This window comes from Marinobacter changyiensis, assembly GCF_009193265.1.
Lineage (GTDB): Bacteria > Pseudomonadota > Gammaproteobacteria > Pseudomonadales > Oleiphilaceae > Marinobacter > Marinobacter changyiensis.
Genome location: NZ_VZZZ01000005.1, coordinates 400,373 through 455,902, shown reverse-complemented (window position 1 = coordinate 455,902; position 55,530 = coordinate 400,373). Strand labels below are relative to the sequence as shown.

55 protein-coding genes (2 of these 55 only partly in view) are annotated in these 55,530 nt (G+C 56.7%); 25 read left to right on the top strand and 30 right to left on the bottom strand.

Annotated features, from left to right (window positions below; all coding sequences use genetic code 11):
• The 11 genes from F6Y09_RS15580 to F6Y09_RS15530 form a co-directional block, all read right to left on the bottom strand.
• Positions 1–698, bottom strand: partial view of a 5-oxoprolinase subunit C family protein gene (locus F6Y09_RS15580; protein WP_152207841.1) — the 5' portion only. The gene continues 241 nt to the left of window position 1, outside the view; only the first 698 of its 939 coding nucleotides appear in the window; its start codon is at positions 696–698; the stop codon falls past the left edge of the window.
• Positions 695–1,411 (bottom strand): 5-oxoprolinase subunit PxpB, encoded by a 717-nt coding sequence (gene pxpB / locus F6Y09_RS15575; protein ID WP_152207909.1) that lies wholly within the window; start codon positions 1,409–1,411, stop codon positions 695–697. Before pxpB ends, F6Y09_RS15580 begins: the two co-directional genes overlap by 4 nt.
• A 5-nt stretch (positions 1,412–1,416) precedes the next feature.
• Positions 1,417–2,172 carry a 5-oxoprolinase subunit PxpA gene (locus F6Y09_RS15570; protein WP_152207840.1) on the bottom strand — a complete coding sequence of 252 codons (756 nt, stop codon included), beginning with the start codon at positions 2,170–2,172 and terminating at the stop codon, positions 1,417–1,419.
• 42 nt (positions 2,173–2,214) lie between these two features.
• Entirely contained in the window at positions 2,215–3,372 is a 1,158-nt protein-coding gene (locus F6Y09_RS15565; protein ID WP_152207839.1) for an NADH:flavin oxidoreductase/NADH oxidase, read from the bottom strand.
• A 56-nt stretch (positions 3,373–3,428) separates the two neighbouring features.
• On the bottom strand, positions 3,429–4,799 hold the full coding sequence (locus F6Y09_RS15560; RefSeq protein ID WP_246180555.1) for an amidase: 1,371 nt from the start codon (positions 4,797–4,799) through the stop codon (positions 3,429–3,431).
• Positions 4,796–5,473 carry a DUF2848 domain-containing protein gene (locus F6Y09_RS15555; protein WP_152207838.1) on the bottom strand — a complete coding sequence of 226 codons (678 nt, stop codon included), beginning with the start codon at positions 5,471–5,473 and terminating at the stop codon, positions 4,796–4,798. Before F6Y09_RS15555 ends, F6Y09_RS15560 begins: the two co-directional genes overlap by 4 nt.
• 34 nt (positions 5,474–5,507) lie before the next feature.
• Positions 5,508–6,791: a TRAP transporter large permease gene (locus F6Y09_RS15550; protein WP_152207837.1), complete on the bottom strand. Its 1,284-nt coding sequence runs from the start codon at positions 6,789–6,791 to the stop codon at positions 5,508–5,510.
• On the bottom strand, positions 6,788–7,384 hold the full coding sequence (locus F6Y09_RS15545) for a TRAP transporter small permease subunit (RefSeq protein WP_152207836.1): 597 nt from the start codon (positions 7,382–7,384) through the stop codon (positions 6,788–6,790). The genes F6Y09_RS15550 and F6Y09_RS15545 overlap by 4 nt, the downstream gene beginning before the upstream one ends.
• Positions 7,385–7,447: 63 nt before the next feature.
• On the bottom strand, positions 7,448–8,512 hold the full coding sequence (locus F6Y09_RS15540) for a TRAP transporter substrate-binding protein (protein ID WP_152207835.1): 1,065 nt from the start codon (positions 8,510–8,512) through the stop codon (positions 7,448–7,450).
• Between the two features lie 39 nt (positions 8,513–8,551).
• Positions 8,552–9,355 (bottom strand): putative hydro-lyase, encoded by an 804-nt coding sequence (locus F6Y09_RS15535; protein WP_152207834.1) that lies wholly within the window; start codon positions 9,353–9,355, stop codon positions 8,552–8,554.
• A gap of 99 nt (positions 9,356–9,454) precedes the next feature.
• A complete protein-coding gene (locus tag F6Y09_RS15530; RefSeq protein ID WP_152207833.1) occupies positions 9,455–10,375 on the bottom strand; it encodes a LysR family transcriptional regulator in 921 nt (306 codons plus the stop codon).
• A 167-nt stretch (positions 10,376–10,542) separates the two neighbouring features.
• Here F6Y09_RS15530 and F6Y09_RS15525 point away from each other — a divergent pair, with 167 nt between their 5' ends.
• The gene (locus tag F6Y09_RS15525) at positions 10,543–10,812 is read left to right on the top strand and encodes a CDGSH iron-sulfur domain-containing protein (protein ID WP_152207832.1); all 270 of its coding nucleotides are present in this window, start codon (positions 10,543–10,545) and stop codon (positions 10,810–10,812) included.
• 22 nt (positions 10,813–10,834) lie between these two features.
• Here the strand turns inward: F6Y09_RS15525 and F6Y09_RS15520 are convergent, their stop codons facing one another.
• On the bottom strand, positions 10,835–11,287 hold the full coding sequence (locus F6Y09_RS15520; protein ID WP_152207831.1) for an Lrp/AsnC ligand binding domain-containing protein: 453 nt from the start codon (positions 11,285–11,287) through the stop codon (positions 10,835–10,837).
• Positions 11,288–11,694: 407 nt separating this feature from the next.
• Here F6Y09_RS15520 and putA point away from each other — a divergent pair, with 407 nt between their 5' ends.
• The gene (putA, locus tag F6Y09_RS15515) at positions 11,695–15,324 is read left to right on the top strand and encodes a bifunctional proline dehydrogenase/L-glutamate gamma-semialdehyde dehydrogenase PutA (RefSeq protein WP_152207830.1); all 3,630 of its coding nucleotides are present in this window, start codon (positions 11,695–11,697) and stop codon (positions 15,322–15,324) included.
• A gap of 60 nt (positions 15,325–15,384) precedes the next feature.
• Here the strand turns inward: putA and F6Y09_RS15510 are convergent, their stop codons facing one another.
• Positions 15,385–16,110 carry a tellurite resistance TerB family protein gene (locus F6Y09_RS15510; protein ID WP_152207829.1) on the bottom strand — a complete coding sequence of 242 codons (726 nt, stop codon included), beginning with the start codon at positions 16,108–16,110 and terminating at the stop codon, positions 15,385–15,387.
• Positions 16,111–16,389: 279 nt separating this feature from the next.
• Here F6Y09_RS15510 and rarD point away from each other — a divergent pair, with 279 nt between their 5' ends.
• A complete protein-coding gene (gene rarD, locus F6Y09_RS15505; protein WP_152207828.1) occupies positions 16,390–17,304 on the top strand; it encodes an EamA family transporter RarD in 915 nt (304 codons plus the stop codon).
• Positions 17,305–17,322: 18 nt separating this feature from the next.
• Here rarD and F6Y09_RS15500 read toward each other — a convergent pair whose 3' ends face one another.
• Positions 17,323–17,973, bottom strand: coding sequence for a DsbA family oxidoreductase (locus F6Y09_RS15500; RefSeq protein WP_152207827.1), 651 nt, complete (start codon positions 17,971–17,973; stop codon positions 17,323–17,325).
• Between the two features lie 129 nt (positions 17,974–18,102).
• Between F6Y09_RS15500 and F6Y09_RS15495 the strand changes: the two genes are divergently transcribed.
• From F6Y09_RS15495 to mtgA, 8 genes are all read left to right on the top strand, one after another.
• Positions 18,103–18,972, top strand: a complete 870-nt coding sequence (locus tag F6Y09_RS15495) for a putative RNA methyltransferase (protein ID WP_152207826.1) — start codon at positions 18,103–18,105, stop codon at positions 18,970–18,972.
• 110 nt (positions 18,973–19,082) lie between these two features.
• Positions 19,083–19,220 (top strand): DUF3096 domain-containing protein, encoded by a 138-nt coding sequence (locus tag F6Y09_RS15490; protein WP_152207825.1) that lies wholly within the window; start codon positions 19,083–19,085, stop codon positions 19,218–19,220.
• 81 nt (positions 19,221–19,301) lie between these two features.
• Entirely contained in the window at positions 19,302–19,790 is a 489-nt protein-coding gene (locus F6Y09_RS15485; RefSeq protein ID WP_152207824.1) for a sll1863 family stress response protein, read from the top strand.
• A 95-nt stretch (positions 19,791–19,885) separates the two neighbouring features.
• Positions 19,886–21,100, top strand: a complete 1,215-nt coding sequence (locus F6Y09_RS15480) for a serine hydrolase domain-containing protein (protein WP_152207823.1) — start codon at positions 19,886–19,888, stop codon at positions 21,098–21,100.
• A 135-nt stretch (positions 21,101–21,235) separates the two neighbouring features.
• Positions 21,236–22,321, top strand: a complete 1,086-nt coding sequence (locus tag F6Y09_RS15475; RefSeq protein WP_152207822.1) for a fatty acid desaturase — start codon at positions 21,236–21,238, stop codon at positions 22,319–22,321.
• A 54-nt stretch (positions 22,322–22,375) separates the two neighbouring features.
• Positions 22,376–22,747, top strand: a complete 372-nt coding sequence (locus tag F6Y09_RS15470) for a YajD family HNH nuclease (protein ID WP_152207821.1) — start codon at positions 22,376–22,378, stop codon at positions 22,745–22,747.
• A gap of 381 nt (positions 22,748–23,128) precedes the next feature.
• Positions 23,129–24,064 (top strand): DMT family transporter, encoded by a 936-nt coding sequence (locus tag F6Y09_RS15465; RefSeq protein WP_152207907.1) that lies wholly within the window; start codon positions 23,129–23,131, stop codon positions 24,062–24,064.
• Between the two features lie 14 nt (positions 24,065–24,078).
• Positions 24,079–24,783 (top strand): monofunctional biosynthetic peptidoglycan transglycosylase, encoded by a 705-nt coding sequence (gene mtgA / locus F6Y09_RS15460; RefSeq protein ID WP_246180554.1) that lies wholly within the window; start codon positions 24,079–24,081, stop codon positions 24,781–24,783.
• A 1-nt stretch (position 24,784) separates the two neighbouring features.
• Here the strand turns inward: mtgA and F6Y09_RS15455 are convergent, their stop codons facing one another.
• Complete coding sequence (locus F6Y09_RS15455; protein ID WP_152207820.1) at positions 24,785–27,463, bottom strand: mechanosensitive ion channel domain-containing protein; 2,679 nt, start codon at positions 27,461–27,463, stop codon at positions 24,785–24,787.
• A 115-nt stretch (positions 27,464–27,578) separates the two neighbouring features.
• On the opposite strand from F6Y09_RS15455, the gene F6Y09_RS15450 reads away from it, so the two are divergent.
• The 3 genes from F6Y09_RS15450 to F6Y09_RS15440 all read left to right on the top strand — a co-directional run bounded on the left by F6Y09_RS15450 (position 27,579) and on the right by F6Y09_RS15440 (position 29,422).
• The gene (locus F6Y09_RS15450; protein WP_152207819.1) at positions 27,579–28,274 is read left to right on the top strand and encodes a pseudouridine synthase; all 696 of its coding nucleotides are present in this window, start codon (positions 27,579–27,581) and stop codon (positions 28,272–28,274) included.
• A 49-nt stretch (positions 28,275–28,323) separates the two neighbouring features.
• On the top strand, positions 28,324–28,722 hold the full coding sequence (locus F6Y09_RS15445) for a DUF2784 domain-containing protein (RefSeq protein WP_152207818.1): 399 nt from the start codon (positions 28,324–28,326) through the stop codon (positions 28,720–28,722).
• 136 nt (positions 28,723–28,858) lie between these two features.
• Positions 28,859–29,422, top strand: coding sequence for a C40 family peptidase (locus tag F6Y09_RS15440; RefSeq protein ID WP_246180553.1), 564 nt, complete (start codon positions 28,859–28,861; stop codon positions 29,420–29,422).
• A 64-nt stretch (positions 29,423–29,486) separates the two neighbouring features.
• Here F6Y09_RS15440 and F6Y09_RS15435 read toward each other — a convergent pair whose 3' ends face one another.
• The 4 genes from F6Y09_RS15435 to F6Y09_RS15420 form a co-directional block, all read right to left on the bottom strand.
• A complete protein-coding gene (locus tag F6Y09_RS15435) occupies positions 29,487–31,124 on the bottom strand; it encodes a methyl-accepting chemotaxis protein (protein ID WP_152207817.1) in 1,638 nt (545 codons plus the stop codon).
• A gap of 217 nt (positions 31,125–31,341) precedes the next feature.
• A complete protein-coding gene (locus tag F6Y09_RS15430) occupies positions 31,342–31,722 on the bottom strand; it encodes a ribbon-helix-helix domain-containing protein (protein WP_152207816.1) in 381 nt (126 codons plus the stop codon).
• 62 nt (positions 31,723–31,784) lie between these two features.
• Positions 31,785–32,354: a DJ-1/PfpI family protein gene (locus F6Y09_RS15425; protein WP_152207815.1), complete on the bottom strand. Its 570-nt coding sequence runs from the start codon at positions 32,352–32,354 to the stop codon at positions 31,785–31,787.
• A gap of 105 nt (positions 32,355–32,459) precedes the next feature.
• Positions 32,460–32,906 (bottom strand): gamma-glutamylcyclotransferase family protein, encoded by a 447-nt coding sequence (locus F6Y09_RS15420; RefSeq protein ID WP_152207814.1) that lies wholly within the window; start codon positions 32,904–32,906, stop codon positions 32,460–32,462.
• A 293-nt stretch (positions 32,907–33,199) separates the two neighbouring features.
• Here F6Y09_RS15420 and F6Y09_RS15415 point away from each other — a divergent pair, with 293 nt between their 5' ends.
• A complete protein-coding gene (locus tag F6Y09_RS15415; RefSeq protein ID WP_152207813.1) occupies positions 33,200–33,607 on the top strand; it encodes a hypothetical protein in 408 nt (135 codons plus the stop codon).
• Positions 33,608–33,621: 14 nt separating this feature from the next.
• Here the strand turns inward: F6Y09_RS15415 and F6Y09_RS15410 are convergent, their stop codons facing one another.
• The gene (locus F6Y09_RS15410; RefSeq protein WP_152207812.1) at positions 33,622–34,287 is read right to left on the bottom strand and encodes an AbiTii domain-containing protein; all 666 of its coding nucleotides are present in this window, start codon (positions 34,285–34,287) and stop codon (positions 33,622–33,624) included.
• Positions 34,288–34,708: 421 nt separating this feature from the next.
• Here F6Y09_RS15410 and F6Y09_RS15405 point away from each other — a divergent pair, with 421 nt between their 5' ends.
• Complete coding sequence (locus F6Y09_RS15405) at positions 34,709–36,523, top strand: PilZ domain-containing protein (protein WP_152207811.1); 1,815 nt, start codon at positions 34,709–34,711, stop codon at positions 36,521–36,523.
• 30 nt (positions 36,524–36,553) lie between these two features.
• On the opposite strand, the gene F6Y09_RS15400 is transcribed toward F6Y09_RS15405, so the two are convergent.
• Positions 36,554–37,360, bottom strand: coding sequence for a DUF1338 domain-containing protein (locus F6Y09_RS15400; RefSeq protein ID WP_152207810.1), 807 nt, complete (start codon positions 37,358–37,360; stop codon positions 36,554–36,556).
• 23 nt (positions 37,361–37,383) lie between these two features.
• Positions 37,384–38,511, bottom strand: coding sequence for an arginine N-succinyltransferase (gene astA / locus F6Y09_RS15395; protein WP_152207809.1), 1,128 nt, complete (start codon positions 38,509–38,511; stop codon positions 37,384–37,386).
• 110 nt (positions 38,512–38,621) lie between these two features.
• Here astA and F6Y09_RS15390 point away from each other — a divergent pair, with 110 nt between their 5' ends.
• The 3 genes from F6Y09_RS15390 to gabT all read left to right on the top strand — a co-directional run bounded on the left by F6Y09_RS15390 (position 38,622) and on the right by gabT (position 41,890).
• A complete protein-coding gene (locus F6Y09_RS15390; RefSeq protein WP_152207808.1) occupies positions 38,622–39,050 on the top strand; it encodes an Lrp/AsnC family transcriptional regulator in 429 nt (142 codons plus the stop codon).
• Between the two features lie 142 nt (positions 39,051–39,192).
• On the top strand, positions 39,193–40,479 hold the full coding sequence (locus F6Y09_RS15385) for an MHYT domain-containing protein (RefSeq protein WP_152207807.1): 1,287 nt from the start codon (positions 39,193–39,195) through the stop codon (positions 40,477–40,479).
• A 133-nt stretch (positions 40,480–40,612) separates the two neighbouring features.
• Positions 40,613–41,890, top strand: coding sequence for a 4-aminobutyrate--2-oxoglutarate transaminase (gene gabT, locus F6Y09_RS15380; protein ID WP_152207806.1), 1,278 nt, complete (start codon positions 40,613–40,615; stop codon positions 41,888–41,890).
• A 59-nt stretch (positions 41,891–41,949) separates the two neighbouring features.
• On the opposite strand, the gene F6Y09_RS15375 is transcribed toward gabT, so the two are convergent.
• Complete coding sequence (locus F6Y09_RS15375; RefSeq protein WP_152207805.1) at positions 41,950–42,705, bottom strand: Crp/Fnr family transcriptional regulator; 756 nt, start codon at positions 42,703–42,705, stop codon at positions 41,950–41,952.
• 415 nt (positions 42,706–43,120) lie between these two features.
• Between F6Y09_RS15375 and F6Y09_RS15370 the strand changes: the two genes are divergently transcribed.
• On the top strand, positions 43,121–43,777 hold the full coding sequence (locus F6Y09_RS15370) for a response regulator (RefSeq protein ID WP_179959436.1): 657 nt from the start codon (positions 43,121–43,123) through the stop codon (positions 43,775–43,777).
• A gap of 125 nt (positions 43,778–43,902) precedes the next feature.
• Here the strand turns inward: F6Y09_RS15370 and F6Y09_RS15365 are convergent, their stop codons facing one another.
• The gene (locus F6Y09_RS15365; protein WP_152207803.1) at positions 43,903–44,097 is read right to left on the bottom strand and encodes a hypothetical protein; all 195 of its coding nucleotides are present in this window, start codon (positions 44,095–44,097) and stop codon (positions 43,903–43,905) included.
• 125 nt (positions 44,098–44,222) lie between these two features.
• On the opposite strand from F6Y09_RS15365, the gene F6Y09_RS15360 reads away from it, so the two are divergent.
• Positions 44,223–45,131 (top strand): LysR family transcriptional regulator, encoded by a 909-nt coding sequence (locus F6Y09_RS15360; protein ID WP_152207802.1) that lies wholly within the window; start codon positions 44,223–44,225, stop codon positions 45,129–45,131.
• On the opposite strand, the gene F6Y09_RS15355 is transcribed toward F6Y09_RS15360, so the two are convergent.
• The gene (locus tag F6Y09_RS15355; protein WP_152207801.1) at positions 45,128–45,862 is read right to left on the bottom strand and encodes a substrate-binding periplasmic protein; all 735 of its coding nucleotides are present in this window, start codon (positions 45,860–45,862) and stop codon (positions 45,128–45,130) included. The genes F6Y09_RS15360 and F6Y09_RS15355 overlap by 4 nt on opposite strands.
• Before the next feature lie 168 nt (positions 45,863–46,030).
• On the opposite strand from F6Y09_RS15355, the gene F6Y09_RS15350 reads away from it, so the two are divergent.
• The 3 genes from F6Y09_RS15350 to F6Y09_RS15340 all read left to right on the top strand — a co-directional run bounded on the left by F6Y09_RS15350 (position 46,031) and on the right by F6Y09_RS15340 (position 48,359).
• A complete protein-coding gene (locus tag F6Y09_RS15350; protein ID WP_152207800.1) occupies positions 46,031–46,705 on the top strand; it encodes a spermidine synthase in 675 nt (224 codons plus the stop codon).
• A gap of 96 nt (positions 46,706–46,801) precedes the next feature.
• Positions 46,802–47,197, top strand: coding sequence for a glutaredoxin family protein (locus F6Y09_RS15345; RefSeq protein ID WP_152207799.1), 396 nt, complete (start codon positions 46,802–46,804; stop codon positions 47,195–47,197).
• Between the two features lie 139 nt (positions 47,198–47,336).
• Positions 47,337–48,359: a class I fructose-bisphosphate aldolase gene (locus tag F6Y09_RS15340; RefSeq protein WP_152207798.1), complete on the top strand. Its 1,023-nt coding sequence runs from the start codon at positions 47,337–47,339 to the stop codon at positions 48,357–48,359.
• A gap of 6 nt (positions 48,360–48,365) precedes the next feature.
• On the opposite strand, the gene F6Y09_RS15335 is transcribed toward F6Y09_RS15340, so the two are convergent.
• Positions 48,366–49,592 carry an MFS transporter gene (locus F6Y09_RS15335; protein WP_152207797.1) on the bottom strand — a complete coding sequence of 409 codons (1,227 nt, stop codon included), beginning with the start codon at positions 49,590–49,592 and terminating at the stop codon, positions 48,366–48,368.
• A gap of 91 nt (positions 49,593–49,683) precedes the next feature.
• On the opposite strand from F6Y09_RS15335, the gene F6Y09_RS15330 reads away from it, so the two are divergent.
• Complete coding sequence (locus F6Y09_RS15330) at positions 49,684–50,547, top strand: methylated-DNA--[protein]-cysteine S-methyltransferase (protein ID WP_179959435.1); 864 nt, start codon at positions 49,684–49,686, stop codon at positions 50,545–50,547.
• Between the two features lie 16 nt (positions 50,548–50,563).
• Here F6Y09_RS15330 and F6Y09_RS15325 read toward each other — a convergent pair whose 3' ends face one another.
• The 4 genes from F6Y09_RS15325 to F6Y09_RS15310 all read right to left on the bottom strand — a co-directional run.
• A complete protein-coding gene (locus F6Y09_RS15325; protein ID WP_152207795.1) occupies positions 50,564–51,709 on the bottom strand; it encodes an iron-containing alcohol dehydrogenase in 1,146 nt (381 codons plus the stop codon).
• Position 51,710: 1 nt separating this feature from the next.
• On the bottom strand, positions 51,711–53,090 hold the full coding sequence (locus tag F6Y09_RS15320; RefSeq protein WP_152207794.1) for an aldehyde dehydrogenase family protein: 1,380 nt from the start codon (positions 53,088–53,090) through the stop codon (positions 51,711–51,713).
• Positions 53,091–53,097: 7 nt separating this feature from the next.
• The gene (locus F6Y09_RS15315) at positions 53,098–54,465 is read right to left on the bottom strand and encodes a glutamine synthetase family protein (RefSeq protein ID WP_152207793.1); all 1,368 of its coding nucleotides are present in this window, start codon (positions 54,463–54,465) and stop codon (positions 53,098–53,100) included.
• Positions 54,466–54,555: 90 nt separating this feature from the next.
• Positions 54,556–55,530, bottom strand: the 3' portion of a protein-coding gene (locus F6Y09_RS15310) for a TRAP transporter substrate-binding protein (protein WP_152207792.1). 66 nt of this gene lie beyond the right edge of the window; only the last 975 of its 1,041 coding nucleotides appear in the window; its start codon lies beyond the right edge, outside the window — the gene reads right to left on this strand; its stop codon occupies positions 54,556–54,558.

The window sequence follows — 55,530 nt, the reverse complement described above, 5'->3', positions numbered from 1 at the left end:
ATAGTGCAGCGCAACTTGGGTCCAGTAAGGCGGACACCCATGCGATCCGCCCGGTTATCCACCCGCCACTCAGCGTTAAAGGCATCGAAGATGCTTTTTCCGGTGAAGGCGGCAATCTGGGCGCCGGTCAGCAGGTTCAGGGTCACCGGAGCTGAATAGTCGGGTCGCTCACTGGCGGGAGCTTCCCGTTCAGGATTATCTGACCCGGGGCCTGTAATGGTCAATTCATCCCCGTCAGCCAGGCGGTTGCCCTGTCCATCGAAACCGCCCAGCTGCTCACGCATAACGCAGGATACGCTTCCCAGTACCGCCTCTGCAGCAAAGCCCCCGGCCACGGCGAGGTAGGCGCGCAGCCCATTGGCGGGAGTGCCGAACGTCAGCTGGTCACCTTTTTTGAGATTGATCGTGCGCCACAGGGACAGGGGCTTGCCATTATGTTTTGCCGCCAGGTCCGCGCCGGCAATGGCAACCGTCAACCCTTGCCCGGCCACCAGTTCAAGCCCGCCAAAAGTGATTTCCAGGGCCGGTGTGCCCCAGGCATTGCCCGCCAGATAATTGGCCCACGCCCAACCATGAAGGTCGGCCGGGCCACCCTGTGTCACGCCCAGATGGCGAACACCGAAGCGCCCTGCATCTTGCAGCAATGCCAGCGGCCCGGCCCGTTCGACGCGAAATCCGATAGCGCTGCGGGCGTTCATGGGGCTACCTTATCTTTCACCGGGGTCACATCCCCGCCTTGTTTCTCGAAGGTGGTGCGACTCACGCCGACAAACCTTACCCGGTCACCTACCTTGAGCAAACTGAAGCCTTCCCGGTTGCGGTCGAACAACCGGGCGGTGGTTCGGCCGATCAGATTCCAGCCGCCGGGTGTTACCGCCGGGTACGCGGCGGTCTGGCGGCCAGCAATGGCGACACTGCCCGTGGGCACTTTGGCGCGAGGGGTAGCCAGGCGCGGGCATTTGAGGGATTCGTCAAGTAGCCCCATAAAAGCGAAGCCAGGAGAAAAGCCGAGGGCGAAAACCCGGTACTGCTGCCGGGAATGGGTTTCAATGACCGATTCGGTCGTCATGCCGGAGAGCTCCGCGACCCGTTGCAGATCGGGTCCGACGCTTGCGTCATACCAGGTCGGCAGTTCGTGAAGCTCACCCTCTGCACCGGCTTCGTCCGGTTCGAGTCTTGCCAGAATGTTGACCAGTTGTATCCGCACGTCGCAGGGTGTCAGTTGCAGCGGATCGAAGATCACCAGCAAGGTGGTATAGGAGGGCACTACATCCACCAGAGCGGCTCCGAAAGCCACCTCGCACTCGTGGCTCAGAGCCGTCAGCCACAACAGATTCTGCTCCTCAATGGTATCGAACAGCCTGACCATCCAGCCATCGAGTCCAGCACGCTCCAGGGTCGGGTTAGCCATACCGTTCATGAGCTCTCTTTGAGTGCGTTCAGCATCTCGCGGATGGCACGCACGGCAGCGATTGATTCCTCATTGTCGCCATGAACGCAGAGGGTGTCAGCGTCCAGCACCAGGTCGCTGCCGTCACTCGCTGTCAGGGGCTGCCCTGTGGCAATCCGTTTTGCCTGCTCGAGGATGGTTTCCGGCGCGTGATGAACGGCCCCCGCTTTGGACCGGGACACCAGGTGGCCTTCAGCATCGTAGGCGCGGTCAGCGAAGGCTTCGAACCAGAGTGCAATACCCTGCTCATCGGCCAGCTGGCGGATCGGCGTGGTATCCCGGGTTGCCAGGGTCATCAGTGGTAAAGCCGGATCGAATGCCAGGACGGCCCGGGCGACGGCGTTGAATATCTCGGGATTTTTGGCCATGTCGTTATAGAGTGCGCCATGGGGCTTTACGTAGCACACCTCGATGCCCTCGGCCCGGCAGATGCCCGCCAATGCGCCCAGTTGATAGAGCACCAGGGTTTCGATTTCCCCGGGCGAGCAGGCCATTGAGCGTCGCCCAAACCCGACCAGGTCGGGGTAGGCGGGGTGGGCGCCAATGCTGACCGAATGCTGCTTCGCCATCTGAACGGTCCGGCGCATCACATCGGGATCGGAAGCGTGGAATCCGCAGGCGATATTGGCGAGGTCCACAAAAGGCATCACCTCGTGGTCAAGCCCCATTACCCAGGGACCGAAGCTTTCGCCCATGTCTGCATTCAGTTTTATAGGTTTCATGGTTGTCCCCTCTTCTTCGCGGCATGAATGACGCGGGATTACTTAAAAAATGTTCGAACGCTCGTACTGTTTGGGCCACTCTGCGTTTTCGGCTTTGAGGCTGGCAGCTGCCCTGAGCGGCCAGGCCGGATCAGAGAGTAAAGCCCGCCCGAGAATCACCAGATCGGCCTGACCGTTGGCGATAACCGCTTCTGCCAGGTCCGGACTGTGAATCAGGCCGACCGCTCCGGTGGCGATTTCAGCTTTAGCGCGTACTTCCTGTGCCAGGGGGATCTGATAGCCCGGGTGAATCGGGATCTGCTGCCTGGGGTCGTTGCCCCCGGATGAGCAGTCAATCAGGTCCACATCGCCCTGTGATTTCAATAGAATCGCGAGCTGCACGGTGTCTTCCAGGCTCCAGCCACCGTCGACCCAATCGGTACAGGACAATCGCAGGAACAGCGGCAAGTCATCCGGCCACTCTTCACGGACCACCGCAATGGATTCCAGCAAGAAGCGGATCCGATTCTCAAATATACCACCGTAAGCGTCTTCACGCAGGTTGCTCAACGGTGACAGAAACTGGTGGATCAGGTAGCCGTGGGCCCCGTGCAATTCCAGTGCTTTGAAACCGGCTTCCCGTGCCCTGCGGGTGCTGGCTTTCAGGGCCGCCTGAGATTCAGCGATCTGACCTGTCGACATAGCTTCCGGTACGTGCCACTGGCTGGCATAGGGCAGGGCAGAGGCGGATATCAGGTTGTTCCAGCCGCCTTCGTTGACCTGCAGTGGGCGTGAGCCTTCCCAGGGGCGACCAACAGAGGCTTTACGGCCAGCGTGACCGAGCTGAATGCCGGGCACGGCCCCCTGAGCTGCGACAAATTCGGCAATGCGGGCAAGCCGGTCTCGTTGCTCGTTATTCCAAAGGCCCAGGCAGTGCGGGGTGATCCGGCCCCTGGGCTCGATGTGTACCGCTTCGGTGAACACCCACCCGGCGCCACCCGCAGCCCGGGCGCCCAGATGGACGAAGTGCCAGTCATTGGAGAGCCCGTCCTGCCCGGAATACTGACACATCGGGGACAACATGATTTTGTTGCGAGCCTCCACGGAGCGGAATCTGATTGGCCGGAACAGGTGAGGGTTAGGGTCACGCCTGAGGATTCGACGAGCGTTCTCGCCGCCAGAGCGGGAGTCGGTGACGCTATCCGGTTTATTGTCAGACATGTTCAGAGGTTCCTCTTTATATCAGCGGCAGGTTCAGCCGATGGCCAATTTCCGGTTCACAAAAGGGCTTCGATAGCCTGTGCCTGACGCAGCAAATCGGCGTCTGCCCCGTTGCGCCCGACCAGCATAAGACCGCTCGGAAGTGCTCCCGGTTGGTGGTTCGGGAGTGTAATGGCGCAGAGGTCAAGCAGGTTGGCCACCATGGGGTTGCGCAGGATCAGCAGGTTAAGGCGTGCGTAGTCACCGTCCTTCGCTACCTCCTCCATGCGGGGAGGAACCACCGGAATAGTGGGGGCGAGCAGGCCATCAAATGCCTGCAGCCATTCGTCCGCCTGGCGCTTTTTAGCCTGCCGTCGGCGGCACAGTTCCAGGTAATCCGCGGCACTCAGGGCGGCACCCTTTTCAATGCGGCTGCGTACACGCGGATCATATTCTTCCCCGTGGTCTGCGAGCCACTGCCGGTGAACGAAATAGCTCTCCGCTGCGGTAAAACCGCCGCCCTCCATGAGTTCGGGCAAGCTGGCGAGCACCGGTGCGGGCGCCTCAATGATGGACGCTCCGGCCTCTTGCAACAGGCGCAAGCTGCGTGTGAAGGCTTCGCTTACTGCGCTGTCCATGCTGTCGAGGACGTGGTCCGTGGGAACCACGAAGCGGAGGCCACGCAGACTGATTGGGGCCAGAGATCGTGGGGCCTGGCCTGATAGCACGGCATCCAGTCGGGCGCAGCAGGCGACACTCCGGGCAATCGGGCCGATGGAATCGAGACTGTCCGAAAGCGGGAAGGCGCCCTCTCGGGGCACGCGATACTGCGATGGTTTGAAACCCACCAGGCCGCAACATGCTGCTGGAATGCGAACGGACCCACCGGTGTCAGTACCGATGGCGGCAGCCGCCATGCCAAGGGCCACCGCCACCGCGGCGCCGGACGAGGAACCACCGGGAATCCGACCGGGAGCCAGGGGGTTATCCGGCGTGCCGTAGTGAGGGTTAAGACCCAGACCGGAGTAAGCAAATTCGGTCATATTGGTGTGCCCGGTGATCACGGCACCCTCGCGCCGCAAACGGCTCACTATGGTTGCGTCTTGCTCTGCTGGCTGCTGCCAGCCTTTTGAGCCGGAATGGGTGACCTCGCCGGCGACATCAAACAATGCTTTCAGAGCAATAGGCATGCCCGCGAGGTGTCCCACCGGTACACCACCGGCTCGCAATCGGTCCGCCGCTTCAGCTTCGGCGCGGGCGGTATTCTCGAACCGCCTGGTGTATATCCGGGCCTGGGGGTCGTCTTTGCTGAGAGCGTTTGAATCACAGGCATCGAGCAATTCTGACGACCGCCATTCACCTTCCTCCATGCCAGTCAACAGCTCACCCAGTGTCGCTGTAGCGACAGCCTCAGCGTTTGAGAGTCCCGACATGATGGCCCTGCTCATGCGACCACCGGCAGACTCTCGATGCGGTATCGATGCTCCAGCTCACGTCCGGTCATCGGGTCTTTCAGTACCATGCGAAAGGCCTGGGCCGGGCGCACGCCGCCGATCACCGGCAAGGTTCCGCACAGCATCGCTTGGCCCGGTGCCAGTTGTGGTTGCTCCAGGCCAAAACGGCGTAGCAGGTCCGCGGGATGCAGTAAGCCTGTTACCGGGCCTTCCTGATAGAGTACTTCGTTACCGTCGATGGTGGCGTAGGAGGCCATCTGCAAATCATCCCAGTGCTCGATTATACTGTCCAGCTGCCAGACCTTTTTGCTGACGGGCTTGGCACAGACCTGCTTGGAATGGGCCACTGACCAGGCTTCGGCTTCGCGATCAGTATGATCAGAGCCGATGCCCACGAGCGTGCCTTGAGCCGTGCCGATCAATACGACTTCCGCTTCACCACTGGACGCGTCGCCGAGTACCTGGATATCCGGTGCTGTGGTCAACTGGTTGGCGGCCACACGGTAGAACAGAGGTGTGCTTGAAGGCGGCTTGACACCGATTTCCTTGAGTTCCGCAATGTGCTCATCAATGCCGGCTTGCTCTCGCCCGGCCCAGCCGGCAATGATCAGCTCCCGGACTTCAACGTCCAGAGTGTCATCGGTATCCGCTAGATGGAATGTGGTCATAGCTCAGCTCCGGTTTTCAGATGATTGGGTTCAGTCAGCTCAGCAAATTCGGCAGATACATAGCGACCGAGGGGAAAATCACCAGCACGATGGCCATCAGCAGCATGATGACCACATAGGGCAGGGCCCCCAGCATTACGTCACTGAACGGTCCGCCCTGGCGTACGCCCTGGACAACATAGAGGTTCAGGCCGACAGGCGGTGTGATCAGTGCCATCTCGATCAGCAGGATCAGCAGAATGCCGAACCAGACCGGGTCGAATCCCATACCAATGATGATTGGGGCGACGATCGGAATGGTGATCACCATCAACGAGAGGGTTTCAATGAAGAAACCGAGCACGATGTAAATCAGAATCGCCAGCATCAGGGTGGAATAAGGGCCCATGCCAGCGGATTCGAGAAAACCGGTCAGTTCCCGCGTAACGCCGGCGGAAGCCAGCACGAAGTTGAGAAAATAGGACGCCATAATGATCAGCATGATCATGCCGGTGGTCTTCATCGTGCCATCCAGGGCCTGAATAATGACGTTCACCGACAACTTGCCCATGAACAAGGCAATCAGCATCGCGCCCAGAACACCAAGGGAGGCGGCCTCGGTAGGCGTTGCAAGACCGGTATAGATAGATCCGACGACAACCCCGAACAAAAGCAGCACCGGTACCAGGTGGCGCAGGCCGGAAATCCGGTCGTTCCAGCTGTGATTGATGCTGGGTCCGCCCAGGCTGGGCCGCCACATACAGATCAACGCGGTGCCCAACATGAACATGGTTGCCAGCATCAGCCCGGGGATCAGGCCAGCAGCAAACAGTTGCGGTATTGAGGTCTCGGTGAGGAAGCCATACACAATCAGGTTGATCGACGGCGGAATCATGATGCCGAGGGTCCCGCCAGCCGCAATCGAGCCGGTGAACAGCTTGGGGTCATACTTCATTTCCTTGCCTTGGGGAATCGCCACGGTGCCGATGGTGGCGGCCGTGGCGACACTTGAACCGGATGTCGCCGAGAATAGGGTGGCGGTACCGATGTTGGCATGAAGCAACCCGCCCGGCAGCCAGGAGAGCCAGCTTTCGAGAGACCGGTAGGTGCCTTTGGCAATGCCGGTACGAACCAGTATCTCACCCAGCAGAATAAAGAGTGGAATGGCAATCAGCAGAAAACTGTCGGATGCCGACCAGAGCACGTCGCCCATGGCGTTGATCAGAGGGAAAGGGGAAAACAACTCGGCAAGCAATAACGCAAGTGCAACCAGTGTGGCTGCTACTGGCACACTCAGGACTAGCAGGACCAACAGTATAATCAGTGCAGTCAGGATCATTGTGCTGCTTCCTTGTTGCTTTCGTCTATTTGCTCATCCAGCGTGGGGCTGCCGGCTCGTTTCTGGACACCTTCGGTATCCCCGCTCAGTACGCCGAAAAATACCCGCAGGGAGAGCAGGCAAACTGCAACGCTGAACCACGTCAGGCCAAGCAGCCAGAGTACCTGGGGTATCCACAAGGGTGTGCCTAATGGAGTATTGGCAGTTGAGCCGCCGGAATAGGAGTGCATTGCAACGTCGAAAACCGCCCCGACCACCAGCACGCAGAACAGCGCCATGGCCAGAAGGGCCAACAGGTCGAGCACGCCACGGACCTTCAGGGGGAAATTCAGGTATAGGGCATCAATGCGGATGTGCGCTTTGCACATCAGGGTGTAGGCGAACGACCAGCTTGCACTGATTGCCATGATGTAGCCGGTAATTTCGGTGGCGTGAACAGCCGATCGCCCTACGAAATGGCGGGACAGTACCTCAAAGGTAACCAGTATTACGGTCAGAAGGATCAGCACGCCGCCAGCCCGGGCCAACCAGAGCGAGCCAACCTGGACGACATCCAGCACTTGGTCCAAAATCGAGTTCACCTGATTAAACATGTCACTCTCCAGGGCGAACGGACTGGCATCCAGCCCGTTCGCCATTAACCGGTTAAAGGGGCCTTATTTGGCAGCTTTGAGGCCCGTGACGGAGCCGATGGTTTCGTTCCAGCGGTCCACCCACTTCTGGTCTACCCGATTTGCCCAATTGGGGAGCAGCGTTTCTTCCAGGTGTCGGGAGGCTTCTGAAAAGTCTTTGTCGGTTGCTTCCACCAACATCATGTCGCCAGCTTCACCCCGGGTGCATTCACCCTCACCGGTCAGGCAGGCAATGCCTTCTTCGGTTTCCGCAACGGCAGCTTCCCAGACAGGTTCTTCATAGTTCTCCTTGATTTCGGTCATCAGCCACTCCTGGGTTTCAGAGGAGAGCGAGTTCCACTTTTTGCCGTTCATCGCAGTGACAACGTGGTCCCAGCCCCCGACGGGTAGCGGATAAAGGTGGGTGGACACCTCATTCCAGCCGGAACTGTAACCAGACAATGAGCCAGTCACGGCGCAATCAATAACGCCACGTTGCAGGGCGCCCGGTACTTCGCTGAAGTTCAGGGTGATGCCCTCGGCTCCGATCGCCTGGAGGAACTCAGCGGTGGTCCGGCCGCTGGCACGCACCTTCTTGCCTTTCAGGTCTGAAAGGCCTCCGATTTCGGTATTACAGAACACCATTTGCGAGGGATAAGGCACGATGGCCAGCAATTGTGCATCACCAAAGCGTTCGGCAAAGGCGTCGGCGAGCACCGGACGGTAGGCCTCGGCCACCTTGCGTGCGGTTTCTACGTCCGGGGCAATCATCGGCATGTCCAGGCCTTCCAGCTCCGGCGCGTCTTCAACGGCATAGTCAGCGACCGTAGAGGCGACTTCAATGACGTTCCGGTCCATCAGACGATATACTTCACCGCCGCCCAGCCCCATCTGGTCAAAGGTAGTGACTGCGGTTGAAATCTGACCGTCGGAGGCCTCCGGAATATGGTCCTGCCAGAATGGGCGTTCGAAGTTCTTGTACAGGGAAAGACTGCTCCAGCTGCCCACATAGTTGATGCTGGTCTTGTCGAGGTCTTGTGCAACTGCCTGGGAGCCTGCGATTACCATACCCGCTGCAGTGGCGGAGACGAGGCATTTTTTTATAGTCATGGTTTTTTCCTCATTATCAGTTTCAGGGTTGGTTTTTGCTCAGAAAAGCGCCAGCGTGCTGTCCGGGATGTCCGTAACCAGCATATGACCCGGGCTATGGGTGATAGCGAACTCGACACCGGCATCAATAATGACCTGCTGGGGTGTCACGCCACAGGCCCAGAACACCGGAACTTCGGTTTCTCTCACAGACACAGCGTCGCCATAATCGGGAGAGGTGATGTCAGGAATGCCGATCAGGGCCGGGTTGCCAAAATGTACCGGCGCCCCATGCACCTGGGGGAAGCGAGTGGTTATCTGTATCGCTTTGATGGCATCTGCGGCTGAAAAGGGGCGCATGGATACCACCAGGTTGCCGCCAAAACCACCGGCCGCGGTCAGGGGTACTTTGGTGTTGAACATCGGCACATTGCGGGCTTCGTCTATGTGCCGCACTTGCAAGCCGGCCTGGATAAGGGCGTGTTCAAACGTGAAGGAACAACCAATGGCAAAGGTGACCAGATCATCCCGCCAGATCTCTGCTACGTCTGGCACGGTTTCGCTCACCTTGCCGTCAAGGTAGATACGATAGGCAGGTAGGTCCCGGGCGATATCGAGTTCGGATGCCAGGGCCTCACAATGCCGTGCCCCCGGCTCGCTGACGGCGAGTACGGGGCAAGGTTTGGGGTTGGCCTGACAGAAGCGTAGAAATCCGCTGGCCTGGGATTCCGGCAGAACAACCAGGTTTACCTGGACGTATCCGCTGGCCAGACCCGAGGTCGGCCCGGTAAGCAAGCCCTGGCGGGCAGCCAGACGGACCGCGGTCGGTGTCGACTGCGCATTGAGCTGATTGGTCGTTGACATAACGCTGCCTCAAAATGAACGAACTGTTACATTTAAGGCAGAAAGACTGATTTATACAATTCGAAATTTAGTATCAGGTCTAATCCAAAAAGCTGATCATTAAAGTTTGTTTAATGTTCCCGATAACTTAGGCATTGCACCTATTCGGTTAGCGACAGTGATGAAGGCCAATTCGGCAATTGCGTGTACCACATCACCGCCGGGGGCAGCCCGGTAAGCTGCGCTGAACACCAGATCGGGCACCGCTGCATCAACGTCGAACTCACGGAGCACTCCGGAATCCAGTTCCCGATGGAGAATTTCCCGGGGCAGGGCGCTTACTCCAAGGCCATCAACTGTCATGCGGATAATAGTGGAGAGCGAAGAACTGGAGTGGATCCGCGTAGAGTGATTCATCGGGTCTACCAGAGAGCGGATGGCCACATAAGGTTCACTCTTTCTTGGATAGGTGACGATCGGCCATGTTGCCAGCTCGACAAGTGACATGGGTTTGTCCGGTATACCGAGTCTTGGGCTTGCGACCCAGATCAGTGAGTACCTGCACAGACCCCTGTTGATGATGCCTGGCTGATTGACGCTGCCCATGAGAAAAGCGATATCAATCTCATGATTCTTCAGTTTTTCGGCCAGATTGATGGAGATGTCGACATCCAGCTCAAGGTTTATTGCTGGGTAGGCTTCGCTGACTCTCTCGATGAGTTGAGGCAGCCAGGTGTGGGCGATGGTTTCTGATACCGCGAGGCGAATGGTCCCCTGTATTGATGCCGGCTTGGCGACGGTCTGCAGCATCTCGCCGTACAGGCTCAGCATTTTCTCCGCGTAGATAAGGAATTCCCGGCCCTTGGCCGTCAGTGCTATCTTTTTGCCGCTACGATTAAAAAGCTCCACCCCCAACTGGTCTTCCAGCCCGGCTATTCGCGCTGAAACCGAGGGCTGCGAAGCATAAACCCTGCTGGCTGCAGCTCTGAAACTCCCCAGCCGTGCTATCCAGACAAAAGTTTCCAGCGTTCGAATGTTCATCAGGTCACCGACTTGCCATAAAAGTGGGATGTAGCATAATTTATTGAGAATACATGTTCTTGATTGGTGATTGGCTCATCCAGAATGCCGGTCCTACCGAACATACAAGGTGAAGGCAGCGCCTGAGGCGCAACAGCTACATAAACCAACAAGATGAGAGATCAACCATGAGCGACCCGATAGTAGCGGATAACAAGCCGATTAAAGTAGAGCTCACCGAAGGTGAAAAATACGCTTTTTGCGCCTGTGGGCGATCGGATAACCAGCCCTTTTGTGATGGTTCACACGCCGGAACCGGTATCACACCCAAAATGTTCACTGCAAAAGAGAGCGGCAATGCATTCTTGTGTCGCTGCAAACACACCGGCAACGCGCCTTACTGTGATGGCACCCATAAAAAGTTTGGCGCTGAGGATGTGGGGACAACTGCGGGATAGGACAGGCAAAACAGCCACCCGCTCAGAACGGTGCATCTCTGACGCTCTCCATCACCACAAATGTGCTGGTCTGCAGAACGTGGGGCAGTGCTGAAATCTGCTCGCCCAGCACCTGTCGGTACTCTGCCATGTCCCGGGTCCGGACTTTCAGCAGGTAGTCAAAATTACCGGCAATCATGTGACACTGTTCCACCGCCAAGACCTTCTTTACAGCAGCATTAAAGGCGGTCAGGGCGTTGCTGCTGGTGTCGGTCAGGGTCACCTGGGCAAAGGCAATATGGCTTTGCCCGAGCTTGGTCTGGTTGACCTGTGCCGTGTAGCCGGTGATGAAACCTTGCTCCTCAAGTCGCCGCATGCGGACCTGACACGGAGTTTTGGATAGCCCCACCCGGGAGGCAAGCTCCGTCACGGTAATTCGGGCGTTGCCTTGAAGTTCTCGAATAATGGAGTGGTCGATTCTGTCCAGTTCCATCATATGTTGGTTTCCTCACTGAATAGAAAGATCGATTGCCAAACAGGCCGGGCATCAGCCGCCGCAAGCCTGATCTCCCTGCGGATACGTAACGTAAATTTTCCTGCAAATCATGTGTTCTATCATGGGTCCCGGTACGGGACAGGTGCCCGAAACTGACGCCGGGCTCTGCAAGTCCGTGACAAACAGACTATGCTGGAAAGGTCTGCTGAGAGTTTTGCGGGCGCTTGAATTCAGGTCAACGCTAAAGATATCAGGTCTTTTGCCTTATTTTTGGATTTTTATTAGATAAAATCAATTTTACGGTAATAAAAAAAGACGTTAAGCAAGGTTTAGTGGGATTTAATGGCCGAATTGCCTTATTTATTCTCGGTAAAATGTCAGGGATAAACAACTTAGAGGGTACAGCTATGCGACCAGAGCAATCAGTAACTCCCGCACTTGTTGATAGCAGACAGGCAATTCGTGATCACTACCTGGCTGATGAATACACGGTGATTCGCGAGATGATTGCCGGGGCTCAGCTATCCCAGACCGAGCGGGAGGCTATTTCCGCTCGGGCGGCCGGGCTGGTGCGGGATGTCCGCAAAAGTGCAAAGTCCACCATCATGGAAAAGTTCCTGGCGGAATATGGCCTTACTACCAAAGAAGGTGTGGCTTTGATGTGTCTGGCCGAAGCGTTGCTGCGCGTACCGGACAACACCACCATCCATGCCCTGATCGAAGACAAAATTACTTCTGGTGCCTGGGGGACACACATCGGCAAGGCCTCATCTCCGCTGATCAATACCGCCACAGTAGCGTTATTGATGACCAGCAACCTGCTCAAGGACTCTGACCGGCACAGCTTGGGCGACACGCTCCGGCGACTCCTGAAACGCTTTGGCGAACCGGTGGTTCGTACCGTGGCCGGCCAGGCGATGAAAGAGATGGGCCGCCAGTTCGTGCTTGGCCGTAATATCGACGAAGCCCAGGATGAAGCCAAAGAGTATATGGCTAAAGGCTACACCTACTCCTACGACATGCTGGGCGAGGCTGCGCGAACGGATAAGGATGCCGAGCGCTATTTTGACTCCTACTCCAACGCCATAGACAGCATTGCCAAGACCTGCAAAGGGGATGTACGCAAAAACGCGGGTATCTCGGTGAAGTTGTCTGCATTGCTCGCGCGCTATGAATACGGCAACAAAGAGCGGGTGATGAATGAGCTCGTGCCTCGGGCGATGAAGCTGGTCAAGAAAGCCGCCGCCGCCAATATGGGCTTCAATATAGATGCCGAGGAGCAGGACCGGCTCGATCTTTCGCTCGATGTGATCGAAGCTATCCTGTCGGATCCGGAGCTGAAAGGCTGGGACGGTTTCGGCGTGGTTGTGCAGGCGTTTGGTAAAAGGGCTGGCCATACCCTGGAATGGCTGTACGGCCTGGCTGAAAAGCTCGACCGCCGCATCATGGTTCGGCTGGTGAAAGGCGCCTATTGGGACGCCGAGATCAAGCGCGCCCAGGTGATGGGCCTGGACGGTTTTCCGGTATTCACGCGCAAGGCTTGCAGTGATGTGGCGTTCCTGTCCTGCGCCACCCAATTGTTGAACATGACGGACCGGATTTATCCGCAGTTCGCCACCCACAATGCCCACTCCGTATCCGCGGTGCTTGAACTGGCGAAAGCGAAAGGGGTAACCAACTACGAGTTTCAGCGCCTGCATGGCATGGGCGAATCGCTGCACAATGAGGTTCTCAAGGTAAGCGGGGTTCCGTGTCGCATCTACGCACCGGTCGGCCCTCACCGCGATCTTCTGGCTTATCTGGTTCGCCGCCTGCTGGAAAACGGGGCCAACAGCTCCTTTGTTAACCAGATTGTAGATACCCGCATCACCCCGGAGGAGATTGCCAGGGATCCCATTGACGCGGTGCAAGAAATGGGCGAGAACATCTCCAGCAAGGCGATTGTCCACCCTCATGACCTGTTCGGGAAAGAGCGCCGGAATTCGAAAGGTTGGGATATTACCGATCCGGTAACGGTGGCAGAAATTGAAGAGGGACGGGGTGCCTTCCGCGATTACCGCTGGAAGGGCGGGCCGATTATGGACGCTGAAGTTTCCGGCACCGAAGTTCAGGTGGTGCGTAATCCGGCCAATACTGACGAGCTGGTGGGGCATGTTACCCAGGCCTCCGAGGACGACGTCGAGGCAGCTGTTGCCGCTGGGCAAGAAGGTTTCAAGGCGTGGTCCCAGGTGCCTGCTGAAGAGCGAGCCGAGTGCATCCGTAAGGTGGGCGATCTGTTTGAGGAGCACGCCTACGAGCTATTTGCCCTGGCTACCCGGGAAGCGGGCAAATCCTTGCTGGACGGTGTTGCGGAGATTCGTGAAGCGGTGGACTTCTCGCAATATTATGCCAATGAAGGCCTGCGGTACAAAGACAGTGGCGAAGCCCGCGGAGTGATGTGTTGTATCTCCCCGTGGAATTTTCCCCTGGCCATTTTTTCGGGTCAGATACTTGCGAATCTGGCAGCCGGCAACGCGGTCATTGCCAAGCCGGCGGAGCAAACCTCGCTGATCGCCTATCGCGCGGTCGAGTTGATGCATGAGGCAGGCATCCCCAGGGCCGCCATTCAGCTATTGCCAGGCACCGGTGCGACCGTGGGTAGCGCGTTGACGTCGCACCCGGGTATCGCCGGGGTTTGCTTTACCGGTTCAACGCCGGTTTCCCGGAAAATCAATGAGGCAATGGCAGAGAACCTGGCGCCCGATGCACCGCTGGTTGCGGAAACCGGTGGCCTCAATGCCATGATTGTCGACTCCACCGCACTGCCCGAGCAGGTGGTGCGTGACGTGCTGGCGTCCTCGTTCCAGAGTGCCGGCCAGAGATGTTCCGCGTTGCGTATGTTGTATGTGCAGAAAGACATTGCCGACGGCCTGCTTGAAATGCTCTACGGCGCAATGGAAGAGCTTGGCATTGGTGATCCCTGGTTACTCTCCACCGATGTGGGTCCGGTGATCGATGAAAACGCCCGCAAGAAAATAGTCGACCACTGCGACAGGTTCGAGAAAAAAGGGCGTTTGCTGAAGAAACTGGCGGTTCCCGAGCAGGGCACGTTTGTCTCCCCAGCGGTAATCAGCGTCAGCGGCATCGACGAAATGGAAGAAGAAATTTTCGGCCCGATACTGCATGTAGCCACGTTTGCTGCCAAGGATATCGACAAGGTGGTTGATGATGTCAACGCCCAGGGCTATGGCCTGACCTTTGGTATCCACAGCCGGGTAGATAGCCGGGTTGATCGTATTTCAGCACGGATCAGGGTTGGCAACACTTACGTAAACCGGAACCAGATTGGCGCCATAGTCGGTTCCCAGCCTTTCGGTGGCGAAGGGCTCTCCGGCACCGGTCCCAAGGCGGGTGGCCCCCAGTATGTGCGCCGCTTCATGCGAGGGGAAACCGTGGAGCGCGCGCCGGAGTCTGGATGCAAGAAGGTTGAACTCAAAAAACTGGAGGGACTGATTGCCAAACTGGCTGAGGCCAAAACCCTCACGCCGAAGCAGCGGGTGGAAGCCATGAAGCCGGCGTTCAACCACGTTCCGGCCCCGCTGGATGCGCATCCTGAGGAAATGCCCGGGCCGACGGGTGAACTGAACCGGCTGACCAATCACGCCCGTGGTGTGGTGCTGTGCCTTGGCCCGGACAGGGAATCAGCCCGGGAGCAGGCCGCTATGGCGTTGTCTCAAGGCAACAAGGTCGTGGTGATTGTACCGGGAGCAGATGATGTTGTCGGGCCGGCTGCAAAAGCGGGGCTCCCGATTGTCGGAGCTGAGGGACTTCTTGAGCCAGAAGCACTAACGATGGCCAAGGGCTTTGACGCGGTTGTGAGCTGTGCCGAGCCATCATTGCTGAAGGAATACCGACTGGCGCTGTCAAAACGCGAGGGTGTTATAGTGCCTCTGATCACTGAACACCGACTGGATCAGCGCTTCGTGATCGAGCGCCACCTCTGCGTTGATACGACTGCAGCCGGCGGTAACGCCAGCCTGATTGCAGCGTCCGAGTAAGCGTTTCTCGGTCACATAGAACTCTCAGGGATGAGAGTTCTGTTACTCCTGGTTCAGACGCTATTGAACAGCGACTACCTGTCGTTCAAGCTCGGCCGTAAGACCCGCGTCCAGTTTCAGTGCCTGGGCGAGCTGGTCCAGCCAGGCCCGCTCCATCGGATTCTGTTCATCAATCATTGCAGCACTGACAACGTAGATTTCCCGGCTGGCCTGAGGTGAGTCAGCTTTATTGGCCAGTGCATTGGCGTCAAGTGGGGCGTCGAACTGGCTCTGAATCCAGGTGTGAAGCTCGTCGTCTGCACCGAGCTTTTCGATTTCCTGGGTCAGCAGGGCGCGTTCGTTGGCGTCTATGTGGCCATCGGCGCGGGCTGCCATAATCATCGCCTGGAGAATTTCCAGGCCGCGCTGTTCCTGGGCCTGGCCCTGCAATTGCTCCAGCGGCTGACCTTGTTGATCGGTGGATTGTTGTCCGCCCTGATTATTGGTTTGATAATTCTGGTAGGCCTTCCAGGCCAGCACGCCAACACCGGCCAGAGCGCCGTATTTAAGGGCTGTGCCGCCCATTTTTCTGCCACGCTTGGAACCCATCATCATTCCCAGCGCTCCGCCGCCAAGCAGACTTTTCACATCGAATCCGCTTTGGCTGCCCGCACTGCCTTTGTTGCCCTGAAACTGCGACGCCAGCCCACCCACCATCTTGTTGACATCAAAGCCGCCACTGCCACCTGGTGACTGACCTCCAGAAGCCTGCTTCATCAGGCCGTTCAGAATTGTCATTGCGTTCATCGTCAGTTTCCTTGCGGTTTAAATTCACGAAGACCCAGTCAGTCGGGTCGCTTAGTGCGTCCAAGTTAGAACCATTACGATTATTCTAACCAGGTTGCTCACTGGTTTTCATTAAGCCGGTGTCATCCCACAGGCTGCCGATTGCCGGGATTACTCTATGGCTGGGGGTGCCGGAGTGTTCCGAATGCAGGCATCTGTACCGGTTGTTGTGTCGGCAACTGTCCCGGTCCGTCAGGGGCGAGGTGTGTTAGATTAAGCGTCTTTGCCTGCGAGACTGTAATGACTACGACAACCCCCGAAGCCACCAAAGGCGTTTTGTACGGCGTCGGCGCCTATACTGTGTGGGGCTGTTTTCCGCTTTTCTTTGCGCTGTTTGAAGGCGTGCCGGCTTTCGAAGTACTGACCCATCGGATTATCTGGTCGAGCGTTTTTCTTGCCATCGTTATTTCCATTCTTCGCCGCTGGTCGGCGGTTAAAACGGCGCTGGCCCATCCCCGAAAACTGTGGCGGGTACTCGGGTGCGCGGTGCTCATCGCGACGAACTGGGGGATCTACATTTACGCAGTGGAAACCCATCACGTGCTGCAGGCGAGCCTGGGCTATTTTTTGACACCGCTGGTCAATGTGGCACTCGGCATGCTGGTATTGCGCGAGAAAATGGCACGCCTGCAGGGCGTGGCAGTGGTCATCGCAGGCGCAGGAATTCTGCTGCAACTCGTGCTGTTGGGCACCGTGCCCTGGATAAGTCTGGTGCTGGCTGTCAGCTTTGGCACTTATGGTTTGTTGCGCAAGCAGGTGATGCTGGATGGGCTATCCGGACTGTTTGTGGAAACGCTGCTGTTACTGCCGCTGGCTTTACTGGCCTTGGCCTGGATCAGCTCTGCTGGCGGGTCTCACTTTGTGGTCGATACCAGGGCATCGCTGTTACTGGTCGCCAGCGGTGTCATCACTGCGCTGCCTTTATTGGCGTTTGCCGGTGCAGCGCGCCGCCTGCGTCTGGCAACGGTGGGTTTTCTGATGTACATCAACCCGACGTTGCAGTTCCTGATTGCCCTGTTCGTATTCAATGAGCCCATGAGCCAGATCCAGCTTCTCAGCTTTGCCATGATCTGGACTGCGCTTGCGCTCTATTCATGGTCTGCCTGGCATTCCAGCCCCACGGCGATTACCCGGCGTAATCGTGTGCGGGCGTGAGCGCTGTCAGCCTGGGGACTAGTCGACACTTGTTTCTGCAATCTCCCGGAATGCCTGAACCAGGGTGTCCGGCTCCTGGGCACCTGAGATCATGTACTGCTGATTAATAATGAATGCGGGTACCGCCGAAACGCCGGCTTGCTGGTAGGTTGCCTCATCGGCCCGTACCGCGTCGGCATAATCGTCCGATGCCAGAATGCTCTGTGCTTTGGCGCCGTCCAACCCGGTGGTCTGAGCCCATTCGATGAGCACTTCGTGGTCCGAGATGTCAGCCGCATGGCCGAAGTAAGCCTCAAAAAAGGCTTGCTTCATTTCGGTCTGGCGACCATGTTCCGCTGCCCATTTCACCAGCCGGTGGGCATCAAAGGTATTGCGGGTGTGACGCTCCTGCATTCTGGTGAAGTTCAGCCCGAGGTCTTCGGCAATACGCATCATGTCGGTTTGCGCGGCTTGCATCTCCGCGGTACTGCGGCCGTATTTTCGACTCAGGGCCTGCAGGATGGGTTCGCCGTCCGAGGTGTTGTCCGGGTTGAGCTCGAAGGCATGCCACTCGATGTTGAAAGTCATCTCTTCCGCCAGTTCGGCCATGGCTTGTTCCAGCCGGGCGTAGCCGATCGCACACCAGGGGCACGCGATGTCGGACACAATATCTATTTTAAGGGTTTTCATAGGTTATCCTCGGTGTGGTTCGTCCGGTCTGATGGTGATCGGCATAGGATCTCCGATTCTGGACACCTCGCGAAACAAGTACAATTGCCTGTCACCATACACTGACCACCGCTTCAGGATTACCGAGTTATGAATATCACGCCATTCCAGGCTCTGGCCTGCCCGCTGGACGGCGACTCCCTCGCGCGGGAGGGTGCGTCCTGGCGTTGTGCCGCAGGTCATACCTTTGACGTCGCCCGCCAGGGTTACACCCATCTGCTGCCGGTGCAGAAAAAACGCTCGCTGGATCCCGGTGACAGCAAGGCGATGGTTCTGGCTCGCCTGCGCTTCCTCAACGCCGGTTATTATCAACCGATTGCCATTGAGTTAAACCGTCTGACGGTGGCGGATTTGCCTGCCTCGAACGGGCATAGCTGTCTGGATGCAGGCTGCGGTGAGGGCTACTATCTGCGTCAGCTAGCGGCAGAATCCGGATATGAAGGAACCATGGCTCTGGTCGGTCTGGATATCTCCAAAGCGGCGATACTGGCCGCTACCAGACAGGCAGGCACCGACAAGGAACAGCAACCCATGTGGCTGGTGGGTAGCAACGCCAACCTTCCGGTGTTGGCGGGAACTCTTGACCGGGTGCTGTGTGTTTTCGGGTTTCCGGTCTATGCAGAGTTTGCTCGTGTGCTCAAACCCGGTGGTCGGCTGATACAGGTGGACGCGGGGCCTGATCACCTCAGGGAATTGCGGGAGATAATTTATCCCGAGCTCAAGCCGGAGCGTAAGCGTGATCCCGAAGCACCGGGTAACTTTGTCAGGCTGGCCACCGACACGCTTCGATATAACCTTGAGCTCAGCGGGGCCGAGCCGGTAGCTGACTTGCTCGCCATGACACCGCATCTGTACCGTGCCAATGCAGAAGGGCGGGCGCGAGCGGCGGCACTGGAGCGGCTGACTGTGACAGTGGACGTCAGGCTAACCACGTTCGAGCGGGAACGGTCAGAGAAATAGCCTGTGTTGATGGTCTGGCAAAACCAATCTGCTATTGTGATGACGGTGGCCGAGTCAGGTCCGACTTTTACGTTGTAATAATTCACGTTGTCCTATTGAGGTATTGCCCAGTGACACTTCATCTTGAACTTGCTCCCTTAATCAGTCTCGGTGCAGGCATCGCAATCCTGGTGTTTCCGAAATTGCTGAATTACATCGTCGCCGGTTATCTGATTGTGGTGGGTGTTCTGGGCATTCTGGGCCAGTAGATCTGATAGGCAGCCATACCCGTTACCGTTTGCCGGTGGGACCGGCAAACGGTTCAACCTGTCTGTTCAAGGAGAAGCATCATGTCATCACATCCATTGCCCCGCTTACTGTCTTTTGCGTTATTGGCGCTGTTGACCGTTGGCCAGGCTCCTGCAGTGGTCGCCGAGGAAGATGAAATCACGGTGGAACAACTCAAGCAGGACACCCGGGAACTGGGCCGTACGCTGAAGGATTTCAGCGCCGACCAGAAGGACCAGGCCATTGAATCGATCAACAACACCCTGGAAGCCCTGGATAAACGCATAGATCAGCTCGAAAGGGAGCTTGCGGAAAACTGGGACGACATGAGTGAATTGGCCCGCGAGCGCAGCCAGGAAAGCATTGACTCCCTGCGAGAGCAGCGCAGCACTGTTGCGCAATGGTATGACCGCCTGAAAGACAGTACCGCGAGTGCCTGGGACCGGATGAAAAAGGGTTTTTCTGATGCTTACGACGAATTGTCGGAAAGCTGGGAGGAAGCCGAAGAGGTGAACGAAGAAAACACCGAACGCCGCCAGGACAGCATTTGATTACCACCGGTGATAGAGACCTGTGAGCTTGCCTGACTTCCGTACGTCAATCAGAATAAGGCGCTGTATCTCAAAACCAAGAAGGCACTTCATTCATGGCGGAAACTGACCAGATCGCAGGCCTCTCGCTGGCGCAACTCGATCACATTAATGCTCACCTTGAACGCCGGTATATTGAGCCCGGCAAACTACCAGGCACGCTGACACTGGTTGCCCGGCGTGGGGAGATTGCCTGTGTGAAAGCTCAGGGGCTGATGGACGTAGAGCGTGGTAAAGCTGTCAGCCGCGATACGATCTTCCGTATTTATTCGATGACCAAGCCCATCACGTCGATCGCGATGATGCAATTGTACGAGCAGGGGCGATTCCTGCTGGACGATCCGGTGCACAAGTACATTCCAGCCTGGAAAAACCGGCGGGTATACAAAAGCGGGCTCTATCCGAATTTTCTGACCGTTCCGGCCTCCACCACCATGACCATCCGCGACCTGTTTACTCACATGTCGGGCCTGACTTACGGGTTTATGAACCGCACCAATGTGGATGCAGCCTACCGGGAACTGGCACTGGATGGCAGCTCGAGCCTGACCCTGGAAACCCTGGTGGAGAGGCTCGCGGAACTGCCGCTGGAATTCTCGCCCGGAACCGCCTGGAATTATTCCGTCAGTACGGATGTGCTGGGCTACCTTGTGCAACTGCTCGCAGATCAACCCTTTGATGACTATCTGAAGGAGCATATTTTTGATCCGTTGGAAATGTCAGACACCGGTTTCTATGTACGAGATGACCAGCTTGACCGGTTCGCTGCCTGTTACCTCTATGAAACCGGGGACCGCTTCAAATTGCAGGATGAGCCGGAGACTTCCAACTATCGGCGGCAGGACCGCTTTCAATCCGGCGGCGGGGGACTGGTGTCGACCATCGATGACTATTTTCATTTTGCCCAGGCTCTCTGTCAGGGCGGAAGCTTCCGTGGCCGGCGCATCATAGGACGTAAGACCCTCGAGTTCATGCGGCAAAACCATTTGCCGGGCAATCAGGACCTTCCCGGACTATCTGTCGGCGCCTTCAGTGAGACTCCGTATGCCGGCAGTGGTTTCGGGCTCGGATTCTCGGTCAAGACGGATGTGGCCAGGTCACAGATCAACGGGTCGGTGGGGGAGTACGGATGGGGTGGCTTGGCGAGCACCAATTTCTATATTGATCCAGTGGAGGAGCTGGTAATGATCTTCATGACTCAGCTGATTCCATCCTCGTCTTACCCGATCCGGCAAGAGTTGCGGGCCATAGTGAACGGGGCGTTGTGCTGACAGAGCAAATGTCGCGGGCGCACCGCCGTTAACAAATTGTATCCGAAGAATAGACAGGTGAAGGTAGCCAGGCAGGTGTCAGGCTGTTAAGTTGCAGGCCCTAACTTTCCGTGTTCCGGCCTGAGAGCCTGTCTAATGAGTTGTATAAAAACGCTGGCAGCTGAAAAGAAACAGATAGTTGCCCGTTACTCAAAAAAATCCGATGTTAAAGCTGCCGGCCAGCTTTTGACGACGGTTATCCCTTATACGGTTTTATGGTATCTGGCTATCGTCAGCGTCTCTGTGTCCTATTGGCTTACAGCGCTGTGTATTCTGGCCTTGAGCCTGATTTTGCTCAGGGTCTTTGTGCTGATGCACGAGTGCGGTCATAATTCCCTGTTTGCTAGTTCGAAATACAACAAGGTGGCCGGTTTCTGTCTGGGGGTGCTATGTGGCATGCCGCAGTATGTCTGGTCCAAAAATCACGCGTTTCATCACGCCACCAATGGTAACTGGGATGAATACCGGGGCCCGTTGGCGACACTGTCGCTGGCCGAATTCAATGCGCTTACCCCAAAACAGCAACGGAAGTATCGGTTGACGCGTAATATAGCGTTTGCACCGGTCGGCGGTTTCCTCTACCTGTTCTTCAATCCGCGCCTCACCTGGATCAAGGGCAACATTGCTTTGCTTGGCCACCTGCTGAAAGAAAAACGCGCCAATCCGGGGGCGTCACTTCGTTCGATTGCCCAGGGGTTTGAGTGCCGCTACTGGAAAACAGCCGCCGAGTACCGTCATATGACCGGCAACAACCTGGTGCTGTTGTCGCTTTGGGCGATGATGTGCCTGACAGTCGGGCCGGCAATCTTCTTCATCGTCTATCTCATCAGCCTTTCCCTGGCGGGTGCTGGCGGTATTATTCTGTTCGCGGTGCAGCACAATTTCGAGGACGCCTGGGCGGCAGACAAGGCCAGCTGGGACTACAATCGTGCTGCGGTAGAGGGCACCAGTTTTCTGATATTGCCCGCGTGGCTCAACTGGCTCACCGCCAATATCGCCTACCATCACATACATCACCTCTCTGCTTCCATTCCCAACTACCATCTCGCGGCGTGTCACCGGGCCAACGCGCACCATTTCACCAAGGTCACGCGAATCCGTCTCCGGGAAATTCCCGCCGCACTCAGAAACACCATCTGGGACGTTGATAACCATCGCATCACGGCCATTCCGTCCAGCTGATTTGTGCATTAAAGTAGTGGCATATCGTTCGTTCAGTACCGTGGCAGGTGGATCATGACAAAATCACAGACCAATACAGGCAAACTTGACCGATTGCTGGAAGAGCAACGCCAGTACATCGCCCAGCGTGAAAAAGGCTATCGGGAAAAGGCCCTCAAGCTTTATCCCTGGATCTGCGGTCGCTGTGCGCGGGAGTTTGATCGCAGGGGCCTGAGTGAGCTTACGGTTCACCACGTCAATCATGATCATGACTATAACCCCCCTGATGGCAGTAACTGGGAGTTGCTCTGCATTTATTGTCACGATGAGGAGCACAGCAAATTCGAGGCATTCGTTCGCTATGGCGGCGGAGCGGACTCCAGAAGGGAAGCGGCGACGTTTAACCCCTTCGCAGGGCTGAAAGACGCCATGAACAACAAGAAGTGAGCTCGAGGCTCATATCATACCGCCAGCCGGGCCGATTTTTTGCTAACGCTGGCTGGCGGTGTAAAAAAATTCTGATGCTCAGCTTTGTGAGTCTTTTTTCTCCTTCTTTGCCACTTTCTTCTCTTTCTGCGTTAATGCAGGCTTCTTCTTCGTCTCTTTGATACGCTTCTGTTCTTTGCTCATGCTCAACACTCCAACCAGTCGGTAGCACACTTCACGCCTGCGCGTGTCCTACCCTCCAGTGAGGCCGGTGCGGCAAACTCTGCGCAGTGACCGGATTCGCATGGAAGGAGCATCGATATTACCACGAACGTTGCATTGCTATAGCGGGATAAATACGGATGCGTGAACGCCCCCATGGTCAAAAAAGCCATTGTCCAGATGACTAGGAACGCCGCCACCCGAGCTTCTGCTACCGCCAAACCTCCAAAGCCGGTCGGGCTGTATCTGGTGCCGGTTCTTTTTGTCTGGCTCTGGAGCACCGGGTTTATCGGAGCCAAGTACGGCTTGCCTTATGCGGAGCCGTTTACCCTGTTGCTTATCAGGATGCTGTTTACGCTGGCTGTCCTGGCGGTGCTGATACGGGTAATGAAGGCCCCTTGGCCTTCCTGGCAAGGGGTAGCCCACACAGCGGTGACCGGTATTCTGGTGCACGGTTGTTATCTGGGCGGTGTGTATTACGCCATCCAGGGTGGAATGCCGGCGGGTATCATTTCGCTGATTGTGGGTTTGCAGCCCCTGGTCACCGCAGTGGCGGCGGTTGTGATGTTGCGAGAGCCGGTGGCCATGCGCCAGTGGCTGGGTCTGTCCCTCGGCCTGGTAGGCATTGCACTGGTATTGTTTGAGCAGCTCGGGGGCGGGGATGGTATGGCGGGCTTTCCGTTATGGACACTGTGGTGGGCGGCATTGTCGCTGCTGGGCATCTCCGTGGGCACGGTTTATCAAAAGCGTCACGGTGAGCGCACAAACCTGCTGACCGGCACTTTCATCCAGTATTGCGCCGCTTCTGTACTGTTTGCTATTGGTGCGTTTACCCTGGAGACCCGGGTGGTGATCTGGGATATTCAGTTGATACTGTCCATGGCCTGGCTGGTGTTCGGGGTTTCCATTGGTGCCATCCTGTTGCTGATGCTGCTGATCCGCCGGGGTGCGGCGTCCCAGGTAGCCAGTCTGTTTTACCTGGTGCCGCCGGTGACGGCGCTTGAGGCCTATATCCTGTTTGACGAGCGCTTGGGCCTGCTGGCCATGGCTGGTGGCGTGATTTCCATCACCGGTGTTGCGCTGGTCGTTATCAAGCGAAGAGAACCAGGGGCCTGAGCCAGGAGTTTACGGTGGCAAGACGTTCAATGTTGAGACGCGGTCTTGGAATGCTGGCCTGGAGCCTGGCAGGGTTGCTGCTGTTTGTTGTCGCCGTGCTAGTGGTTTTTCGTTTTGCCAACCCACCCACCACGGCCTTTATTGTTGCCCACCAGCTGGAGTTTTCCGGCGACACTGTGCGGCAACAATGGGTCCGGCTGTCTGATATTTCCCCGTGGATGCCGCTGGCAGTGGTGGCCAGTGAGGATCAGCGCTTTCCCGAGCATTGGGGCGTGGACGTCAATGCAATAAAGACGGCGGTTGCCGACTTCCGCCAGGGTGACGGTCTGCGCGGTGCAAGCACTATTACCCAGCAAACGGCCAAAAACCTGTTCCTCTGGAATGGCCGGAGCTTTGCCCGTAAGGCGCTGGAAGCGGGGCTGGCAGTGTCGCTGGAAGCCATCTGGCCGAAACGCCGGATTATGGAGGTTTACCTCAATGTGGCCGAATTCGACCGAGGTATCTATGGGGTAGAAGCAGCCAGTCAGGCTTACTTCGGGACCAGTGCCCGCCACCTGACCTCAGGGCAGGCGGCAAGGCTGGCGGCAGTGTTACCGAATCCGAAAGTATTTGATGCGGGGAGCCCATCGACCTACGTCTGGCAGCGGGTCAACTGGATTGAGGGCCAGATGAAACAGCTGTCGGGCCTGCGCTATCTGGAGAAAGTTCTCGCAGAATAATTCATTCTGCCGGCTTTGACTCCACCAGACTGCGCACATGAATATCCTGTTGGGGAAATGGAATAACCACGCCAGCCTCACTCAATGCCCCGATAATTGAGGCGTGCAGTTCATGGGACAGAGGCATGTAATCCAGCAGGTCTTCGATGAACACCCGCACTTCGAAATCAATGCTGCTGTCCCCCAGCCCTACGCAGAACACGGCGGGTGCCGGGTCTTTAACGACCCGCTGGTTATCCTCCGCGACCTTGAGCAGGATATCGTGCACCGCCCCCACATCCGAGCCGTAAGCGACGCTCACATACACGATGACCCGGACGATAGGATCAGACAGAGTCCAGTTGGTAAGATCCTCGGTCACAAAGGTTTTATTGGGGATGATCTGCTCTTTCCGGTCCCAGTCCACCAGAGTTGTGGCCCGGATGCGTATCCGCGACACTGTCCCGGTGGTGCCGCCAATGGTTACGGTATCGCCTACCCGAATTGGTCGCTCGAACAGCAGGATGATGCCAGACACGAAGTTAGCGACAATTTCCTGCAACCCGAAGCCGAGGCCAACCCCGAGTGCGGCCACCAGCCATTGCAGTTTGGACCATTGCACCCCGAGTACGGCCAACGCAGTAATGACCCCGAAGAACACAATCAGGTAGGTGACGATGGTGGTAATGGCATAGCCGGAGCCGGGTTCGAGATGCATCCGGCTCAGGACCATCACCTCCAGTGTGCCCGGCAGGTTCCGGGCAGCCAGAATGGTTCCGACGATCACAATCAGTCCCAGGATCAGGTCTCCCAGGGTAATCGGTAAAGATTCAGCCCCTTCAATGCCGGTTGCAATGGTCCACAGGGTTATGTTGTCGAAAAGCTGCAACGCAGGTATTACGCTGGCCCAAAGTAACCATAGCCCGGTCGCGGCCAACACGTACGCAAGGATTCGAAACAGCGACTTGCTTTGCTGGCTGATATCTTCAAGGTCCATCTCCGGCATATCGAGCGACGGCGGCCAGCCCTCTCCGGAATTGTCCGCTGCTTCTTTAGCCTCGGCTTGCTTGCGTTCGGTCGCCCGCTGTTCCCGGAGCCGTTCAAGGGTCAAGCGACGTTCCCGCACGGACAGCGCTCGCAGGCACAGGTAATAAAGCAGCATGTTGAACGCCAGCCAGCAAATGCTGATAAAGATGTTGCGTTCCAGCTGCACTGCCGTGTAGTGATAACCCAGCAGTGAGGCGACGGTCAGGACAATGGGAATGGTAACTGCCAGCAGGTGAAGGGTCTGCAGGATTTTGCGATCGACTATGCCGCTTCTGACTGCTGTCATGATCCGGTGGGCAAAGATCGCCAGAGCAGCGGAGGCGACACCAAACAGCAGCCGGCCCAAGCTGTCCCGGTGGTCAGCGCCTCCGGGGGCTTGCAACGAGGCCGACAGTAGTGCAACCGGCACCAGGACACAAAGCAGAACCGGTATCTCGCGGCGAAGGGCATCCAGCGTGGTGGCATTCCATTTGAAATGCCGCTCGCCGAGGCTGTCCCTTCGGGCCACCTGGCGGACAAAGCTGAGCAAAAACATGACAAAAGCTGCAGTGGTAAATCCGTCAGCCAATGCCGCCAGAAAATCATTGCCCTCCATCAGTAGTAACGAACCTAGAGCAAGCAGCATGACCACAGGCAGTGTCAGCAGCGCACTGCACCCCAAGGCATAAAGGGTGATCTGAAATCGGTCTTTGCCCACGTTTCCTACCGATTCACCGCTGGCTACAAGGCTCTCACGAATTGCCCTGCGGCGGCTCAGGATAAGCAGCAGTACCACCCCAATCAGCAGTATTTCCAGGGTGCGTTCTGCAAAGGAGTCTTTGACGGCGTCGATAAAAGTATTCCAATGCACAGGCCGCCCCAGCCAGGCCACTGCCTGAACCAGTTTGTCTGCAGTGTCCAGCCCCACGGTTTCGGCACTGGGGAGCCAGAACAGGCGCTGACGAAGCAGTTTTTGGTAAGCTAGGATGCGTGCCTGTAGCGTCTCGGCGGTATTAAAGTATTCATTAAGCACGTCAATGTGCTCGGTAATTGCCTTGTGTAGCTGCCTTACCAGTGAGGCCCTTTGGCGCCTCAGTTGCTCCTTCGTCCCATCGGAAACGCCGAGTATGGCCTCGAATTCCTCCAGTCGCAGTTGTTCTTTACGGGCGTTGGACAGTCGCTCCCGGATTCCGGTAATCAGGCTGTCAGTAATGCTCTGTTCTTGCAGACGGTCCAGTCTCTGCCGCAGCAGCTGGGCATACTCCTCGGTAAGGTTGAGCCCGGCCCTCTCAAGTCGCAGCTCGAAACTCTCGTACTCATCGTTCAGTCGTGCCAGCACCGATTCGCCATAGGCCAGGCGTTCCTTACTCGAGGCGAGTGCCGCAAGCCGCTCGTCCAGGGATTCTCGCAAGCTCTGCAGTTGCTGGCGAATACCTGCGGATGATGCCGAGGGCAGATCCACAGTCAGGGGCTCGGAGGCGTCCTCCTCTATCTCGGGCTGGACGGCGGGCTTCGAGGTTTCCGCAGGTTGCTGTTGCTCTTCTGATACCGCCTTTTCCGGTACTTCCTCTTCGCCGTGAGCATGAGAGGGAATCACAATGGAAAACAGCAGGACGGTAGCGAGGAACCAGAGAATACGGGTAAAAAGGGGATGGTTCCGGGTTCGGTTGGGCATGACTACAGCGTCCTGTGCTTGGGTGCCGCCCTAGTGTAACCATAATCAATGCAGGATGTGAGCCGGGGGATGGTACTTGTCGTGAGGTGGATGAAACCGTTATAAATAGCAGCCTATGCGCCTTACTCGAATTCTCAGCAACCATTCCCGATTCAGCCGCCGGACCGCCAGCCAGGTTATCGCCGATGGGCGGGTAGCTGTGGATGGCGAGGTGTGCCGTGATCCCGGGCTCGATGTCAGCCGATTCAGGTCGGTCACTGTAGACGAAGCGATAGTACAAAAAGCGGACAGGGCACACTACCTGATGCTGAACAAGCCGGCAGGCTACCTGAGTGCGACGAAAGACCTTAACCATCAGACGGTGCTGGACCTGATCGAGCCGGAATTGAGGACCTGTTTGCATATCGGCGGGCGGCTGGACCGGGCCAGTTCCGGTTTGCTGATCCTGACCAACGACGGTATATGGTCGCGACGGCTGACTGAGCCCCGAGTCAAAATCCCGAAAGTATACCGTGTGACCACGGCCATGCCGATCACGGCAGAGAGTGCCGCCAGCTTTGCTGAGGGTATCTGGTTTGCCTATGAGGGCCTCACCACCTCACCGGCCAGTCTGTCACAGCTTTCCAGCCATGAAGCGCTGGTGACGATCTACGAGGGCCGGTACCATCAGGTTAAGCGTATGTTTCATGCGGTTGGCAATCGGGTGCTGACGTTGCACCGGCAAAGTATGGGCAATATCCGGCTGGACGAGACGCTGGCACCCGGACAATATCGGGCGCTGTCGGCGGAGGAAGTCCTCTCCATTCAGTAAGGTGTATTAAAATCCACTGTGTCCGACCCGGCCGGCCAAAGGTGTGGCAATGACAAACCTCTATCAGATAATGGCGAATTTGGTGCTCTTGCTGCACCTCACGATTGTGCTGTTTGTGTTGTTCGGGCTGGTGTTGGTGTTTGTGGGCAACGCTTGCGGTTGGCGCTGGGTTAACAATCCGTGGTTCCGGTTGTCACATTTGCTGGCGATCGGTGTGGTGGTGGCAGAAGTCTGGCTGGAGATCGTGTGCCCGCTTACCACGCTGGAGATGTGGTTACGCTCCCAGTCCGGGGGTGTTGGCTATTCCGGAGGCTTCATCGAACACTGGTTGAATCGCTTATTATATTATGAGGCGCCTGCCTGGGTGTTTACCGTGACTTATACGGTGTTTGGTTTGATTGTGCTTGCGACCTGGTGGATTTTTCCACCGAGCCGGGGTCGTCGATGATGTCGGTATAATGGCCCTCGCCGTATCGGTCCACGGGCCTTGTCAGATCTTGCCAGCGTAATGATTAAAGCCTGTCTATCAGTTCATGGGACGACTAGACTCAAGCTTTCAGGGTTGCAACGCAAGGTCGTTTTTCATGAGTTTATTGATGCCAGGGCGGTCCGGAATATTGTCCAGAACTCCCATAGGTACCCGGAGCCGCGCTCTATCAATGGTGCTGGTTGTGGCGGCGCTGGGGTTTGGCGGGTGTGCCAGTAATCAGGCGCTTATGGACCAGGGCCGCTATGGCTATGCTACCGGGATTCCTGTCCAGTGGCCCGAGGAAGCTGATTCGGCCCTGGCCAATGAGCTTGAGCAGGTGTTCCAGCGCTACGAAGGATCACCCTACCGTTATGGCGGCATGACATCCGATGGCTTCGATTGCTCCGGTTTTATCCTGACTGCATACCGTGAAGCGCTGGGCCAGCAATTGCCCCGCACCACCAGCCAGATGCTGACTGCTGGCCGGGAGGTCAGGCGTGATCAGGTTGAACCGGGTGACGTGGTGTTTTTCCGGATTGGTGGTAAAGAACAGCATGCCGGCATTTACATGGGCGGCAGCCGTTTTATCCATGCCTCTTCCTCGGCCGGGGTGACAGAATCCTCCCTGAACAACCGGTACTGGCAAAATCGCTACACCCGGGCCCGTCGATTCCGCTAGTGGGAGGTCGGTTACAGCGCCTCCCCCTTAGGTGATTGGTCATCTTACAATCATCGAAAACCGATCAGATTTTGAAGAAGCTGACTTTTCTGGTCAGTTGATTTGACAGTTCGGCCAGCTCGCGGCTGGAGGCGGATACCTGATCGGACCCAGCTGAAGTTTCGACAGTGGCATCGTGGATCCGGGTGATATTCCTGTTCACTTCCTCGGCGACCGAGCTTTGCTGTTCGGCGGCGCTGGCGATCTGGGCGTTCATGTCGTTGATGGAGCCGACTTCCCGGCCAATGCTGGCGAGCGCTGTGGTGGCATGCCTGGTCTGTTGCACCGTCTTTCGTGCAAGATCACGGCTGCTCTCCATCACAGCAACGGCCTGACCGGCGCCGACCTGCAATTTACCAATCATTCCCTGGATTTCTCGGGTTGAATCCTGAGTGCGGGTGGCCAGCGAGCGAACCTCGTCTGCTACTACAGCAAATCCTCGGCCATGGGTACCGGCCCTTGCTGCTTCAATAGCCGCATTGAGTGCCAGTAAATTGGTTTGTTCCGCAATAGCGTTGATCACTTCGACGATTCGCTCGATATTGGCGCTGTCCCTTGATACCCCTTCAACAGTTTCGGCAGCATCTTCCAGCGTTTCCGCGAGACTGTTGATAGCACTGGCAGTGTCCTGCACCACTTGGCTACCTATCTTGACTTCCTGGTCTGCAGTCTGGGTGGCGGAGGCCGCCTTGGCGGCGTAATCCGCCACTTCGGCAACCGACACTGCCATTTCATTGATGGCCGCAGCCATCTGTTCGGCTTCTTTGGCCTGTAACCGGATCTGGTCGCTATTATTCTCCGACGTTGTATTCAGTTCAGCCGAGGAATTGTTCAGGGCATCGGCGCCAGAACGTACCTCCCCGATCGTATCAGCCAGTCGGGTCAGGGCGTTTCGAAGGGTGCCCATGACGCTGTCTGGATAGCTGGTTTCGATGTTCTGGGTCAACTCGCCTACCTGCAGCCGCTGGATGGCATCCGCCACATGCTGAGGTTCTGCTCCGAGGGTGGATTTAAGTTTCCCGATGATCAGCAGGGACACGACGATACTGGCGAGAATAGCCAGTGCGGTTGCCACCAGAATGGTCCATTGGAACCCGCTGGCAACTTCGCGAACGCTGGTGAGCTCGGCCCTGATCAGGGATTCCTCGTAATCAATCATGGCGTTGATGCGCTTGAGCCACTCGGTGTAGGAGGGTGATACTTCCTCCAGTAAGAACTCCCTTGCGGCTTCAATCTCTCCGTCCCGCCGCTGTTCAAACAGCTCTGCAGTCAGGGCCAGGGTAGTAGCTTCAATGGCTTCGATGCGCTGGAGCAGACTGAGTTCTTCCCGCGTATTCTGTTGCTGCCGGAAAAGCCGCGCCATGGACTGCGCGGAATCCTGGTAAAAGCCCTTGAGTCGGTCGACTTCCCTCAGGTGCATGTTCAAAGCCTGGTCGTTTCGCACCAGGACAGCGTCACGAATGGCAATTGCACGGTCATGAACACTGCCGCGGAAGTTGATGGCCTGGCGTTGCTTCTCAGCGGCACCCTCACTGACACCCGTCAAGGTTGTGTCGATATAGGCCACCCGGTTGATGCCGATGAGAGCTATCGCAATCATCAGAATGAGAACAAGACCAAAGCTCAGGCCCAGTCGTTGGGCAATCGTCAGTTGTTGGGGCATTAGAAATAAACCTCGGCAAAAGGAAATTATTCGAATATTTCGGGGAGCTTCCAGGCACCGCTTGAATAAAATTGTGTGCTGGGCCCGAAGTTCAGGCGGAGGCTCATAGGCAAGTGGTTACTGATTGAACCGGGGATTGGATTACTCGAGGCTACCGAAAAGGATAGATTTGATCGTTTTTAACAATACATCACCGAATTCATCAGGATAGCTTCATTCAGTGAGCCGGTTTGTCGATAGTGCGCTGATCCAGGAGGTGGTCTTTCGCTCGGGACAGAATGGTGTTGGCATCAAGGGACGCTATTGGCACAGCGGTATCTCGTGGGATATCACCGCTCAATTGCAGGGCCAGGTAACGTATTGCGCATACACGCAGGAATGAGGTGAAGTTCCCCAGGTCATGGCCTGCATCGATGGACTCGTGATACAGGCGGGTGATCATCTGCGGCAGGTTCATGCCGTCCCGGGCCGCCACTTCAGTCAATACCTGCCAGAAGACGTTTTCCATCCGTACACTCGTAACCATGCCATCGATTCGTAGCGAGTGCGTGCGACTGACCCAGAGTTCAGGGTCGGCTTGAATAAAGAGCTTGCACATAACGGTGCCCTCGCAGGCAGGGGCCGAAAAGTTACGGCCCCGTTGGATTACGGATCACGCCATTATTGATCCAACAGCTCGAAAAACTGTGCCAGCCAGGCCGGGTGCGCGGGCCATGCCGGTGCTGTCACCAGATTACCATCGGTTACTGCCGAGTCAACGTCGATGGCGGCGAAGCTCCCGCCGGCCAGCTCAACTTCTGGCTGGCAGGCCGGATAGGCGGAACACGTGCGTCCTTCCAGAACGCCTGCAGCAGCCAGTAGTTGCGCGCCGTGGCAAATCGCTGCGACCGGCTTGTCGGTCTCAAAGAAGTGCCGCACCATGGTTTTGACGTCGTTGTTCAGGCGCAGGTATTCCGGCGCCCGGCCGCCAGGCACTACCAGGGCATCGTAGTCGGCCGGGTTGATGTCGGCGAAGGTGGCATTCAGTGCAAAGCGGTGGCCGGGTTTCTCGGTGTAGGTCTGGTCGCCCTCAAAGTCGTGGATTGCTGTTGCAACGGTGTCGCCGGCGCTTTTGTCAGGACAGACCGCATGCACGGTATGGCCTACCGCCATTAGGGCCTGAAAGGGCACCATGGTTTCGTAGTCTTCGGTAAAGTCGCCGGTAATCATCAGTATTTTCTTGCCACTCATATCGGTCTCCTTGTACTTGTCAGTGGGGCACGCCGGCGTTGCCGGTTGGTTTCAAGTTAGCAAGAAGACTGTGAAAGCGGGTATTAAGGGAATACTACCGTGGTGTTAAGGCTGTTCTGGCAGGGGCTCTGCCAACAGGGATACAGTCTCCATCAGCCTGTACACCCAGGCTTCACTGCCATCGTGAAGTTTTAACCGGATGCGTTCGTATCGCACGCCCAGACGTTCATATCGGTCCAGACGCTGGAGTTCATCCGCACTGACTTCTATCACCTCACCTTCAGCCATATTGCCCGGGGCGGGTTTTACATCGAGGTCCTGCTTTCGATGGCCGGGCAATAATGCGGGTTCTGATTCACCCGCCCGTCCGGTAACCAGCCATCGGACCCAGGGCTTCCGGAGCGTGCCATAAACAAAAACCCGGTGAGTGCTCGAGGACCCTATTTTCGCGAGATCATCCGGTGCCTGGTAACCAAAGGGGCTGACGAAGGTGAACCAGAGATATCCCGTCAAGACCATAAAGGCGGTGATCAGCACGGCAAGTAGTTGCATTAACCACCGACGTTTTACTGATTTTGTTTTCGCATTCTGCTGCATTAACTCCCACCTTTGTCCTGAATACCAAAAGTTTACGTGCGCCGAAGGTGAACGACCACCGGTGGCCAGATTCACTATGCCACTACATTTGGAGATCTGGCAGCAAAAACACAACCGGTGCCCTAGGGACGTCCCCCAATGACCGTCAGGATTACTGTGTGCCCGGTAGGGCGCGGATGAGATAAACCGGGCTTAAAAGCTGGTATCCTTGTGCCGCCTGACCAGTTTAAGCCATTAAAGGTTTGTTTATGGAAGATCTGAAACGCTCGCGGGTAACGATCATCGTTGTTAGCGCCATCGTCCTGTTTTTTCTGATTAACTTCTTTGTTCGTTACCTTCTGGGTTTTGGAGGAGTCGCCGTTTCCCTGATTGTTGCGGTGGTCATTGCAGCCTATATCAGTTGGTCAGTCGCGCGAGCTCTCGGACGGGTTCCAACCAGCGAAGAGCGCTCCCGTGCCCTGTGGTTTTACATCGGATTTCTCGGGGCGCTCTTTCTGGCGTGGGGGCTTTATGTCTCATTACTGGCCGGGTTTGACGGCGCAGCTGTTGCCATTCTGCTGCTGCACTTCCTGCCTTACCCGGCTCTCGCCCAGCTTTTTCTGACGGATCGTTTCGTCCGGAAATTTCTCAAGAATAAAGAAACACCCGAACGCTAGGATACGGCCCAATCTCAGCCGGTCCGGCCAAACATGCGCTCGAAAAAGCCGGAGGAGCGGACATCGGGAATGGGCAAGTTGGCCTCTTCTTCCATCGCCCGCCGCCAGAACACCTCAGGGTCATCCAGATGGGCCGCTTTCACCTTGTCGGCTTCTTTAAAAGAATTATGGTCACCGGCCAGGCCGAGCTCAATGAGCTCGAGGCTCCACAGATAAACGGCTGAACGGATAATACGCAGCATCTTGGAGTAAGAAACCCGGCTGATGGTGATCGCCAGATCCCCGGTCTGGTTGATCTGAGACCGAAGCAAGGCCAGTCGTTCCCGGGACAGGGTAATCTGATTACCGGTGCCCTTCTTGCAGTTCATGCATACGCGCTCGGCAACTTTCACGCCCTCGCTGATGTCAACGCGGCCGAAGTCAAGATTCTGTTGTTCGTCGACTGGTGCAGGTATCCAGCCGTATTGAGGAAATTTGGCCATGATGTGGCCCGGGAACTCGCGACGGTAGGGCGGCAGTGACTCGTCTTCCGGGTAGCCCTCAAACTCAACTCGAAGCCAGGCAGCCATTTTGCGATGGCGGAGCATCATCGCCAGGGTAATCGCAGCCGGCAAGATTTCAAGAAGAGGGTCACCCTCTTCTTTTATACGTTCCTCAAGATGGTTAATCGACGCTGACATCACGCACTCCTCGCATGATCGGCATGGCTGTCCGGACAATCCACGCAGCCAATAGTGTTATTGTTCGAAAAGCCCCTTGTTGCGGTTAGCCAGAGACCTACCTCCGAAAGTAGGCCGGCTTACACTTTCGTTCAATTGTAAAACGGTTGCGCTTCGTAACAGGTAGTAAAGTGAGGTAAGTGTCTGTTGGGTAATCCGTGGAAACACCGTTCTTGCCGGGACCTTTTGACAGATGATTTTTTTGGCCTGACAATTAATCAATAAAACAGGATTCTCTGGTAAAGCCATCCTGGGAATCAGGGTTTTAAATCGGTTGGTGTGCGGTATCCCGCCGCTTTGAAGTCTGTTGTTACAGAGCGTCGTTGAAGTATTAGCCAGTCTTCCGGATTCCCCAGAAACCTGCGGATACGGAGTAATTGTGATGTCTGAAACACTGGGTACGCCAACCAACCTCCTGATTGATATATTTTTTTTCGGACTGATCCTACTGTTTGTTGTGGCGGAGCGATTTGCACAATGGCCAGAGGCAGACAAAGGCCAATTCTCCGGTTCTCCGCGGGAATACATCGACAGCGCCCGCTATTCGCTTTTCCTTGCTCTGTACCTGCTGACCTTCCTGCTGTTCATTACCGTGCTGCGTAATTTGGGCTCCAACGTGGTGTTCCAGCTGATGGATCTGGCGGGGGCGGAGCCCGTTGGGCTGGTTCAGGGCGTGATGGGGGAGCAGAGTTACACTTTTACAGCGCTTGCCCTGATTGCCCTGATGAATGTGCCCCGAGTCAATCACTACGACGAGATATGGCGCAGCAAGCTTCAAACCTGGGCCAGAATTCCCAAGGCGGTCGAAGATGTCATGCATCAGCTTCGCGCCCGTGAGGAATCGTTTCAGCCCGAGCCTCTGTATCTCGACCGACTGTTCCAGAAAATGCGAGGTCTTCCGGATGCAGAGTATTGGCAGCAGGTGGCCGATAACCTGGCAGAAGAACGCAAACGGGACTCGCTGACCTGGCGATTCGTCAAAGCTTCCTACCTGCTGCTGGTCATTAAAGGTATCGGTGTCAGTTATTTCAGTCGAGAGGACTCTCTGGATGCCGAAAGCCGTCTGGACAATATTGCCCACGTATTACCCCGGCTGGAGGAAAATTCAGATCTTTACGCCAAGACACTGGCCGAACTGGATGCATTGGAGGCCAGGCTTTATGAGGCTCTGTGTAAATTCGTGGTTCGCAAGTACAGCAAACGCTCGGACCAGTACACGGTGCTCAAAAACTATGGCTTGTTCCTTGATGCGACAGACAGCCGTGATATTCAGCTCCTGGAACCCGCGGTTATCTGCGTAGCCGGTATTGCGGTAGTGTGCGCGGTCACTGTATTCCTGTATCTGGGTTACAGGTCTACCTATGGCGGTAGTGAAGGGGGCATTCCGTTGGATACCTGGCTGCGCTGGAGTGTCGGAAGTCTGCTCTCCTATCTTGCCGCTATTCTGACCGGGCTGGTGTTTGACCGCGTCTCCCAGGCCCAGGAATCCACGCCCGGCCTTTGGGTTTATGTGGTGGCCATGTTGACGGCAACAATAGCCTCCTATTTATATTTCAATATTATCGCTACCGACCCCGGTGACCGAATTGGCCGACACGTCGCGTTCTGGGCCCTGGCCATGTCCTTCGGGTCAATGTCAGTGGTGGTGATCAACAGCCTGAGTACTGATACCTTTGGCGACAAACGGGAAATTCTCCAGCACGCCGTCAAGATGGGTCTGATATTGGGTCTGTTGAGTGGTGCGCTTCAAGTGGTGGCTATCTATGGTTTTTCGATGGCCCGGGGTGGTGCCCAGTGGCAACAGCTGGCGGCTGGTTTCGGATATGGCTTTATCCGAGGTGGCGCTATTGCTATCTGGGTTGCTTATATCATTCAGGAAAACGTACGCCGCCAGTTGGTGGCTGCATTACGCCGTTCGCCCAGACGTCGTCATCTGGCTCAACTTCCTGCCAGTGACGGCGAGAGGGAACTCTCGTTGATCATTACCAACATATCCCGCACCGGCCTGAGGGTTCGGGCACGGGGCATGAGTGGAGAGGTCAAGCAACTGCAGCTCCGGTTCCCCTTCGCCAACATCAAGGCCGATGTGGTTTGGCGGCAAGGGCATACCGCCGGGCTGGTATTCGACCGCAGTGACCCCAACCTGCCACAACTCAAAGGCTTTATCCGCAGCCGTTACGGCGAGTTTTACGCTTGAGCGGCAAGGCAGGACACGAGGACCAGGGCGTCACATGCCCGCATTGGTGCTTTCAAAGATCTTGTCCGCAGAAGCTGCAACAAAGCCGGAGTATAACTGGCCGTCGGGTTTCGGGTAACGTCGTGCAAACTCATAAAAACAGCTGGGAATGGTTCGGGTCTGATCGCTGAACCGGACTTCGATTCGGTCAGCCATGGTAGATGACTGCTCCAGTAATTCCTCGGGCGACCCCTTCACTTCGCCACCGGAACTGTTTATCACGTAACCTTCATTTTTAAGCGCCTTGTTGACGTCTTCGACCGAGTGGAAGCGGGCCAGGTGATTGACGCTGACAGTGAAGTGGTTGGCGCGGTAGCCCCAGGCTGCCAGCCAGGCAGCGTATTCGCTCTCGTTCAGTAATTGCTGATAGGTCTCATAGTCCACCTGCCAATGGGTGCCCGAATAGAGGAAGTTGTCTGCGGAGACCGAAGCCGGGTCTACCTGATCGACGAGCTTACGAACAACGGCTTGTAATTCGGGCGAGAATTGCTCGACCAGGAGCTCTGAAATAAACACTTTCGGGGCGGTCGGGTCCTCGTGCTCAAAATGCTTGGCGTAGAGCTTTTTCCCCTCAAAATGATAGTCACCGCCTTCGGTGTAGCCCAAGACCAGAAAATGCTCTGCGAGTTTGCTCAGATTGACCTTTTCAAGATTGAAAGTGCGGAGCGCTATGTGGTCGTTGACAATTTCGTCACCCTGGGTGTCTCCGAGCAAGCGATGGATCTCTTCAGCGGATGGGGTGACCTGGCGATAGCTTTCCCACAGGTGGCGAAACAGGGTGGTTCTGTCCGAGTGCATACCATCACTCCTTAATCGGCGTGTTAATTGGCGTATATTGTTGCGTTCACTTGAGTCCCCGATGCGTCGACAGCTTCCGGCAGGATGCGGGCCCCGGTTGCGGTCAGCTTAAGACACCGTGCCGATCCGCCGTGCTGCAAACCGAGGGACTCGACCAGCGTGGCCGGTAGTTGTAGCAGATTATGCTGGGGCAGGTAAGTGCCCTGATCCGTCACAGTTGCCCGGAAATCGCCAGTTCGGGTGTTTGCAATGGCGAGCAACTCAGACCGGTTTTGATTTCGGTGTCGGCTGAGCAGGGGCGTGCTGGCGCTAACCGCCTGGACCTGACATTGAACCGAGGTTGCAATGCTGCTGATTTGGCTGAACTCCGCCTCGACCGTTGGTCCGGCATCAAACAGGTCGATATAACCTTTGTGGCGAAAACCTTCGCACTCGAGCATATGAAGTGCTGGCCGGGTTTGCTCATGAACCTGACCGATAACCTCTTGGGCGTCTTTGCTGAGCAATTGGGTGTAAAGCGGGTATTTGGGGATCAGTTCGGCGATAAAACCATTGTTGCCGGTCCCCACCAGTTCGGTAACCGCGGCAAAGTCCAGATCTACAAAATGTTCGTTGAACCAGTTCCAGAAGGGCGAGTGGCCTTCTTCGGTTGAAACCCCTCGCATTTCCGCAATGACCGTATGGGCAAATCGCTGAGGATGCTGCGCCATGAACAGAAAGCGGACCTTTGACAGCAGCTTGCCGGCATGAGCGCGGCGGAATTGCGGGCGCAGGAAAAGCGTGCAGACCTCAGTGCAGCCGGTGTAGTGGTTGCACATGTTCAGCACATCAAAGCGCTTGAAGATGCCAAGTGCACGGGAATGATTCACCAGTTGGCTCTTGTGATAGTGGTAGAGCGGGCTGTCCAGACCAGCAGCGGCGGTAATACCGGAAATCCCCATAATGTCGCCGGTCCGTTCATCTTCCAGCACAAACAGATAGCTTTGTTTGCCGGGCTTTTGGATGTCGGTGCCAAAGCTGTCGATCGACCGCTGAATTTTCTGGGCCAGATAGTCTATATCCGCCATCAGGGAAGTAAACCCGGGACCTGATTCGATCGCAATTTGATGTAACGCTGGCAGATCCTGATGGGAGATAGGTCGAATAATCATGGCTGGCCTCCTGTATGGCGCCAGTATGAACGGTCTCAATGTCGTTTTGCAGTTCCAGGTTAGTCGAAATAGTGAGACCATTGATCAAAATAACGGAAGTATTGATCATTATGATAAATCAACAAGATCAAAAGCTGCTTATGCTGCTGCGGCAGGACGCCCGGATGAGCATTTCGAATCTTGCCCGGGCAATGGGAATGTCGCGTTCAACGGTGCAGAACCGTATCGCAAGATTGGAGGCCGGCGGTGTTATCCGGGGTTATTCGCTGGAAGTGGGCGGTGAATATTCTGCCAATCAGGTTGAGGCTCATGTCTCCATCAAGGTTCATCAGAAGCTCACTGCTCGCACCAATTCGTCACTGGAGCAGATTGGTGAGGTAGCGCAACTGTATTCGGTCAGCGGTGAGTATGACCTTATAGCCATAGTGCAGGCGCAGTCCCTTGAGGCGCTGAGCGCTGTGCTCGACCAGATAGGTAACCTGGAAGGGGTGGAGCGGACGAATTCGGCCGTGGTGTTGGAAGTCCGGTTTCGACGATAATTCACAAATCGCTTACAAATCAATAACAAAATTCCGTGAATCTGTTCTCATTACTTGCGTATCTATTCGTGAATTTTAGTGTTTATCCGCCAGTTTGATCTGACGGGGAAAACGTCGCAGGTACTGGAAAAGAGATCGAGTAATGATGACCGAATACGATGTAGCCCTGATTGTTGCTTCCTATGTGGTAGCAGTTTTAGCGTCTTATAACGCCTTGTATTTTGGTGCCCGCCTGGCGGATGACGTCGGCGGGCACCGGGTACGCTGGCTCGTCGTCGGCGCCCTTGCCATGGGGACAGGTGTCTGGACCATGCATTTTGTCGGTATGAGCGCGATGACCATGACTGCCGAGATGAGTTTTGATGCTTTGTGGACACTGGTGTCCTGGCTTGCGGCTGTAGTGGCATCTGGCATTGCGCTCAACATGATCGGGCGAAAACAGCTGAGTGCAGGTAAATTGATCGGTGCGAGCGTATTGATGGGTGGTGGTATTGTTGCGATGCATTATATTGGCATGTATGCCATGAAAATGTCTGCGCCCCCGGTCATCAATGGGTTATTCCTGGCTATCTCGGTAGTGATCGCCCTGACCGCCTCTGGCCTGGCTCTGGCTATTTGCCGGCAGGTCCGACAGGTCACCGGGATCAAGGCAATTATCATGCAGCTTTCAGCTGCCCTGATCATGGCCCTGGCAATCTGTGGCATGCATTATACCGGTATGTTCGCGTTAATGTATCCGGAGGGTGCTGTGCCGGGCGCCGGCAACACCCTGAGCGGAGACTGGATGGGTATTCCACTGGCCCTGCTTTGCAGCGCTTTGCTGCTGGTGGCTATTGCTGTTACTGCACTCGATCTGAAAGCTGTGAAAGCCGGGCGTGAAGAGGCTGAATTGCTTGAGCAGCGAGCCCGGCAAGTGGCCTTCTTCGATGGCGTCACAGCGCTTCCAAACCGCTCGGGTCTCGAGCGTGAACTGCTCAAGGTGCTGGCCCGTCCCAATGCCGCCCGGCACCCCTTCGCTTTAATGTATCTGAATATAGGAAATTTTCGTGAATTATCGAACACCCTGGACGCCGATGCGCTGGATGATTTTGTTCTTGAGGTTGGCAACGAACTGAAGGCGAGGCTTGATGCTGGCACTTTTATGGCGCGTTACTCCAACAGCGCGTTTACCGTTATTGTGCGCGATCATGAAAATGAACAACACGGCTTTATGTACAAACGCCTGCGCAGCCTGCCTGCAGTTATTGGCAGTGGTAGGAATCCGATTCAGTGGCGTGTTGGCCAGTCGGTGTTCCCGGCCATGGGGACGTCCAGCCGTAAATTGATTCGGGCGGCGATGGTCACCCGGGAAACGTCACAGCTTGGGCGGTTTGATGAATTGGAAGTTGATTCAAATCTGGTCATGCCGGGACAGACGGCAGAAAGCTAGCGATTGGTCGAAGTCGCCTGCAAAAAAAAAGCCACCGGAGGGCCGGACTTTGGCTTCAAGCCTTGGAAAAAAGCCCGGCAAAGCGCCATACTGTTGGTCTTATCACAACGACACGACCAATGGAGACGAACGAATGAGCAGCAACAAAGAGTTGCAGGCACTGAAGGAAAAATACGTCGCCGCTGGTGCAGCAAGCCCCAACGAGCAGTTTGCTGATCACGCGAAGAACGCTGAGTTATGGGATGCCGACGGCAAACGGATGATTGATTTTGCCGGCGGCATCGGGGTGTTGAATCTGGGCCATCGCCACCCGAAGGTGGTTGAAGCGGTGAAAGCCCAGCTCGATAAAGTCATGCACACCTGCCAGACCGTTATGCCCTACGAGGGTTATGTGAAAGTGGCGGAGAAACTGAGCCAGATCGTACCGGTTCGTGGCCACGGCAAAGTCATGCTGGCGAACTCCGGTGCCGAGGCACTGGAAAATGCCCTGAAGATTGCCCGCGCCGCAACCGGCCGGACCAATGTAATCTGCTTCGACGGTGGGTATCACGGCCGTACGTTCATGACCATGGCGATGAACGGCAAGGTCAACCCCTATCAGACGGATTTTGGTCCGATGCCGGGCACTGTCTTCCGAGCGCCTTACCCTGTGCCTTACCACGGTGTCAGCGAAGACGAAGCGTTGCGGGGCTTGAAAATGGTCATGAAAACCGATGCCAACCCGATAGACACTGCGGCGATCGTGATTGAGCCTATTCTGGGTGAGGGCGGGTTCTATGCCGCACCTCATAGCTTCCTGAAGGCGATTCGCGAGATCTGTGACGAGCACGGCATCCTGATGATTGCGGATGAAGTCCAGAGTGGTTTTGGCCGGACCGGAAAGATGTTTGCCATTGAGCACAGCGGTGTTGAACCGGACATCATGACCATGGCCAAAAGCATGGCTGACGGTATGCCGATATCGGCGATTGTCGGCACTGACAAGGTTATGGACAGCTCCGGCCCCAATTCCCTGGGTGGCACCTACACCGGCAGCCCCACGGCCTGCGCTGCAGCGCTGGCGGCGATGAAAGTCTTTGAAGAGGATGACATTCTCGGTATGAGCCAGCGACTGGGTGAAAAACTCAAAAGCCGGTTTGCCGATTGGCAGGATCGATTCAGTCATGTGGACAATGCCCGTAACGTCGGTTCCATGGCAGCGTTTGAGCTGGTGACTGACAAGGCCAGCTGCGAACCCCGCGCCGACCTGGCTGCAGCGGTAACCAAGAAGGCCAAAGAGAAAGGCCTGATCCTGTTGAGCTGTGGCATGTACGGTAATACCATCCGGTTTCTGATGCCCCTCACCATCGAGGACGATGTGCTGGAAGAAGGCCTGAAAATCGTTGAAGAGGCGCTTAGCGAAGTGTCCTGATTTCGAAGGTTCATACTGTGCTGGCCCGGCGGTTCCACTTTTGGCCAGCGCAGCATGCCTCAGGTCGCTATATGTCGTGCCCGGGCTTCCGCCAGCAGGCCGTGGACATCCTCCTCCAGATAACTCGGATCAAAGCCCGCCACCGCTTTGAGCCCCTCCAGATCAAGCAGCTCGATGCCACCGTGCCGGGGATTGACCAGACCCTCCTCCTTGAGTTCCTGAAATGTACGGTTGACATGCACAGCACTCAGCCCCAATGCGTCTGCCAACAGGCCCTGACTCAGCGGTATCCGGTAATGGTTACCGATATCCACATTTGTTTTTTCCAGTCGTCGTGATATTTCCACCAGAAAGTGGGCCAGCTTTGCCTTGGCAGAGCGCCGACCGAGATTGACCAGCCGTTCCAGCAATATTGACTGGTCCCGCGAGGCAATCATGAAGAATATGTGGCACAGCAGTAGCGACTGGGAAAAAACGTCGAGCATTCTTTTTTTCGGAAACGGGCAAATTTCGGCATCGGTCAGTGCGGTCAATCCGGAGATACGTTTTCTGAAGGCGAACTCCCGAAGCCCGACAATGTCCCCCGGTACAAAAATATCGAGCACCTGCCGAGTACCGTCCTCCATATTTCGATAAGCGTACATCCATCCTTTTCTGACGGTATAGAAATGGTCTGTCGAGGCGCCTTCCTGCCAAACGGATTCATTTTTGACTACGCATCTTGGGGCCTTTTCAAGGGAATCCAGTAATTTCTTGTCCTGGTCGGTGAGCGGTGAATAGAACTCAAAATGCCTGATGATGCAGCTGGCACCCATAAATTTTCCCTCCGAGCCCCCGATTCCGTTTGTTTCTTAACTTATGTCATGCCGCCGAATTTATCACGATGCTAAGTTTAACTTTACAAGAAGTTTACGAAACGAAGTGGAGTGTTGACGCAATGTTACAAAAAGTCAGGCTGGTATTCTCCAGAGGTAAGCGCCATTTGCAATGGAGAGCCGCTGATCAATGCTTCGCCAACACTGAGCGCTTGCACTACCGGGGGTAACAATAATGCATTCGCTGCAGTTATTTAAAAAGTCCAGATCCCATCGGCAAGGATTCAACTTCATCTCCTCGATAGACCAATCAACCGGTAAAAAATGGTTGGATAAGTATTATAACTTTATGTTTTATTTGCTAATAATTGGAGTTCCCGTTGTCTCGGCGTTGTTCTGGACGAGTTTTGAAAACTTGGGTCTGGCGCGAGCAGAGCCCTGGTTATCATTTTACGTGCCGGCCAGTATTTTTATCGCGGTCATGGCAATGTTGCTGGCCTTTGCCGGCTGGATCTATCACCGGCAGCGAGTGACGAGAGCCCTGACGCCGGAGAATTGCACCATGCCCACGCCTCCAAGAGTGAACCCTCCGGACACGGAGCTGGGTCGGCGCAAGGAAACATCGGTCTTTATGGCGCCCAGTCCTCAGAGTGAAACGCCGTTTTCTGCGGTGCAAGAGCCCAAGATGCAGCTGAAAGTTCTGGTGGTGGATGACGACGCCTGTAACCGGATGATACTCAGGAAACAGCTGATGCAACTTGGGGTGGAGTCCCAAAGTGCCCAGGACGGTATGGCCGCCGTTGAGGCCGCGCTGAATGAGCATTGGGATCTGATTCTGATGGACGGTCAGATGCCCAATATGGATGGGATTGAGGCAACGCGGGAAATAAGAGCTCACTCCCGGATAAATGCGGATACCGCGATTATCGCAGTGACCAGTAATACCTGCCACGGGTACCGGGAACGTTGCCTTGCCTCCGGAATGAACGGCTTCTGCAATAAGCCGTTGAACGCAGTCGCCTTGCAGGAACTGATCAAGAGCTACGTAAAACCGGGAAAGCAACTGTCCTAGGTTTTACCGGATGTGGATGGCGTCAGGCATGAAAAAGGGAAGAGCCCCGGTAGACTCCTCCCTTCAATGGATCCTGACTAGAAAATGGGTTTGCGGCTTATAAAGTCTGCAACCCATTTTTCATTTCAGCTCTGCGGTGCTGCCGGGCCCTGCCAGGCCAGCTTGTTACGAACCTGCCGATATACCGACTTCAGGCTTCTATTTGCGAAACCCGCCGCCTGACGAGCCGCTGCCCTGGTATGCTGTGCCCGGACATCCACGCTATTGTGCAGGACGCTGGAGGGTACAGGTTGAGGGGTGCTTTGGCTCTGGTAGTTCATGGTGGTTTACCTCCTTTCTCGCTGCGTTGAAGTCGTCATCGACTTGTTATGGGTACTTTAAAGGTTTATTTTTGCAGTCTAAATACGTTAAAACTCATACCTAACTTGCAAAAATGCAGCGACAAATGGATTGGGACTATCTTCGGTATATACATGCGTTAGCGACGGGCGGCACACTGGCCCGGGCGGGAGACATTCTCGGTGTCCATCAGACCACCGTTTTGCGCCGTCTCGACCAGATGGAAGAGCAGCTTGGGGTGCAGTTATTCGAGCGCACACGGGATGGTGTTCAACTGACTCCGGCGGGAGAAACCGCGTTCAATGAGGCTGAGCGCCTGAGCCAGGACATGGACAGTCTGGAACGAAAGCTGATGGGGCAGGACGCCAGGCCGGTCGGGAAAGTTCGGCTGGCCACCACGGACACTCTGCTGAGCTGCCTGATAAATCCGATCCTCAGCGAATTTGTAGCGCTTCATCCGGGCATTCAGCTTGAAGTAACAACCGGCAATGAAGTGCTCAGTCTCAGTCGCAGGGACACGGATATTGCCTTGAGGCCAACGAATGAGCCACAGGAAACCCTGATTGGCCGGCGCATTGGCGTGATCGAATCTGCCATTTATGCCTCGGATGACTACATCGATAGCCACCCGCCATTTGATCCCGACCATCCCGAAGCGGAAGCCTGGGTGGTGCCCGATGAAAGTTTCAGTCATCTGGCAACCAACCGCTGGTATCGCAAACACCTGAAAGATACTCAGCCGGTTATTCGGTGCAACAGTTTGTACGGGATGTATTCAATGATCTGTTCCGGCAGCGGTGTGGGCGTGATTCCGTGCTATATGGGCGATAGCACCGCGGATTTGAGGCGATTATCAGCACCGTTGAAAGCTGAAGGTACCGATCTTTGGTTGCTGACCCACCAGGATTTACGTCAGATGGCGCGAGTGAGAATGGTGCTGGAATTTCTTTCCGAAAAACTGCACGAACGTCAGCCGTTAATTGAAGGCCGGTCTCGGGAGCAGTTGGAAAACTAGTCCTGCCAGCGTTCCATTAATTCGCTATAGGTACCGTTCTCGATAATTATTTCAATACCCTGCTGAAAGAGCACCGAGGCCTCTTTGCCTTCGGGGTGCGATTTTGAGAAGAAAGCAAACAACGGCACTTCAGCGATAAGACCCACTATTTCAACTCTTGTCTCCAGTAGGGGGTGGACGGATTCGCGAACAATCGTGTTTCCTATGTTTTCTGTGACCAGGGCATAGTCTGATCGACCCAACGCCAGCATCTTCAGACTGCTCGCATCCGATGGCGCGACAATTTTCAGGATCTTGTCATTGGTGTCGATTGCGTCAGTGTAGAAAAATCCCCGGGTGACCGAGACCCGTTCGCCGTGCATGTCTTTTGCGGTCAGGCCTTCCTTGTCCAGGCCCGTTCGCCCCCAGATTGCCAATTGCACGACGCTCAGTGGGGTTGAGTGCCAGTGGAAGGCAGACTCATTGGACTCATCAATAGCACCGGTAAAACCGCCAGCCACGTGACCGCGTTCAACCAGCAGAAGCACTCTTGGATAGGGGTCTGTCCGGAAGTTGACATCGACTCCGACTGCCTTGAACGCCGCCACGGCCAGTTCCGGCACGAATCCCACCAATTCACCGTCAATCTCCGCGGAAAACGGATAATAATTGTCTTCTGCTGCCAGGGTCAGGGTTTTTCCTGCGGCTGGGCCGATTGTAAAAAAGAATACAAGAATGCTGCGCAGGATCATGTCCGAGTCCGGGTTAGATTTTCGGCCGACGAGATGATTTATAAGTTCTTGCTGCCAGATTAAATCAGTCTGTCCCGATTCACAGTGATAACATTCCTGTTGAGTCTGGTATGTGCCAGTGTTCACGCGCTAATATCCTCATCCCGATGATTCCGCTTACGAGGTTCCATGGCCCGTTTTAATCAGATAGGTACCGCTAAAATTCCGGGTCAGGGCACCGAATTGCGCCTGCTCCAGCGCAATGACGAATTTTCCATCAAAATCGCTGGTGATACTGGCGAGCTGATGAATAGCCGCCTGCACGGCTCTGAAGATGCGTTGGCAACGCTTGCTTGTGAGCGCATTGCCGATTTTGCCCGGCCCCGGGTTCTGATCGGAGGGCTGGGCATGGGGTTTACCCTGGCCGCTGCCTTGCAGGCGTTGGGCGAGGGTGCCGAGGTAACGGTGGCGGAACTGGTGCCTGAGGTGGTGGAGTGGAACCGGGGTCCGCTCGGCTCGGCAGCAGGTAATCCCTTGTCAGACCCGCGGGCACGGGTTCACATTGGTGACGTCGGCGAGTTGTTGAAAGCCTCTGATGGGGCATGGGATGCTATTTTGCTGGATGTGGACAATGGACCCGAAGGCCTGACCCGCAAAGAGAATGACTGGATATACTCGGTCCCCGGGTTGACCGCCGCCCAGTCAGCGTTGAGCCCCGAGGGTGTTGTGGCTTATTGGTCTGCCGGGCAGGACCCTGCCTTTACCGAGCGCTTGCGCAAAATCGGATTCGCAGCCGAAGCAATCACCGTTCGGGCTCATCGCCCCGGCAAGGGCGCCCGGCATGTTATCTGGCTGGCCTGGTAGCCGGTGTTGTTGTCAGCGCAGGTACCGGCCGGTCCGGACCGGCGCTGAAAATGTTATGCTGGGCGCCCGTTAATTTCAGGAGCACCCAGTAAAACCATGAAATTCCTCATCCGCTATTTCTTCCGTACCCTTCGGCTGGTCCTTACCCCGTTTATGCTGCTCAGTGAAAAACTCAGTACTCCAAAAGCTGCCTCACGAAACGCCGCAGATCAGGCCAGGGTCGACCGTGCCTGTCAAAAGCTGGCGCTTTATCAGTTCAGTGCCTGTCCGTTTTGCATCAAGGTCCGCAAGGAAATCGCCCGTCTAGGCCTGAATATCGAAACCCGGGATGCCCAGCATGACGACCAGCACCGGGCTGCCCTTGAGGCTGGCGGAGGGCGTATCAAGGTACCTTGCCTGCTCATTAAAGATGACGCGGGCCAACCCGAGTGGCTCTACGAGTCCGATGCCATCAAAGCCTGGCTGCAAAACCGGTTTCCGGTTCAGGCCTGAACCCCTGCCAGGGGCCGGAACGCCGTCTGCGTTAAAACCGCAGCATTACAAAAAATTACCAGCTCTTGCCCGCAATGGTTAAATCAGCAAATATCGGTTTTGAAACATAACTTATCTGGATAACTAAGGAGGGTTTGACATGACAATTCTTGCTGAGCTGCAACAGACCATCGAAGATATGATCGACGATGATCGGGGAATACTGGCTGCTGATGAAAGCACAGGAACGATAGCAAAACGGTTGCAGGCGGTAGGGGTGGACTCTACGGAGGAAAACCGGCGGTGGTACCGGTCGATGCTGCTTTCCTCACCAGATGCAGGGCGATACCTGTGCGGCGTGATTTTCTACGAAGAGACCCTCGGCCAGAAAGATGATAACGGTACCCTGCTGCCCGAACTTGCTGCCCGTCAGGGAATTATTCCCGGCATCAAGGTCGACCTCGGTAAAGGCCCGCTGCCTGGGGCACCCGGGGACATGATTACCTATGGGCTTGACGGCCTGCCTGAACGGCTCGCCCGTTACAAGGCGCAAGGTGCGCGCTTTGCCAAGTGGCGAGAGGTTTACCCGATTTCCGATCATAACCCGACGTTGCTTGGCCTGACAGCGAATGCAGAAATGCTGGCCCGCTATGCTGCCGCTTGCCAGGCGGCGGGTATCGTGCCGATCGTCGAACCGGAAGTGCTGATTGATGGCGACCACACCATGGCTCGCGCCGCCGAGGTGAACGAGCAGGTCTGGCACGCGGTCTTCCACGCGTTGTTCCAGCACAAGGTGAGCCTGGAGCACATGATTCTCAAGCCCAGCATGATTACCCCTGGTAAAGACTCCGGTAAAGCCTCACCGGCTGAGGTCGCTGAAATGACGTTGCGAGTCCTTCGTCGCACCGTGCCGGTGGCTGTGCCCAGTATCAATTTCCTGTCCGGTGGCCAGACCCCGGAAGAGGCTACCGCCAACCTGAATGAAATCAATCGACAGCGTGGCAACGCCCCCTGGCGGCTGAGTATGTCTTATGGCAGGGCATTGCAGGAGCCCGCGATGAAAGCCTGGGCCGGCAAAGCTGAAAACCGGGAACAGGCCCAGGCAGCCTTCCTCAAACGGGCCAGATTGAACAGCCTGGCCCGCCGGGGGGAATACGACGTGAGCGAAGAATCTGCCAGCTGAGCAGGTTCAGGACGTTTGTAATCGGGGCGCACTGGCTGGCTCTTCACGGATCGGCCAGTGCAGGGCAACCGCAACCAGGCTGAGGGCAACGCCAATCCACCATAAACCGTCGTAGGAGCCGGTGGCAGTATAAATCCAGCCGCCCAGGTAAACGCCGCTGAAACTGCCCAGCTGGTGGCCGAGAAACACCACACCATACAGGGTTGCCATGTAACGGGTGCCAAACATTACTGCGACCAACCCGGTCGTCGGCGGCACGGTGGCAAGCCAGAGAAAACCCATCACGCAGCTGAACAGGATGATCGAGCCGATCGACATGGGAATCAGCAGCAGGCAGGTGATTGCCACGGCTCGCCCCGAGTAGATGCCGATCAGGATCAATCGCATGGGCAAGCGCCCGGACAGAAAGCCGGCGCCGAGTGCTCCCAAGATATTACACAGTCCGATCAGCCCGATGGACCAGGCCGCCACCGACGGATCAAACCCCTTGTCGGTGAGATACCCCGGAAGATGCACGGTAATAAACGCCACATGGAACCCGCACACGAAGAAGCCGACAGTCAGCAGCCAGTAGGACAGATGCCCCCGGGCGAGAGTGACCGTGGTGCGCAGGGTTTCGACACCGGGCGGATGAGGGCCGCCTGTTGCCGGGTTGCCCGTCTTGGCCGCCAATGGCATTACCAGCAAAACCATCCCGAGCGCCATCAGCGCCATCACGTTGAGGGCGCCGCTCCAGCCAAAAAGTTCAATGAACTGTTGCGCCAGAGGCGCCATCAGGAACTGGCCCATGGAACCAGCGGCGGTACCCACGCCCAGCACCCACTGGCGCCGGGACTCGCTGACGGCTTTTGCCATGAGTGGCAGGACCACGCCGAAACCGGTGCCGGCAACGCCCGCGCCAATCAGCAGCCCGGCACTGCTGTGCAGGACCCAGATGTCGCTGACGCCGGAGGTCAGCCAGAGCCCGAGAGCGTACAGTACGGCTCCGCCGATAATGACGATGACATTGCCGAAGCGGTCAGCCAGCCCTCCTGCCAGCACCGCAATAACGCCCCAGGCCAGGTTCTGGATAGCCAGTGCCAGACCCAGGACATCCCGCCCCCATCCGTTGGTGTCCGCAATAGGGGCGACAAACAGCCCAAGGCTGGAGCGCAGCCCGAAGGCGAACATCAACAGGAGCGACGCGCACACAATGATCGGCCAGGTTGCTGGGGGTAGTCGGGCTGCGGTCATAGGGAACATCCAGAGACGACAAGAATCGGATAGTGATATTGCCCCAGAATGGCATACTGACGCCATACCAAGCAGACCCGGAATAGCCGTGATGACCAAAGACCAACGCCTCCACGAGCTCTGTCGCTATATCGAGGCCAACAGCAGCGAAAGTCTCACCCTGGAACACCTCAGTGGGCTCGCCCACATGAGTCCCGACCGCTTCCAGCGCCGGTTCAAGGAGGTGATCGGGGTGACACCGAAGCAGTACGCGGATGCTTGTCGGCTGCGAGCCCTCAAGCAAAATCTGCGCGTAGGAAACTCGGTTACAGACGCGGTATTCGCGGCGGGATTCGGCTCCACCAGCCGGGTCTACGAACGGGCGTCCTCCCGCTTGGGTATGACGCCCGGACAATATAGGGCTGGAGGTCGAAATCTTGAGATCTCCTGGGCCAGTGCCGCTACTCCCGTCGGTCAATTGCTGATGGCAGCGACTGACCGGGGCTTGTGTTTCGTTGAGTTGGGGGATGAGGTGGAGGTGATGCACTTACATCTGGCAGAAGAATTTCCCGAAGCTGTCGTCTCTGAAATGCCTGAGGGTGGATCAGAACCCTTCTGGCAGTGGATGGACGCGTTGTGCGGCACTCTCCAGGCGTCGGGAAGCAAGCAGGCGACAGGAAGCAAGGCGTCCGGAAGCAGCCCGGAGCTGCCGGTGGACATCCGCGGCACCGCCTTTCAGGTGCAGGTGTGGGATTATTTACGGCAGATTCCGAGGGGTGAACTCAGAACCTATAAAGAGGTTGCGCAAGCGATCGGCCGCCCGAAGGCGGTCAGGGCTGTCGCCAGCGCCTGCGGGGCCAACCGGGTTGCGTTGGCTATCCCCTGCCACCGGGTGATTCGTGGCGATGGCGGGCTCGGCGGCTATCGCTGGGGGATCGAGCGTAAGCGCCAGTTGTTGGCGATTGAGAATCCGTGAGCCGTTGCCCGCCCGTTTAAATACAAGTCTCGAACAGCGCTCGGGTATTGTCAGCGTCCATCTTCACCGGGTTGCCGCCCGCGCTGGGGTCTTCCAGGGCCATCCGGATCATTTGGTCAATACGATCGCTGCCTACGCCAAGTTCCCCGAGCTTGTCAGGCACTTTCAACTCGCGTCTCAGTTCCAGAATGTAGCTGGCAAAGCCGTCAAAACCGCCGCTGATATCCAGATAGCGGGCAATGCTCTCCACCTTGGCGATGATGGCGGGCTTGTTCATGGCAATAACTGCCGGCAGCACCACGGCATTGGTCAGGCCGTGGTGCGTATTGTAGATCGCGCCCACGGAGTGGGACACCGCATGGGTAGCACCCAACCCTTTCTGGAACGCCACCGCCCCCATGGCGGCGGCAGCCATCATCTGACCGCGGGCCTCGATGTCCGTGCCATCGGCAAAGACCCTTGGCAGGTTCTCCTTTACCAATCGCATGCCTTCAAGCGCGATGCCCTGACTCATGGGGTGGAAATTTGGCGAGCAGAACGCCTCGAAACAATGGATAAAGGCATCCATGCCGGTGCCGGCGGTAATCACTGGGGGCATGCCAACGGTCAGTTCCGGGTCCGAGATCACCATGGTGGGCAGAATCTTCGGGTGAAAAATAATCTTTTTCACGTGGGTATGACTGTTGACGATAACGCTGGCGCGGCCGACTTCGGAACCGGTGCCCGCGGTAGTGGGCACGGCAATGATGGGGGCTATCGTATCGGCGTTCGCCCGCGTCCACCAGTCATCGAGGTCTTCGAAGTCCCATACCGGTCGGGTTTGCCCGGCCATGAACGCGATCAGTTTGCCGAGGTCCAGCCCGGAGCCACCACCAAAGGCGATCACGCCGTCATGGCCGCCATCCCGATAGGCCTTAACACCCGCTTCCATATTGATTTCGGTCGGGTTGGGGTCAACCTCCGCAAACAGTGCCCGGCCCAAACCGGCGGTGTCCATCAGGTCCAGGGTGGCTTGGGTGATGGGCAGGCTGGCGAGCCCCTTGTCCGTGACCAGCAGGGGCTTTTTGATACCGACAGTCGCGCAGCTTTCAGCAAGCTCGGCGATTCTGCCCGCGCCAAAATGGATGGCGGTCGGGTAGGACCAATTGGCGGTCAGAGTCATATCAGGACCTCTTCAGATAAAAGGATTTGGGTCGCGTCAGGTTGTGATAACCGATCACTGACAGCCCGCCGCCGCGCCCGGTCTGTTTACAGCCGGTCCAGCACAGTGCCGGGTCAAGATAATCGCAGCGGTTCATGAACACAGTGCCGGTGTCGATCTGATTGGCAATCCGCTCCGCGCGTTCAATATCCCGGGTCCACAGCGAAGCGGTCAGGCCGAAATCGCTGTCATTCATCAGGGCGACAGCCTCTTCGTCACTGCCGACCCGCATGATGCCCACCACCGGGCCAAAGGATTCTTCCCGCATGACGCGCATGGAATGGTCTACATCCACCAGAATCTGCGGCATCAGGTAGGCACCGCCCTGATTCGGGAACAGCGCCGGGTCGATCAGGGCCTTGGCCCCGGCTGCGATCGCTTCCGCCGTCTGCTCGCGGACGACCTCCGCAAACCGGGTGTGAGCCATAGGGCCGAGGGTGGTGGCTTCCTCCAGCGGGTTGCCCAGCTTGTAGGCACTGACGATGGCGACGGCCTCTTCCACAAAACGGTCAAACAGCGTGTCGGCAACATAAATCCGTTCAATGCCACAGCAGCATTGGCCCGCATTGAACATGGCACCGTCTATCAGCGTAGCCACAGCAGCATCCAGGTCGGCGTCGTCCATCACGTAGCCGGGGTCTTTGCCTCCCAGCTCAAGTCCGAGTCCGGTGAAGGTGCCTGCCGCCGCACCCTCGATTGCTTTGCCTCCGGGCACGGAGCCGGTGAAGTTGACGAAGCCGAAGGCTTTTTCCGCAATCAGGTCGGCCGTGGTGGTGTGGCTGAGGAAGACGTTCTGGAAGACCGCCTCCGGAATGCCGGCGTCATGGAACGCACGGGCAATGTGTTCGCCCACCAGCGGTGTTTGCGAGGCGTGTTTGAGAAACACCGCATTACCGGCGATCAGGGCGGGAACAACGGTATTGATGGCGGTCATGTAGGGATAGTTCCAGGGTGCGATGATCAGTACCGTACCGTGGGGGTCGCGCTGGATATAGCGTTTCAGTTTGTCGCTGTTTTCAATTTCGATCGGTGCCAGGGCGGTTTCGGCAATATCTGCCATATAGCTGGCGCGTTCGTTGACGCCGCCGAATTCGCCGCCGTAGCGCACCGGTCGGCCCATTTGCCAGGCCAGCGTTTCAACGACTTCCGCGTTCATGGCACCGAGGTTCTCAATACCGGCCCGGACCAGCTGGATGCGCTCCGCAAGGGGGCGCTGCGCCCACGACTTTTGCGCCCCAGCGGCCTTGCGGACTGCCAGGCGCGCCTGGTCCAGTGAGAGGGTGGGACGTTCGGCATAGACACTGCCGTCGACGGGAGAGATGCATTGAATAGAGTGGCTCATAAATGTCCTATGCCTGTTCGAATCCGCGTTTGACTTCGTAATCGGTGACCACGCGATCAAAGTCTTCCTGCTCCCACTCAGCCGAGCGCACATAGTGGTCTATTACGTCGTCGCCCATGGCTTCCCGGAGCATGGTGGAATGCCTCAACGCCTCTGTCGCCGCACGCAATGTGGCCGGAATGCCGCGGGAGGTTTCGGCGCCGTAGGCGTTGCCGTTGAATTCGGGTTCAAGCTTCAGCTTACCCTCGATACCGGCAATATTCGCGGCAATTTGTGAGGCCAGGGCGAGGTACGGGTTCAGATCAGAACCGCCGATCCGGCACTCGACCCTGACGGCATCCGTATCCGGCGCCACCACCCGGTAACCGGCGGTGCGGTTATCCACTGACCAGACCGTGCTGGTGGGGGCGAAGGTCCCCGGCGCGAAGCGCTTGTAAGAGTTCACGTAAGGCGCCAGAAAGAAGGTGGTCTCAGCGGCATGGGCAAGCAGCCCGGCCAGGGCATGCTCCATGGTCTCCGACATGCCATGTTTGCGATCGGGGTCAAAGAACACCGAGTTGCCTTCCATATCGGACAGGGACTGATGAATATGGCTGGAGGAGCCCGCAGACCGGTGATGCCACTTGGCCATAAAGCTCACGCTGCGCCCGTGTTGCCAGGCCATTTCTTTAACCGCATTTTTCACCAGCACGTGGGTGTCGGCCATGTCGAGCGGGTCCGAATACTGGATGTTGAGCTCTACCTGCCCGGCGCTGGCTTCGCCCTTGCTGCTCTCGACGCGGATGCCGGCGCCATACAGACCATTGCGGATCGGGCGCATGACGTCCTCTTCGCGGGTGGTCTGGAAAATATGATAGTCCTCGTTGTAGGGACTCATCGGGGTCATGCCCCGGTATTTCTGGTCTTTCATCTCCTCAAAGGTTTCCCGGAAAATGAAAAATTCCAGCTCGGTGGCGGTGGTCATGGTCAGCCCCATTCCCGCAAGCCGGGCCAGCTGCTTTTGCAGTACCGCCCGGGGTGAGTGGGGTACGGGGCCGTGGCTGGCATGATCGAGCAGGTCACACAGGACAAAGGCGGTACCGTCCAGCCAGGGCAGTTTTCTGAGGGTGCCCAGGTCGGGCTTCATGACATAGTCGCCATAGCCGGCGGTCCAGCTGGTGGACGCGTAATTCTCCACCGTGGTCATGGCCAGATCGGTGGCGACCAGGTATTTGCAGCAATGGCTTTCCTGCCAGGCGGTCTCGATAAAGTACTGGGCCTGGAAGCGTTTACCCATCAGCCGTCCCTGCATATCCGGGATGGCTGCCACCACGGTGTCGATGGTGCCTTCAAGCACGCATTCGCTCAGTTCTTCAAACGTCAGATTCCCCGCCATAACCACTCCGCTTGTGAGTCACCGGCGCGCGCAGGCGCCTGAAATCGGGAGAGCCGGCGTTCCGGATCAGGAATGCCGGCTCCCGGGCCATCAGCTGTAACGGTAAGGCCGCCCTGCTTTTTCCATAGTGGCGTTGTAGTCTTTAAGAATTTTGACAACTCTGGCCTTGGTTTCAGATTCCGCAGCGATTTCATCCCAGAAGGTGAGTGCAGCCTTTTCGACCTCCGCCCACTCTTTATCCGGTATGGTGGTGAGCTGCATTTTGGTGCCCCTGACCCGAAGCTCTGCTTCACCGCCCCAATACCACCATTGCCGGTAGTAGTGGGAACTGTCCATGGTGAGCTTGAGCAATTCCTTGAGGTGGTCGGGGAGTTCATTGTAGCGGTCCATATTGGCAAAGAAGGACCCCGCCCAGGCGCCGGAAATGTTGTTGGTCAGGAAGTAGTTGGTGACGTCCGCCCAGCCCACGGTGTAATCCTCGGTAATACCAGACCAGGCGACGCCGTCAAGCTCACCGGTTTGCACCGCCACCTCGATATCTTCCCAGGGCAGGGACACCGGCACGACGCCGAACTGGGCCATAAAACGGCCCGCCGTCGGGAAGGTAAAGACCCGCTTACCCTTGAGGTCTTCCAGACTGTTGATCGGCTCTTTGGTGGCGAAGTGGCATGGGTCCCAGGCCCCGGCGGATAGATGCTTTACTCCGACCTTGCTGTATTCCTCGTCCCAGATTTCATTGAGTCCGTACTGATTGAACAACACCGGTACGTCCAGGGAGTATCGGCTGGCAAACGGGAAGTAACCGCCGAACACAGTAACTTCGGTGGGGGACGCCATGGAGTCGTCATCGGACTGCACGGCGTCGATGGTACCTTTCTGCATGGCCCGGAATAATTCGCCGGTGGGCACCAGTTGATCGGCGTAGTAAAGCTCGATCTGCATCTCGTTGCCGGCAATGCGGTTGAAGCTGTCGATGGCGGGTTTGATGACATGCTCGGCCAGGGCGGGACCGGCGTAGGTCTGCATTCGCCATTTGATCTTGGGGTCGGCGGCGTAGAGGCTGTT

What these genes read in the sequence shown, in the direction of transcription:
- F6Y09_RS15410 (WP_152207812.1), bottom strand. Translation starts at nt 34,287, where the DNA reads ATGTCAGCGTCGATTAACCATCTTGAGGAACGTATAAAAGAAGAGGGT.
- F6Y09_RS15335 (WP_152207797.1), bottom strand. Translation starts at nt 49,592, where the DNA reads ATGACCGCAGCCCGACTACCCCCAGCAACCTGGCCGATCATTGTGTGC.
- F6Y09_RS15555 (WP_152207838.1), bottom strand. Translation starts at nt 5,473, where the DNA reads ATGACCACATTCCATCTAGCGGATACCGATGACACTCTGGACGTTGAA.
- F6Y09_RS15415 (WP_152207813.1), top strand. Translation starts at nt 33,200, where the DNA reads ATGGAAGATCTGAAACGCTCGCGGGTAACGATCATCGTTGTTAGCGCC.
- F6Y09_RS15530 (WP_152207833.1), bottom strand. Translation starts at nt 10,375, where the DNA reads ATGAACATTCGAACGCTGGAAACTTTTGTCTGGATAGCACGGCTGGGG.
- F6Y09_RS15535 (WP_152207834.1), bottom strand. Translation starts at nt 9,355, where the DNA reads ATGTCAACGACCAATCAGCTCAATGCGCAGTCGACACCGACCGCGGTC.
- F6Y09_RS15375 (WP_152207805.1), bottom strand. Translation starts at nt 42,705, where the DNA reads ATGGGTGCCAGCTGCATCATCAGGCATTTTGAGTTCTATTCACCGCTC.
- F6Y09_RS15470 (WP_152207821.1), top strand. Translation starts at nt 22,376, where the DNA reads ATGACAAAATCACAGACCAATACAGGCAAACTTGACCGATTGCTGGAA.
- F6Y09_RS15450 (WP_152207819.1), top strand. Translation starts at nt 27,579, where the DNA reads ATGCGCCTTACTCGAATTCTCAGCAACCATTCCCGATTCAGCCGCCGG.
- putA (WP_152207830.1), top strand. Translation starts at nt 11,695, where the DNA reads ATGCGACCAGAGCAATCAGTAACTCCCGCACTTGTTGATAGCAGACAG.
- F6Y09_RS15425 (WP_152207815.1), bottom strand. Translation starts at nt 32,354, where the DNA reads ATGAGTGGCAAGAAAATACTGATGATTACCGGCGACTTTACCGAAGAC.
- F6Y09_RS15315 (WP_152207793.1), bottom strand. Translation starts at nt 54,465, where the DNA reads ATGGCGGGGAATCTGACGTTTGAAGAACTGAGCGAATGCGTGCTTGAA.
- F6Y09_RS15550 (WP_152207837.1), bottom strand. Translation starts at nt 6,791, where the DNA reads ATGATCCTGACTGCACTGATTATACTGTTGGTCCTGCTAGTCCTGAGT.
- F6Y09_RS15455 (WP_152207820.1), bottom strand. Translation starts at nt 27,463, where the DNA reads ATGCCCAACCGAACCCGGAACCATCCCCTTTTTACCCGTATTCTCTGG.
- F6Y09_RS15510 (WP_152207829.1), bottom strand. Translation starts at nt 16,110, where the DNA reads ATGAACGCAATGACAATTCTGAACGGCCTGATGAAGCAGGCTTCTGGA.
- F6Y09_RS15325 (WP_152207795.1), bottom strand. Translation starts at nt 51,709, where the DNA reads ATGACTCTGACCGCCAATTGGTCCTACCCGACCGCCATCCATTTTGGC.
- F6Y09_RS15440 (WP_246180553.1), top strand. Translation starts at nt 28,859, where the DNA reads ATGAGTTTATTGATGCCAGGGCGGTCCGGAATATTGTCCAGAACTCCC.
- F6Y09_RS15465 (WP_152207907.1), top strand. Translation starts at nt 23,129, where the DNA reads ATGACTAGGAACGCCGCCACCCGAGCTTCTGCTACCGCCAAACCTCCA.
- F6Y09_RS15545 (WP_152207836.1), bottom strand. Translation starts at nt 7,384, where the DNA reads ATGTTTAATCAGGTGAACTCGATTTTGGACCAAGTGCTGGATGTCGTC.
- pxpB (WP_152207909.1), bottom strand. Translation starts at nt 1,411, where the DNA reads ATGGCTAACCCGACCCTGGAGCGTGCTGGACTCGATGGCTGGATGGTC.
- gabT (WP_152207806.1), top strand. Translation starts at nt 40,613, where the DNA reads ATGAGCAGCAACAAAGAGTTGCAGGCACTGAAGGAAAAATACGTCGCC.
- F6Y09_RS15385 (WP_152207807.1), top strand. Translation starts at nt 39,193, where the DNA reads ATGATGACCGAATACGATGTAGCCCTGATTGTTGCTTCCTATGTGGTA.
- F6Y09_RS15445 (WP_152207818.1), top strand. Translation starts at nt 28,324, where the DNA reads ATGACAAACCTCTATCAGATAATGGCGAATTTGGTGCTCTTGCTGCAC.
- F6Y09_RS15560 (WP_246180555.1), bottom strand. Translation starts at nt 4,799, where the DNA reads ATGAGCAGGGCCATCATGTCGGGACTCTCAAACGCTGAGGCTGTCGCT.
- F6Y09_RS15495 (WP_152207826.1), top strand. Translation starts at nt 18,103, where the DNA reads ATGAATATCACGCCATTCCAGGCTCTGGCCTGCCCGCTGGACGGCGAC.
- F6Y09_RS15390 (WP_152207808.1), top strand. Translation starts at nt 38,622, where the DNA reads ATGATAAATCAACAAGATCAAAAGCTGCTTATGCTGCTGCGGCAGGAC.
- F6Y09_RS15480 (WP_152207823.1), top strand. Translation starts at nt 19,886, where the DNA reads ATGGCGGAAACTGACCAGATCGCAGGCCTCTCGCTGGCGCAACTCGAT.
- F6Y09_RS15570 (WP_152207840.1), bottom strand. Translation starts at nt 2,172, where the DNA reads ATGAAACCTATAAAACTGAATGCAGACATGGGCGAAAGCTTCGGTCCC.
- F6Y09_RS15345 (WP_152207799.1), top strand. Translation starts at nt 46,802, where the DNA reads ATGAAATTCCTCATCCGCTATTTCTTCCGTACCCTTCGGCTGGTCCTT.
- F6Y09_RS15420 (WP_152207814.1), bottom strand. Translation starts at nt 32,906, where the DNA reads ATGCAACTACTTGCCGTGCTGATCACCGCCTTTATGGTCTTGACGGGA.
- rarD (WP_152207828.1), top strand. Translation starts at nt 16,390, where the DNA reads ATGACTACGACAACCCCCGAAGCCACCAAAGGCGTTTTGTACGGCGTC.
- F6Y09_RS15365 (WP_152207803.1), bottom strand. Translation starts at nt 44,097, where the DNA reads ATGAACTACCAGAGCCAAAGCACCCCTCAACCTGTACCCTCCAGCGTC.
- F6Y09_RS15540 (WP_152207835.1), bottom strand. Translation starts at nt 8,512, where the DNA reads ATGACTATAAAAAAATGCCTCGTCTCCGCCACTGCAGCGGGTATGGTA.
- F6Y09_RS15520 (WP_152207831.1), bottom strand. Translation starts at nt 11,287, where the DNA reads ATGATGGAACTGGACAGAATCGACCACTCCATTATTCGAGAACTTCAA.
- astA (WP_152207809.1), bottom strand. Translation starts at nt 38,511, where the DNA reads ATGATTATTCGACCTATCTCCCATCAGGATCTGCCAGCGTTACATCAA.
- F6Y09_RS15565 (WP_152207839.1), bottom strand. Translation starts at nt 3,372, where the DNA reads ATGTCTGACAATAAACCGGATAGCGTCACCGACTCCCGCTCTGGCGGC.
- F6Y09_RS15405 (WP_152207811.1), top strand. Translation starts at nt 34,709, where the DNA reads ATGTCTGAAACACTGGGTACGCCAACCAACCTCCTGATTGATATATTT.
- F6Y09_RS15360 (WP_152207802.1), top strand. Translation starts at nt 44,223, where the DNA reads ATGGATTGGGACTATCTTCGGTATATACATGCGTTAGCGACGGGCGGC.
- F6Y09_RS15500 (WP_152207827.1), bottom strand. Translation starts at nt 17,973, where the DNA reads ATGAAAACCCTTAAAATAGATATTGTGTCCGACATCGCGTGCCCCTGG.
- F6Y09_RS15350 (WP_152207800.1), top strand. Translation starts at nt 46,031, where the DNA reads ATGGCCCGTTTTAATCAGATAGGTACCGCTAAAATTCCGGGTCAGGGC.
- F6Y09_RS15475 (WP_152207822.1), top strand. Translation starts at nt 21,236, where the DNA reads ATGAGTTGTATAAAAACGCTGGCAGCTGAAAAGAAACAGATAGTTGCC.
- F6Y09_RS15340 (WP_152207798.1), top strand. Translation starts at nt 47,337, where the DNA reads ATGACAATTCTTGCTGAGCTGCAACAGACCATCGAAGATATGATCGAC.
- F6Y09_RS15320 (WP_152207794.1), bottom strand. Translation starts at nt 53,090, where the DNA reads ATGAGCCACTCTATTCAATGCATCTCTCCCGTCGACGGCAGTGTCTAT.
- F6Y09_RS15430 (WP_152207816.1), bottom strand. Translation starts at nt 31,722, where the DNA reads ATGTGCAAGCTCTTTATTCAAGCCGACCCTGAACTCTGGGTCAGTCGC.
- F6Y09_RS15330 (WP_179959435.1), top strand. Translation starts at nt 49,684, where the DNA reads ATGACCAAAGACCAACGCCTCCACGAGCTCTGTCGCTATATCGAGGCC.
- F6Y09_RS15485 (WP_152207824.1), top strand. Translation starts at nt 19,302, where the DNA reads ATGTCATCACATCCATTGCCCCGCTTACTGTCTTTTGCGTTATTGGCG.
- F6Y09_RS15435 (WP_152207817.1), bottom strand. Translation starts at nt 31,124, where the DNA reads ATGCCCCAACAACTGACGATTGCCCAACGACTGGGCCTGAGCTTTGGT.
- F6Y09_RS15355 (WP_152207801.1), bottom strand. Translation starts at nt 45,862, where the DNA reads ATGATCCTGCGCAGCATTCTTGTATTCTTTTTTACAATCGGCCCAGCC.
- F6Y09_RS15400 (WP_152207810.1), bottom strand. Translation starts at nt 37,360, where the DNA reads ATGCACTCGGACAGAACCACCCTGTTTCGCCACCTGTGGGAAAGCTAT.
- F6Y09_RS15525 (WP_152207832.1), top strand. Translation starts at nt 10,543, where the DNA reads ATGAGCGACCCGATAGTAGCGGATAACAAGCCGATTAAAGTAGAGCTC.